The organism is Virgisporangium aurantiacum (assembly GCF_016863635.1).
GTDB classification, from domain to species: domain Bacteria; phylum Actinomycetota; class Actinomycetes; order Mycobacteriales; family Micromonosporaceae; genus Virgisporangium; species Virgisporangium aurantiacum.
In genome coordinates, this window is sequence record NZ_BOPG01000049.1 from 56,008 (window position 1) to 111,501 (window position 55,494).

The window sequence follows — 55,494 nt, forward strand, 5'->3', positions numbered from 1 at the left end:
GTACGTCGGCGGCGATTTCGAGTCCGCGGTGGTCAAGGGTAAACAGGTGGCGCGGACCCGGCTCGCCGCGTTCGACGCCGGCACCGGAGCGCTACTGAGCTGGGCGCCGGCCGCCGACCGCACGGTCCGCGCGGTAGCGGTGGACCCCGACGGTTCGGTCTGGGCCGGTGGTGACTTCCAGACCGTCGACGGGCAGCCGCGCGACAGCCTCGCGAAGATCTCGTCGGCCGGCGTGCTGGATCCCGTGTCGTTCACGATCTCCGGTGGCACGCCACGGGCGTTGGCGGTCGGCCACGGCCGGTTGTATGTCGCCGGCGCGTTCAACGCCGTGAACGGCGTCAAGCGCGGCAACGTCGCGGCGATCGACCTGGCCACCCGCACGCTGTCCGGTTGGTCGGCACGCACCGACAACGTGGTGAACGCGCTCGCGGTCGACGGCGGCCGGGTGTATCTCGGCGGCTCGTTCCACCGCGTCAACGGCGTCAGTTCGACCACCCGGCTGGTCGCGGTGAAGCGCGACGGCGGCGCCGTCGACCTGAGCTTCCTCCCGCGTCCCGACTCGATCGTGTGGGGTGTCACCGTCAGTGGCGACCGCGTCTACGCGGCGTTGGGTGGACGCGGTGGCCGCACCGTCTCGTACACCACGAACGGCGTGGCAAAGTGGGCCATCACCACCGACGGCGACGCGCAGGCGGTGGCCGTCCTCGGAAACACCGTCTACATCGGTGGTCACTTCGACAACGTCTGCCGCACCGCCCGCAACGGCGACCACGGCCTCTGCCTCGACGGCTCGGTGTCGCGGATCAAGCTCGCCGCCACCGACCTCGACGGGAAACTGCAATCCTGGTCGCCGCAGGGCAACGGCATCCGGGGCGTGCTCGCCCTGGTGGCAACCACCCAGACCGGTGTGATCGCGGCCGGCGAGTTCACGGTGCTGGACGGCAAGTCCCAGAAGCGGCTCGCGGTGTTCCGCTAACCGTTCTTGGGTTCGGGCGGGCAGCCGTGCGTTCCCTGCCACGCCGTCACCTCGGCGAGCGGAGACTTCGGCTGGCCGGCCTTCCACGCGTCAAGGTACGACCAGGGCCAGACCACGCCGCGCCGGATCCACCAGTCGGCCGTGCGGGCGCACAGCGGCGAGATGCCCAGGTGCAGGTGGCAGGTGTTGTTGGCATTGCCGGTCTTGCCCACCAGCCCGATCCGCGTGCCCGCGGCCACCCGCACGCCGGGCTGCACCGTCTGGTCGATCGACGAGAAGTGCGAGCCGTAGTACCGCACGCCGTCGTCGCCGGCCATCGAGACCGAGAGGCCGCCGCGCTCGTCGCCGCCGGACGTCGCCTTGTCGAAGGTGTCGACGCGGGTCACTTCGAGGATCACGCCGTCGGTCACCGCCCGCACGACGGTCCCGCACGCGGCGATGATGTCCGATGCCGGGTAGTCGTGGTGCTCCCGCGCGTAACTGTTCTTCCCGTCCACCGGAAAGACATACCGCGCGGCCGCCTTCGTGCTCGGGCTCTGCGCGGGGGTCGCGCTCGAGGCGCTCAAACTGGGCGACGGTGACGCGGCTGAGCCCGTCGAATCCGCGGGCGGACGCGCCTGCGGATCCTCCCCACCACACCCGGTGAGGACACCGGCCACCACGCCGGCAGCGAGCGCGGTGGCAACCAGGCGGCGAAACACCCGACCCATGCTAGGCGTTGCCGACCGGCGCCGATCGGTCGCCGTGGCGACCTTGGAATGCAGCCAGGCTCCAAGATCTACGCGGTTGCTTGCGGCCCGGGCGGGTAGGCTCGACCGGTGGACGGAGTGGACGTGGCGGGGCCCGACCGGCCGACCCGGCCCGGTAGCCCTGACGGCTCCGACCCGGGCGCTGGCGCAGTCCAGTGGACCCCGCCCGATCAGGACCCCGGGTCACCTGCCCCGTCGAGCCCGGCGCCGGATGCACCGACCGGCCCGCCGCCCGCCGCCGCGCCCACGTCTCCCGCGCTCGGCCCCGCCGCTCCCGGCGCTCCCAGCGCTCCCGCCGCCTCCAGCGCTCCCGCCGCCTCCAGCGCTCCCGCCGCCCCCAGCGCTCCCGCCGCTCCCGGCGCCCCGGCCGGGGGCGAGCGTTCCGCCCCGGGCGAGCAGTCGACGGCCGGCGAGCAGCCGACCGGCCACATGCGCCCACCGCCGCAGCCGCCTCAGTGGCGCCGGCCCATGGGTCCGTTGCCCGGTCAGCAGGGCTGGGCCGGCGGGCCGCGGCCGCCCGTGCCGCCGCCCGCCTATCCGCCCGGCCGGCCCGCCGGTTCCGGTCCGCCACCTCCCGGCCGGCCCGCCCCGCCACCTCCCGGTCGACCCGGCCTGCCTCCCGGTCGGCCTGGCCCGCCGCCTCCCGGTCGGCCCGGTCCGCCACCTTCCGGCCCGCCACCCGCTGGCCGCCCCGGGCCGCCGCCTCCGCCACCCGCTGGCCGCCCCGGGCCGCCTCCTCCCGGCCCGCCACCTGCCGGTCGGCCAGGCCCGCCGCCTCCCGGCCGGCCCGGCCCGCCACCTTCTGGCCCGCCGCCTGCCGGCCGGCCTGGCCCGCCGCCTGCTGGCCGCCCCGGGCCGCCGCCTTTCGGGCAGTCCGCGCGGCCCGGTGGTCCCGGCCAGTTCCAGGCTCCGCACCGCCCGGGTCAGTTCCCGGCTCCAGCTCACCCCGGAGCCACCGGCCAGTTCCAGGCGCCCGGCCATCCGGGAATGACCGGCCAGTTCCAGGCACCTGGTCATCCGGGAGCCACGGGGCAGTTCCAGGCACCCGGTCGCCCCGTCGTCCCGGGGCAGTTCCAGGCACCCGCTCATCCCGGTGCCACGGGGCAGTTCCAGGCTCCCCTCCGTCCGGGGACCACCGGGCAGTTCCAGAATCCCGGCCATACGGGCCAGTTCCGGCCCGTCGGTCAGCCCGGCGTCCCGGGTCATCGGACGGTGACCCAGCCCGTGTACGCGCCTCCCGCGAGGCCCATGCCGGGGCCTGTCTACCCGGGATTTGCGCCGTCCGGGTTGTTTCCGGCGCGCGGGGCGCAGCCCGGTGCCGCGAGTGAGGTGCCGCGGCCGATCTACCGGGAGTTGCTGCCCATCACGGCTGGAAAGGCCGCGATCGGGGTCCTCGCGGGCACGCTGTGGATGGGCCTGTTCGGCCTGCTGGCCTCGTCGGCGCGGGGATACGTCTGGTGGACGATCATCGCCGCCGTCCTGGCCTGGCCGGTGCTCGCCGTACTCACCAGGTTCGGTGACCGGGGGGTGGCGGCCGGCGCGGCGGTGTCCACCGGGTTCGGGCTGGCCATCGCCGGTCTGGTGGTGGCGGTGCGCAGCTTCGGCGGCGAATGGTTGCTCTGGTAGCGGCTGCGCCGACTTGACGAACGGGGGCGGCCGGCCCCACTCTCGGCACCATGGCTTTGCGGCTGCAGCGGCTCGACCCGGAACGGCGTCGCAAACGGCTTGAGGTTCTCGCCGAGCGAGCAGGGTCCAAGGTCCAGCGGGAGCGGATCGACGTGCGCATCAGGGAGTTGATCGCGGTCCGTCGCCGGCTGACCGGCTGAGGAAAGCCGGTCGACGACGGGGTTGCGATTGGGTGTGGCGGCCAAAGCTCGCGCATACTGGAGCGGTATCCGACAAATCGCCCAATGAGGTAATCCGTGTCTCATTTCGCCGCCGCCGTGGTCCGTGACGTGAACGGATGGACCGCCGCGGAACTCGACATCACCGGTGCCGCCGACGTCGACGACGTCGCCGACCGTCTTCGCGACGTCGACCCGGACGCGAAGGTGTCTCTGCTGTTCGTGGAGTCCGACGACACGTTCCTGGCCATCGTGCGTCTAACCGAGGGCGACGACCTGCGGGTGTTCGGCAGCGACTCGGGCTTCGTCACCGAGTCCCGGATCGGGTCGATGCTGCTCGCCGACATCGAGGAGCCCGACCCCGCCGACACGCCGACGGACGACGACAAGCCGCAGCTCGCCGACCCGGTCGGTGACGCCGACCTGCTCTCCGACCTCGGCGTGCCGGCACCCCGCCTGCTCGCCCTGTGCGGCCGGGAGGGCATGCTGCCCTCGGACGTCACCGCCGAGGTCTGCCAACTGGTCGGCTGCGGCGACGAGGTGGAGGAGCTGAGAGACGCGTGAACGCCAGGGCGCGCCGCCACGAGCAGTGGATGCGTCGCGCCCTCGAAGCGGCAAAGACCGAGGACGACAACGACATCCCCGTCGGCGCCCTTGTTCTCGATGACGAAGGCCGTGAGCTGGCCGCGGCGCGCAACCGGCGCGAAGCCGGTGCCGACCCCACGGCGCACGCCGAGATTCTGGCGCTCCGAACAGCGGCTGAAAAACGGGGAGAATGGCGCCTGACCGGCTGCACCCTCGTGGTGACGCTCGAACCGTGCACGATGTGCGCCGGTGCCCTGGTGCTCGCGCGGATCGACACGCTCGTGTTCGGCGCGTGGGAGCCGAAGACCGGGGCGGTCGGATCGCTGTGGGACGTGGTGCGCGACCGCCGCCTCAACCACCGCCCCGAGGTGTACGCCGGCGTCCTCGAAGCGGAGTGCTCAGCCCTGATGCGCGGGTTCTTCGACCGGCAGTAGCAGGCCCTCGGCCACCTCGCGCGTCTCGTCGGGCCACGGCGCCGGGCGCCGGGTGAGCGGGTCAAGATTGATCATGACGCGCGTGCCGTAGGCGTGCACCGTCTCGTCGGGCGACACCACCCGGTAGCCGTAGACGCAGCTCGACCGGCCGAGCCGGTCGACCCAGAACTCGACGCCGAGCGGGCCGAGCCGGGTGACCGGCACCCGGTAGGTGATCGTGAACTCGGCGACGGCGAGCAGCCCCCGCGAGCTGTCGAAGGGAAAGCCCCGCCGGATCCAGTACGCGGTGATCGCGCGCTCGATCAGCACCGCGTACCGGGCGTTGTGCATGATGCCCATCAGGTCGAGATCGTCGAAGTAGACGTCGACATGCTCGATCGCTTTCATGAGACCGCCTCAGTAGGAAGTGCTGACGGATCGACCGCCAGGGCGCGCAACCGGCTCAGGCCGGCCGCGCGGGCGTGATCGAGACTGGATCGGGCCGGAAGAATCCGGGACTGGTAGGTGGCGGCCGCCGCGTACGCGTGCAGTTCGAACGCGAGCCGCTCGGGATCGGCGTCGGGCCGCAGTTCGCCGTGCTTGCGGGCCGACCCGGCGAGCCGGACCAGGAACTCCAGCCAGCGTTCGAGCGCCTCGGTGAGGCGGTCGCGCACCGGCCCCGGCCGGGCGTCGAACTCGACCTGCGCGTTGGTGAAGAAGCAGCCGCCGGGCAGGCCGCTGCCCTTCCAGCCGAGGTTCAGCTCGTGCGCCCGCCACAGCCGCACCAGGCGACTCTGCTCGGCGAGCACCGGCTCGACCACTTCGGCGATGAACAGGTCGGCCGCGTAATCGACCACCGCCAGTTGGAGCGCCTCCTTCGAAGGGAAGTGCGCGAACAGCCCGGCCTTGCTGACGCCGAGTTCGGCGGCGAGCTTGCCGAGGCTCAACCCGTCGAGCCCGTCGACGGTGGAGCGCAGCATCGCGGTCTCGAGGATCGCGAGGCGAGCGTTGTCACCACGTCGGGTCATGATTGCGACCCTAGCCGTTTACGACCGACCGGTCGTTAGCTTTTCACCGTGACGCTCGCCACCGCCATCGCGACCGGCAACGTGACGTGGACGACCAGGCCGCCGCCCTCGCGCGGTGCCGCCGTCGCCGACCCGCCGTGCGCGTGCGCCACCGACCGGACGATCGACAGGCCCAGCCCGGTGCCCTTCGCCGACCCCACCCGGTCGCGCAGCCGCCGGAACGGCTCGAACAGCGCCGGCACGTCGTACGGCGGCACCACCGGCCCGGTGTTCGACACGGTGATGTCCACCGCGTTCGGGCGGTGCTCGGTGCGGACCTCGACCCAGCCGTGCTCCACGTTGTAGGCGACCGCGTTCTGCACCAGGTTCTGCACGATGCGCTCCAGCAGCACCGGGTCGCCCATCGCGGGTGCCGGCGCCAGGCTCCGGTGCAGCGTGAGATTGTTCAGCGGGGTCTGGTCGAGCACGTGGTCGGCCACCTCGCTGAGGTCGACCCGCTCCCACACGGTGAGCTCCTGCTCCGACTGGGCGAGCGTGAGCAGGCCGTCGAGCAGTCGCTCCTGCCGGCCGTTGACCGCCAGCAACGCGTCACCGAGAACCCGCACCTCCGCGGGCATGTCCGGCCGGCCGAGCGCGACCTCGATCAGGGTCCGGTTGATCGCGAGCGGTGTTCGCAGCTCGTGCGAGGCGTTGCCGACGAACATGCGTTGGCTGTCGAACGCCCGGTCGAGCCGTTCGAGCATGGAGTCGAAGGTGTCGGCGAGCTCCTTGATCTCGTCGGACGGGCCGTCGAGCGCGATGCGCTCGTGCAGGCTGCGGCCGGCGACGCGCCGGGCCGTCTCGGTGATGCGGGCGAGGGGACGCAGTGCGCGCTCCGCCATCAGCCAGCCGAACACCATGCCGACCAGCGCGACGATCGCCAACGCGACGCCGCCGTAGATGAGGATGCTGTTCAGCGTGTCGCTCTCGAACTTGTTCGCCTCCGCGAGGAAGTACTTCCGCGCCTCGTCGGCGACCCCGGCGGTGTCGGCGTCGGGCGGTACTCCGCCGACGCCCGGCGCCAACGTCGGGACCTCCTTGGCCTCGCCCTTGAACTGGACGCCGACCCGGTCCTTGAGGCTCTCCCGGACGAGGAACCACGTGAGCGCGAGCAGGATCGTGCCGGCGGCCAGGAACAGGCCGCCCCACAGCAGGGTGAGGCGGGCCCGGATGGTCAGCCGTCGGCGGGTCATTTGAGGCGGTACCCGGAGCCCGGCACGGTTTCGATAAGGGCCGGCTCGCCGAGCTTGCGGCGCAGCGTCATCATCGTGACCCGGACGACGTTCGTGAACGGATCGATGTTCTCGTCCCACACCTTCTCCAACAAATGTTCCGCGCTCACCACCGCGCCGTCGGCCCGCAGCAGTTCCTCCAGGACACCGAACTCCTTGCGGGAGAGCGCCACCGGCCGCTGGTCGCGCTGCACCTCCCGCCGCGCCGGGTCGAGCCGCACGCCGGCCCGGGCCAGCACCGGGGGCGCCGCCGGCCGGGCCCGCCGACCCAACGCCCGCACCCGGGCCACCAGTTCGGCGAACGCGAACGGCTTGCCGAGGTAGTCGTCGGCGCCGAGGCCGAGCCCGTCGACCCGGTCGCGCACGTGGCTGGCGGCGGTGAGCATCAGCACCCGCGCGGTCACCCCCGACTCGACGACCGCCCGGCACACGTCGTCGCCGTGCACGGTCGGCAGGTCCCGGTCGAGCACCACGACGTCGTAGTCGTTCACCCCGATGCGCTCGAGCGCCGCGTCCCCGTCGTACGCGATGTCGACGGCCAGCGACTCCCGCCGCAGCCCCTCGGCGATCGCGTCGGCCAGCAACCGCTCGTCCTCCACCACCAGCACCCGCACGTGCCAATGGTCCCCCATTGCGGCGTAAGGCCGAGATAAAGCCCGGCACTGACGGCCGTCTTATGCCGCGACGCGTGGAATCGCCACCATGAGACGAACGCTGTTGGCGCTCATCGCCGCTCTGGCACTGCTGAGCGGCTGCGCCGGAGACGACAAGACGGGCGACGGCATCGCTACCGCGGGGGAGGGCAAGACCTCCGCCAGCGCGGATCCCGATGAAGGCGACATCGCCGCCCAGACGGCCAAGTACGCCAGTTGCATGCGGGAGAACGGCGTCGACATGCCGGACCCGGAGGTCGACGACGACGGCAGGGTCAAGTTCGGTGGGCCGGCCGAGGCGGGCGCCGAGCCGGCCGACCGGGAGAAGGTCCAGGCCGCGCAGGAGAAGTGCAAGCAGTACCTGCCCAACGGCGGCGAGCCGCCGAAGCTCACCACCGAAGAGCTCGACCAGATGCGCAAGTTCTCCCAGTGCATGCGGGAGAACGGCTACCCGGACTTCCCGGACCCGCAGCCGGACGGCGGCATCCGCATCGAGGGTGACCAGAACAGCGACATGGACCCCGACAGCCAGAAGTGGAAGGACGCCCACAAGAAGTGCGAGGAGTTCATGCCGCAGCGCCCGGGGTCGAGCACGCAGAAGACGGACGGTGGCTCGTGAAGGTCGGTCGCGTAGTCATCGCGGTGGTCGCGGCGGTCGCCGTCGTGGGCGCGGCGTCGGCCGCCGCGCTCGGCTTCGGCGGCGGAAACGAGGGGACGCCGAAGAGCACCGCCAAACCGCCGGGCACCGCCACGATCGCCCGTACGACGCTGTACGACCGCAAGGAGGTCGACGGCACGCTCGGTCACGGCACGGAGATCACGGTCTCCGGACGGATCAACGGCACCATCACCTGGCTGCCCGAGACCGGCGTCGTGGTGCAGCGCGGGCAGGTCCTGTACCGGGTCGACAACACGCCGGTGGTGCTGATGTACGGCGGGATGCCCGCCTACCGCGAACTGCGGAGCGGGCTGGAGGGCGCCGACGTCAAGCAGTTCGAGACGGAGCTGAGGAACCTGGGCTACACCGGGTTCACCGTCGACGACGAGTTCACGTCGTCCACCGCCGCGGCCGTCAAGGAGTGGCAGGAGGACCTCGGGATCGAGGAGACGGGCACGGTCGAGCTCGGCCGGGTCGTGTTCGCGTCCGGCCCGATGCGGGTGGCCGGTGCGGAGGCCTCCGTCGGCGGCTCCGCACAGGGCAACGTGGTCAAGATGAGCGGCACCGCGAAGGTCGTCACCGTCACCCTCGACGTGGCCGACCAGCGGCTGGCCGTGAAGGGCGCGCAGGTCACCGTCAAGCTGCCCGGCGGCAAGACCGCGAACGGCACGATCAGCGCGGTGACCACCGTGATCACGCCGGCGTCGGGCAACAACGAGGCGAGCACCGACATCGAGGTGACGGTGGCGCTGGCCGACGCCGATCAGAAGTCCATCGAGGGCTACGACCAGGCGACCGTCGACGTCACGTTCACCGTCTCCGAGCGCAAGAACGTGCTCGCCGTGCCGGTGGCCGCGCTGCTCGCGCTCGCCGAGGGCGGCTACGGCGTGCAGGTCGTCGAGAACGGCACCACGCGCATCGTCCCGGTCGAGACCGGGCTGTTCTCCGGCGGCAAGGTGGAGATCACCGGCGAGGGCCTCACCGAGGGCATGACGGTCGGCATGCCGTCATGATCGAACTCGGGGAGGTCACGAAGGTGTATCCGGGCGGCGTCGAGGCGTTACGGGGCGTCTCGCTGACCGTCGACGCGGGTGAACTGGTCGCGATCGTCGGGCCGTCGGGGTCGGGCAAGTCGACGATGCTGCACGTCATCGGGACCCTCGATCGGCCGACCGCCGGCGAAGTGCGCATTGCCGGGCACGACGTGAATCGTCTAAACGACCGTAAGTTGTCGGCGCTGCGCGCGTCCAAAATTGGTTTTGTCTTTCAGCAGTTCCACCTCGCGGCCGGGACCGACGCGATGGACAACGTGGCCGACGGCCTGTTGTACGCCGGCGTGGGCCGGGCCGAGCGACGGCGCCGCGCCGCGGCGACGTTGGAGCGCGTCGGCCTCGGCCACCGCCTCAAGCACCGGCCGCACGAGCTCTCCGGCGGCGAGAAGCAGCGGGTGGCGATCGCCCGCGCGGTGGTCGGCGAACCGGTGCTGCTGCTGGCCGACGAGCCGACCGGCAACCTCGACACGGCGTCCGGCGCCGGGGTGATGGAGTTGCTGCGCGAGCTGAACGTCACCGGCACCACGGTCGTGGTGATCACCCACGACCGGGAGATCGCCGCGAGCCTGCCCCGGCAGGTGGCGATGCGGGACGGCCTCGTCGTCGCGCCGGCGGTGGCGCTGTGAACCCGGCCCGGCTGTCGTTCGGCGACGTGCTCCGCGTCGGCGGGGTGGGGCTGCGGACGCGGCCGTTGCGGGCGTTCCTCTCCGCGCTCGGCATCGCGATCGGGATCGCGGCGATGGTGTCGGTGGTCGGCATCTCGTCGTCGTCGCGGGCGGAGGTGCAGCGGCAGCTGGACGCGCTGGGCACGAACCTGCTCACGGTCGCACCGGGGCAGACGATGTTCGGCGAGGACTCGGCCCTGCCGCTGGAGGCGGTGGACATGATCGGGCGGATCGGGCCGGTCGAGTCGGTGTCGGCCGTCGGGCGGATCTCCGACGCGCGGGCGTACCGCAACGACCGCATCCCGACGGCGCAGTCGGGCGGGATCGCGGTGTACGCGGCGCGGCTCGACCTGCTGACGGTGGTGGGCGCCGCGTTGTCGAGCGGCACGTGGCTGAACGAGGCGCTCGCGCGCTACCCGGCGGTGGTGCTCGGGTCGTCGGCCGCGGCGCGGTTGGGCGTGATCGCGGCCGGCCCCGACGTGCAGGTGCTGGTCGGCGGCGTGTGGTGCACGGTGGTCGGCGTCCTGTCACCCGTGCCGCTGGCTCGCGAGCTGGACAGCGCGGTGCTGGTCGGGTGGACGGGCGCCGCGTCGTTCCTGGGCTTCGACGGCCACCCGACGACCGTGTACACGCGGGCCCGGCCCGACGCCGTCACCGACGTCCAGGCGGTGCTCGGCCCGACCGCGAACCCGGAGGCGCCGAGCGAGGTGAAGGTGTCGCGGCCGTCCGACGCGCTGGCGGCGGCCAAGGCCACCAACGACGCGTTCACCGGGCTGCTGCTCGGGCTCGGTGCGGTGGCGCTGCTGGTCGGCGGCGTCGGCGTCGCGAACACGATGGTGATCTCGGTGCTGGAACGGCGGGCCGAGATCGGGTTGCGGCGGTCGCTGGGGGCCACGCGCGGGCAGGTGCGGACCCAGTTCCTCGCCGAGTCGCTGTTGTTGTCGCTGCTGGGCGGCGTCGGCGGGGTGTTCGTCGGCATCGTGGTGACGGGGTCGTACGCGCTGATGCAGGGCTGGCCGACGGTCGTCCCCCCGTGGGCGACGCTGGGCGGTGCCCTGGCGACGCTGTTGATCGGCGCCGTGGCCGGGTTGTACCCGGCGATGCGTGCCGCGCGCCTGTCGCCCACGGAGGCACTGGCGGTGTGATCTCGGGGCCCGGTGTTTCGCCGGGCCCCTTTCACACGATTGCCGTGTCCAGAGCGACCTCGACCATCTGGGCGAACGTCTCCTGGCGCTCCTGGGCGCTGGACTGCTCGCCGGTCTTCAGGTTGTCGCTGACGGTCAGCAGGGTGAGCGCCTTCGCCTTGTAGCGGGCCGCGATCGTGTACAGGGCCGCCGACTCCATCTCGACGGCGAGCACCCCGTAGTCGGCGAGCCGGTCGTACAGGTCGGGCCGCTCGGTGTAGAAGGCGTCGGCGGCCAGGATCGGCCCGACGGTCATCTCGATGCCCTTCTGCTCCGCCTTCTCGACGGCGGTCCTCAGCAGCCCGAAGTCGGCGACCGGCGCGTAGTCGATCAGCCCGTCGAACCGGAACCGGTTCATGTTTGAGTCGGTGCTCGACCCGCTCGCGGCGATGACGTCGCGCAGATTGAGGTCGGCGGTGAGGGCGCCGCAGGTACCCACCCGGATCAGGGTGCTGGCCTGGTACTCGTTGATCAACTCGTGCGCGTAGATCGACGCCGACGGCATGCCCATGCCCGACCCCTGCACCGACACCGGCACGCCGTTGTAGGTTCCGGTGAACCCGAACATGTTCCGCACCGTGGAATAGCACTTCGCGTCGGTCAGGAAGGTCTCCGCGATCCACTTGGCGCGCAGCGGATCCCCCGGCATCAGAACCCGCGGGGCGATCTCACCAGGGGCGGCACCGATATGCGTACTCATGCGGTCGATCCTGCCAGCCCCCGGTGCGGCCCACGGCGCGGGTCCGGTACCCTTCTCGGCGGTGGTGTGTCCGAGTGGCCTAAGGAGCACGCCTCGAAAGCGTGTGAGGGTGCAAGCCCTCCGCGGGTTCAAATCCCGCCGCCACCGCTTCTACGCCCAGCCCTCGTGCTGGGCGTTCGTCTTTCCCGCCTGTCGCCGTCCTACATCCGGTCCGAGTGGTGCCGGCGGGAGTGGTCGATGTTCGTCACCCGCGAGACGCTGCTGCGGCAGGAGAAGGCCCTCGCCGACGAGCAGGGTCTGGTCTTCCCGATTCTGCTGTATCCGCTCGAGCGTGGGCCCAGCCGATTGCGGATCGCGGGCCAGCACGGTTGGCGACTTCCGACCAAGGAAGAGCTGAAGCGCCTTCGGGCACGTGTCCGTTGCGCGAGCCGTTCAACGCCCAGCGATTCGGCTACCTGCATTCGAGCACACCGCACGTCCGCGCGGTGCGCCCTATCCCCTGATCACGCTCGCGAGCCTGCGCATCCCCTCGGTGATCTCCGTCGGGGTGTGGGTGGTGAACGACAGTCGCAGCGTCGCCGGATCGGGCGTCGCCGCGTAGAACGCGGCACCCGGCACGAACGCCACGTCGGCATCGAGCGCCGCGGGCAGCAGCCCGGTGGCGTTCGAGCCGGCCGGCAGGCGGAGCCAGGTGAACATTCCGCCGTCCGGGTCGGTCCAGGTGCTGCCGTCGGGGGCGGTGGCCGGCATCGCGGCGATCATGGCGTCGCGGCGTTCGCGGTAGGCGTCGCGGAGGCGGCGGATGTGGGCGTCGAGGTCGGTGTCGGCCAGGTAGGCGGCCGCCGCGGCCTGGTCGATCGTCGAGGTATGCAGGTCGGCGGCCTGCTTCGCGACGGTCAGCGCATTGCGCAGCGACGCCGGCGTCCGCACCCAGCCGAGGCGGAGCCCGGGCGCCGCGACCTTGGAGAAGCTGCCCAGGTGCAGCACCCGGTCAGCGGCGGCCGGTTCGGCGGCCAACGCGGGCACGGCCGCGCCGCGGTAGCGCAGTTCGCCGTACGGGTCGTCCTCGACGACCCAGGTTCCGTGTTCGGCGGCCAGCGCCGCCACGGCGGCGCGGCGGTCGGTGGTCAGGGTCCGTCCCGTGGGGTTGGCGAACGTCGGCACCAGATAAAGCAATTGGGGACGCTCAGCAGCCAGCACTTTCGCGAGCGCCGCCGGGTCGACGCCGTCGTCGTCGCTCGGCACCGGCACGATGCGCGCGCCGGCCAGCTGGAAGCACTGCAGCGCCGCCAGGTACGTCGGCTGCTCGACGGCGACGACCGCGCCCGGGTCCAGCAGAGCGGCCGCGATCAGGGTGAGCGCCTGCTGCGAGCCCGTGGTGACGAGCAGATCGCGCGCCTCGGTGGGTAGTCCGCGCGCCGACATCCGCGCCGCGACCAGCGCGCGCAGGTCGGGGTTGCCCTCGGTGGGCGCGTACTGCAGGTGACGGCGGGCGTGCGGCCCGGACAGGACGCGGTCGAAGGCGGCGCGCAGGCCGTCGAGATCGAAAAGCTCGGGTGCGGGCAGGCCGCCCGCGAACGAGATCACCTCGGGCCGGTCGATGAGCGCGAGCAGATCGCGGACCGGCGAACTGGCGACGCCCTGCAGGCGCTGGGCGGGGCGGACCGGGGTGGACAACATGGGCAGACTCCATCAGGCGCGGGATTCCGGTGAGCGCGGGGTCGGCGCTCTTCGTGGGGGCTGCCTGATCGAGGAGCCGCGTCTACCTTAGCGTCCGTTAAGGAGGTGTCGCCACGTTCCAATTCGCCGGAAGTGGCTCGCGCGGCCGACGTGTTCGCTGCGCCGGTCCGCTACGCGCAGCGTCCCCTCAAGACAGGGCCGCGGCCCGGATGTCCTCCGGGCCGACGTACCGGTATCGACGCATTCAGAACGTGTACTTCTCCGCGAGGGTTTGGTATTCGTGCAGTTCCTCGGCGCTGAACCACAGGTCGACCTCGTACTTCGCCTCGTCGACGTTGCCGGAGGCGTGGATGAGGTTCGCGGCCACCTTGTGCTGGGCCTCGGTGTAACCCTTGGACGTGTGGGCGAAATCGCCGCGGATGGTGCCGGGGGGTGCCTGGTTCGGGAACGTCGAGCCCACCAACTTGCGAACGTTGGCCACCACCTCGACGCCCTCGAGAACCAGTGCGACAACCGGCCCCTGCTGCATGAACGCGGCCGTCACATCGAAGACCGACTTGCCGAAGCGCTCTTCGAGGTCGAAGTAGTGCTTACGGGCGAACTCGGCGTCCATCTGCTTCATCTTGACGCCAACGATCTTGAACCCGGCGTCCTCGAAGCGCTGGAGCACCCGCCCCGCGAGCCCACGCATCACAGCGTCCGGCTTCAGTAGTACAAGGGTTCGTTCGACGGTCGTCACACTGGCTCCCCTATTTTCGGACCTAGGACTCGCGTACACGTTATAGCGTGTACGTGAGTCCAAGATCGCGGGTCAGAATCTGGCCATGACCCGAATCGCCGCCATCACCGCCTTCCACGATCAGCTCGCGGCCGACGCCCCCGCGGAGGCCTACTGGCTCGACGGATGGGGCAGCGCCGATGGCCAGCGCGCCCGGTTCGACGCCCTGGTGCGATCGGCTGGTTATCGCGGTGGCTCGGTGGTCGACTACGGTTGCGGAACCGGCGCCCTGCGCGAACACCTCGCCGCCCTGGGATATCCGTTCACCTATCTCGGCCTCGACATGAATTCCGACCTGCTCCCGTCGACGAGCGAGTTCCGCCTCATCGATTTCGATTCGGTCGACTTTCCCCCGGCCGATTACGTGTTCGCCAGCGGACTCTTCCAATTCGCCGACGAAGCCGATCCGCGCTACTACCGCCGTTTGGTGACGTCGTTGTTCAAACGCTGCGGGATCGCTTTGTCGGTCAATTTCCTGAGCGCGCTGCGGGACGAGTCGGAGAAGGATCCCGAGGAGCTCTACCTGACCCCGGGCGAAGCGGCAGACCTGGCCGCCTCCCTCTCGGGACGGTGGATGCTGGACCACTCCTACCACCCGGCCCGCGGCGACCTGACGCTCAGCGTGCACCGCTGAGTGCTCCGTCAGTCGGTCGCTTTCGGGTGACCCGTGCCCGCGTACATCACGATGACCCGTCGACGCTGGTCGTCCACGAGATACCAGATCCGGCCGCTGCCGGTCACCTCGTATTGCCACTGCGGAAGCAACGCCTCGACACCTCGGACGGAACCGTGCGCCAGGCTGCCTCGGAGCCGGTGATGCCGGGGAGTGTGTACCGCCGGCTGCGGCTCGGTACACATCGTCTGCCACGCGATGCGCGTGTTCGCGGCGGCTTGCGTGCACAGGTCCTCCCAGCCCTTCGCCGCGTCGTTGGTCCCGAAGACGACCCCCCAATGGTTGGGCCCGGCGGGTGGCGCGACACGGTCTCCCGTCGAGCAGGCATCAGTCGACCACCGGCTCGGGTACCGGCCCGAGGTCTTCACCCTCGGAGCGAAGGACGTCCAGCAGTTCAGGATCGGCGAACACCTCTGCGGTGTGCTTCCACTCGACGACGAGTTGCCATACCGGTGTGAGGTTGTCGAGGTCCTCGCTGGCGTGCAGGACGCTCACGAACTCCGAGACGAAGGCCCGGCCATCCGCCGGCGGCAGGAACTGGACCCACGGAAAGACTTCGAGCATCAGGTCCGCCGCGGTCTCCAGGTCCGTGCGGACGAGGAACCGAAACATCTTGACGGCCGCCGCGAGCACTTCGCGTTCCTGCTCGTATCGTGATGCGGTCGTCACGACCAGGTCTTCGCCGTCCCGGCGGTGGAGCAAGAGCCTCGACGCCCGCCCCTTCAGCCGTTCAAGCGTGGCTGTAGGGCGTTGCAGCAGGTCAGAGATGTTTGCTTCGGCCGCGATGCTCATACTTCAAAGGTAGTTGCTAACTCCGTGTGGGTCCATCGCACAACGATGCCGGCCGCCGGTAATTGAGACGACGACAGGGCTGACCCGCGTGCGCGTCAGCCCTGTTTGCCTGGTCAACTGGCGGAGGATACGAGATTCGAACTCGTGAGGGTGTGAACCCAACACGCTTTCCAAGCGTGCGCCCTAGGCCTCTAGGCGAATCCTCCGGCGAGAAGGATACCGGTCGTCGGGGCGGCGTGCGAAGCGGGTACACTTCAAGGCACCTCTCGTGCGGCGTCACCCCGCTAACTCCCCCAGGGCCGGAAGGCAGCAAGGGTAACCGGGCTCTGGCGGGTGCACGAGAGGCCTTTTCGTGTCCAGGCTTGGGCCAGGCCCACGCCGGGCCCGAGCCCGGCTCACGCCGGGTCCCAAGCCCAGCCCCAGCTGCCTCAGACTGTCCCACCCGGGCGGTACCGTAACCGGCGGACCATCCCCGCATCCGGCATGAAGGAGGGGCTGAGGTGGCGCTGGCGCTCTACCGCAAGTACCGGCCGCGCACGTTTGCCGAGGTCATCGGGCAAGAGCATGTCACCGAGCCGTTGATGCAGGCGCTGCGCAGCGGCCGCCTCAACCATGCCTACCTGTTCTCCGGGCCGCGCGGGTGCGGCAAGACCTCCAGCGCCCGCATTCTGGCGAGAAGCTTGAACTGCGAGAAGGGCCCCACCCCCGAGCCGTGCGGCGTGTGCGACAGCTGCGTCGCGCTGGCGCCCGACGGGGCCGGCTCCATCGACGTCATCGAGATCGACGCCGCCAGCCACGGCGGTGTCGACGACGCGCGCGAGTTGAGAGAACGCGCGTTCTTCGCCCCGGTGAGCAGCCGCTTCAAGGTGTACGTCATCGACGAGGCGCACATGGTCTCGTCGGCGGGGTTCAACGCCCTGCTCAAGCTTGTCGAAGAGCCGCCCGAGTATGTCAAGTTCGTCTTCGCCACCACCGAGCCCGAGAAGGTGCTGGGCACGATCAAGTCTCGCACCCACCATTACCCCTTCCGGCTGATTCCGCCCGGCACCCTGCGCCCCTACCTCGAAGAACTCGCGGCGAAAGAGAACGTGAGCATCGAGGCGCCGGTGTTCCCGCTGGTGGTGCGGGCGGGCGGCGGCAGCGCCCGAGACTCTCTCAGCATCCTCGATCAACTTATCGCCGGCGCCGGCCCGGAGGGCGTCACCTACAGCCGGGCCGTCGCGCTGCTCGGCGTCACCGACGCCGCCCTCCTCGACGAGATGTGCGACTCCCTGGCCGCCGCCGACGGCAGCGCCGCCTACAGCGCCATCGACAGGGTGATGGAGGCCGGCCACGACCCCCGTCGCTTCGCCAGCGACCTGCTCGAACGTCTCCGCGACCTGATCGTCCTCCAGCAGGTGCGCGACGCCGCCGCCAAGGGCCTCCTCGACTACCCCGCCGACCAGCTCGAACGCCTCACCACCCAGGCCGGCCGCCTCGGCCTCGCCACCCTCACCCGCTGCGCCGGAATCGTCCACGACGGCCTCACCGAGATGCGCGGCACCACCGCCCCGCGCCTCCTCCTGGAGATCCTCGTCGCCCGCATGCTGCTCCCCGGCGCCGACGATTCCACCGGCGCCCTCCTCCAACGCATGGAGCGGCTCGAACGCCGCTTGGGCGCCACGAGCGGTGAAGCTCCGCGCGAAGGCTCGGCGCCCGCCGAGGTCCAGGAAAATTTGAGACGCGCTACGCCCCCCAGCCGGGCGACCACCACGTCCCAGAACGAACCCCCCACCGGCCCCCCTGCCGACGAACCCGCCCCACCAGCACCTCCGGCCGCACCACCCGTCGCCGAGGAGCAGTCCCGCTACCAGCCCCCACAAGCGCAGCCCCAGCAAGCCCAGCCGCAACAAGCCCAGCCGCCGCAGCCCCAGCAAGCGCCGCCGCCCCAGGCCCAGCCGCAGCCCGCACAGCCCCAGCCGGCCCGGCCACAGCCAGCGCAACCGCAGCCGCACCAGGGCCAGCCGCAGCAGTCCCAGTCTCATCACGCGCAGGCCCAGGCTCAGGCCCCGGTGCAGGAAGCCGTCCCCCCACCCGTGGAGGGCGGCCTCGACGCCGCCGCCGTCCGCCGGGTCTGGGACGACATCCTCGTCGCCGTTCGCCAGAAGAGCGTCCGCGAGTGGGCGGTCGCCCGGGAGGCAACGGTTCGTGACGTCGAGGGCGACCGGCTGATCCTGGTGTTCCAGCACCAGGTGCACGCCAACATGCTGTCCAACAACACGAAGAATCTCGCCGACGCCGTCGCCGAGATGATCGGTGGCCGATGGGACATCCGGTGCGAGATCGTCGGCCAGACCCCGCCGTCCGCGGCACCGCCGGCACAGGCCCAGCCGCCGCCACAGCAGAGCCAGGCCCAGAACCAGCCACACAGCCAGGCGCACAACCAGGCCCACAGCCAGCCGCAGAACCAGTCCCACGACCAGGCGCAGAACGAGGCCCATAACCAGCCCGACGGCCAGGGCCACGGCCAGGCGTACGGCCAGGCCCACGACCAGGCGCAGAACCAGTCGCACGCGGCCGCCGGCGGGCATGGCCAACCGCCGCACCAGGCGCCGTCCGCCGAGCGGACTCCCGCACCGCGTCTCCCCGCAAGCGCGCCCACCGGCGACGACGGCTGGCCGGCAGCGGCCGTGCCCGGCGGCGTCCACGCGGGAACCGCCACGGCGCCCGCCGCGACAATGCAGGCCACCCACGCGACAGCGACGGCACCGGCCGGTACAGCACCCACCGGTGCGACGTCCACCGGCACAAGTTCCGTCCGCACAGCGCCCGCCGGTGCGGCGCCCGCCGGCATAACGTCCGCAGGTACGGCGTCGGTCGGCACAGCGTCCGCAGGTACGGCGTCGGCAGGTGTGGCGGCCGCGCGTGCGGCGGCGGCGCGTTCGTCGTCCGGCCGGACGGAGGCGCCGGCCCAGGCGAGGACCCAGTCGCGGGCCTCGGCGGGGCGTCAGGCGGCGCCGGCATGGAGCGACGAGCCGCCGCCGATGTACGAGTCCGACTACGGGTTCGATCCCGGTGACGAGCCGGTCGACGAAGACGGGCCGGTGATCCGCGAGACAAGCGAGGAGCAGGCTTTGCGGCTCCTACGGGAGCACCTCGGTGCCGAGCGGATCGACTGAACTACGCTCGACTGAGCAGCCTCAAAGGACAGCGCTGACCGAAGGAGACCCCCTGTGCAACCCGGCGGTGGAGCACCCAACCTGCAGCAACTCATGCAGCAGGCCCAGAAGATGCAGCAGCAGCTTGCCGAGGCACAGGCCGCGCTCGCCGAGGCGGAGGTCAACGGCACGGCCGGCGGCGGCCTGGTGACGATTACGATGACCGGCGGTGGTGAGGTCACCGCGGTCAAGATCGATCCGAAGGCGGTCGACGCCGACGACGTCGAGACGCTGGAAGACCTGGTGGTCGCGGCGTTCGCCAACGCGCACGAGAACATGCGCAATCTGGCCGAGGAGAAGATGGGCCCGCTGGCCGCAGGCCTCGGTGGCATGGGCGGCGGCCTCGGCCTGCCAGGGATGTAGCGCCCGGTGTACGAAGGCGCCATCCAGGACCTGATCGACGAGCTTGGCCGGCTCCCCGGTGTCGGGCCGAAGAGCGCGCAGCGCATCGCGTTCTACGTGCTCTCGGCCGACCCCGTCGACGTCAAGCGCCTGTCCATGGCGTTGCAGCGGGTCAAAGACCAGGTGCGGTTCTGCACCACGTGCTTCAACGTGGCCGAGAGCGAACAGTGCCGCATCTGCCGCGACCCGCGCCGCCACGACGAGGCGATCTGCGTGGTCGAGGAGCCCAAAGACGTCGTGGCGATCGAGAAGACCGGCGAGTTCCGCGGTCGCTACCACGTGCTCGGCGGGGCGATCAACCCGCTGGAGGGCATCGGCCCCGACAACTTGCGCATCCGCGAGCTGATGACGCGTCTGCAGTCCGGCGAGATCAAAGAGCTGATCCTGGCCACCGACCCCAACACCGAAGGCGAGGCGACGGCCACGTACCTGGCCCTGATGGTGAAGCCGATGGGCCTCCGGGTCACCCGGCTGGCCAGCGGTCTCCCGGTCGGCGGCGACCTCGAGTACGCAGACGAGATCACGCTGGGGCGGGCCTTCGAGGGACGGCGCCAGATCTAGGATCGTGGGAAGATATCCCCAAATCCTGGGGAGGGTTCATCATGACTGCGCTGGCGATTGAGCCGTTGCCTGAGACAATGCGAACCATGCCGTCGTACACGGTTGACGATCTGTTCACGCTCCCCGAAAACGGTACTCAATACCAGGTCTTCGGGGGGTCTCTCGTCATGTCGCCGGCGCCGGCGCCACTGCACCAGGTTGTGGCCGACGAGCTGCGAACACTGTTCAGTCCATTGGTCAAGCCACATGGCGCGAGGGCGGTCACCACGGTCGCCATCCGCGTCACCGACGAAGACGGGCCGGTGCCCGACGTCACCGTGGCCAGCGCCAGCGAGATGCGCGGCATCACCGGGGCGGTGCCGCTCGCTGCGGTGTACACCGCGGTCGAGGTCGTATCGCCGTCGTCGGCTTTCCTTGACCGTGGCACGAAGCCAGACCTGTACGCAGAGGCGGGGATCCCCTGCTACTGGCGGGTGGAGCTCAAGAAGTCGCGCCAGCACGAGGGCCCGTTCCCGCTGATCATCGTTCAGGTGCTGGAGAAGGACGGCGGCGTGCGCACGGTCACGGGGGCCGCTGGCGAGGAGCACACGTTCCCGCTCGCGGTCGGGCCCGACACGTGGATCGACGTCTCGCTCGACCCGGCTGAGTTGGACACGCTCTGAGGGTTCTCGCGTTCGACATCGGGTCGTCCTCGGTCAAGGCGGCGGTCCTGGTCGACGGTGTCGTGAAGACGGGGCCGGTGCGGCACTCGTACGAGACCGTTCTCGCGGGTGTGCGGGTGGAGATCGACCCCGCCGCCGTCTGGTCCGCGATCGTCGCCGCCACCAGGGAGTTGGCGCCGGGTGGCGTCGACCTGATCGGGCTCACCGCACTCGGGCCGGCGTTCATCGCCATGGACAAGCGCGGCGAACCGTTGACGCCGCTGGTGACGCACGCCGACCGGCGCAGCGTCGAGCAGGCCGGCCGGATCGAGCAGGAGGTCGGCAAGCGGCGACACCTGGAGATCACCGGCAACCGCCCCTACCCGGGCGGCATCGCGTCGACCACGTGGCGGTGGTACACCGAGCACGAGCCGGACCTGCTGAAGCGGGCCGACCTCGTCGGAGCCCTCACCACCTGGCTGCACCGCAAGATGACCGGCGAACGGGTGATCGACCCGTCGCAGGCCTCGTTCCTCGGCGTCTACCGCACCACCACCCTCGACGGCTGGGACCCCGACCTGGTCGCCGTCGCCAACGGCACGGTGAACCAGCTTCCCGAGGTGCACGAGGCGAACCGAGTGGTCGGCCGCCTGCAGAAGGACGCGGCGCGCGAACTGGGGCTGCCCGACGGCATCCCGATGCAGGCCGGCTGCCTCGACGGCAGTGCCGTCATGCTCGCGGCGATGGCGGAATGCGGCACGGCGGCCGGTAGCGCGGGCGGCACAGCGGGCGGCACCGCGGGCGGCACCGCGAGCGATAACCCGGGCGGCAGCGCCGGCGACACAGCGGGAGGCGCCGCGGCCGGCACCGCAAGCGGCACCGCGGACGGCCCTGCGAGCGGCAGCGCCGAAGCCGGGCTGCTGGTCAACTCCGTCGGCTCGACCGACGTCCTGGCGATGCTGATCGACGAGCCGCGGCCGATGCCGCGGCTGCTGACCCGGGCGCTCGGGGTGGGCCGCCGCTGGGTCGCGGTCGCCACGTTGGCCAGTGCCGGCACCACGTTCGCGTGGGTGCAGCGCACGCTGTTCCCGGACCTGCAATCGGCCGACTTCCACGCGTTGATCGCGCAATTAGGCACGGAGGGTGACAGTCACGGCGTCCGATTCCGGCCCTACCTCGCCGGCGATCGAACCACGCTGAACCAGCCCCGCGGCGGGTTCTCCGGGCTGACGCTCGCCACCACCCGCGAGCACCTGCTCACCGCCGTCGTCGACGGGCTGGCCGCCGCGAGTGCCGCCCGGTTGCCGCTGCTCACGGCGGTGCGCGCACCGCGTCCACTCGTATTTGTCACCGGGGGCGCCGCCACCGATGTGATGTACCGCGACTGGCCGGCACCGCCGGACGGCCGCAACTGGACGCGGCGCCCGGTTCCGGAGGCGACCCTGGCCGGAGCGGCGGTGCTGGCCGCTACGCAGAGTGCACGCGGGGCGCCCACACTTTAGGACACGAGTTGATACCAGGCACCCGAACGCCGTTCACCGCAGGGCCGAACGCGGATTAAGGTGCCCCCATCGGGGACAGTCACGATGAATAGCAGAGGTGAAACTCGATGCGTGCACGAAGACTGCGGGCGGGGATCGCGGTCGCGGCGGCCGTCACACTCGCCGTCGCGGGGTGCGCCGAAAGCGACCGCGCCGACGACTCGAGCAGCAGCTCAAGCGACAAGACGCTCGTATTCGGCGTAGCAGGCGATGCCAAGGCTCTCGACCCGGCGCTCACCAGCGACGGAGAGTCGTTCCGGGTGACCCGGCAGATCTACGAGACGCTGGTGCGGCCGGAAGAGGGCGGCGCCAAGATCGTGCCTGGTCTTGCCGACAAGTTCGAGCCGGACTCCAGCGGCCTGAAGTGGACCTTCACCCTCAAGAAGGGCGTGAAGTTCCAGGACGGCGAGGCGTTCAACGCCGCGGCCGTCTGCTACAACTTCGACCGTTGGTACAAGTCGACCGGTCTGATGCAGAACCCGGACGTCACGTACTACTGGCAGACGATCATGGGCGGCTACGAGAAGAACGAGAGCGCCGACCTCGGTCAGAGCCTCTTCAAGTCGTGCAAGGCCGAGGGCGACGACAAGGCGATCATCGAGACCACCAAGGTCACCAGCAAGTTCCCGTCGGCGCTCGCGCTGCCGTCGTTCTCGATCGCCAGCCCGAAGGCGCTGCAGCAGTACAACGCCAACCAGGTCACGGGCTCGGCCGACGACATCAAGTACCCGCCGTACGCGATGGAGCACCCGGTCGGCACCGGCCCGTTCAAGTTCGTCAAGTGGGACACGGCGAACAAGACGGTCACCCTGGAGCGGAACGACACGTACTGGGGCGACAAGGCCAAGCTGAAGACGCTGATCTTCAAGACGATCTCCGACCTCAACGCCCGTAAGCAGGCGCTGCGGAACAACGAGATCCAGGGTTACGACCTCGTGGCTCCGGCCGACGTGGCCGCGCTGAAGAGCGAGGGCTTCAACGTCCTCACCCGGCCGGCGTTCAACGTCCTCTACATGGCGATCAACCAGAGCGGCCCGGCCAAGGCCGCGCTGTCGAACGTCAAGGTGCGCCAGGCGATCGCCCACGCGATCAACCGCGACGCGATCGTGAAGGCGAAGTACCCCGAGGGCTCGACGGTGGCGACGCAGTTCCAGCCACCGGGCCTCGACGGCTACAACGACGGCGTCACCAAGTACGAGTACAGCACCGACAAGGCCAAGGCCCTGCTGGCCGAGGCCGGGGTGTCGAACCTGACGCTGAAGTTCTGGTACCCCACCGAGGTCACCCGGCCCTACATGCCGGACCCCAAGGGCATCCAGGAGCTGATCACCGCCGACCTGCAGAAGGCGGGCATCACGGTTCAGCTGACGCCGGCGAAGTGGAGCCCGGACTACCTGAACGGTGTCCAGGCGAACGCCGACCACGACATCCACCTGCTGGGTTGGACCGGTGACTACGGCGACGCCTACAACTTCCTGGGCACGTTCTTCGACCACCAGACCCCGGAGTGGGGCTTCACCAACCAGGCGCTGTTCGACGCGTTCGCCGCTGCCGACAAGGAAGCGGACGCCCAGAAGCGCTTCGGCATGTACAAGGACCTGAACAAGCAGATCATGGACTACCTCCCGGGTGTCCCGGTCGCGCACGGTCCGCCGTCGCTGGTGGTGGCCAAGAACGTCAGCGGCATCAAGCCGAGCCCGCTGACCGACGAGCGTTTCGTCAACGCCGAAGTCAAGTAGGCAACACCACATAAAGGTCTTGGGCTGCTGCCTCCCCTGTCGCGGGTGGGCGGCAGCCCAAGACTCGGTCGGGAGTAGGTGAGATGTTCCGCTTCATCGTGCGGCGGTTGCTGCAGGTGATACCGACCTTGTTCGGGTTGTCACTGCTGCTGTTCATATGGCTGCACCGGCTGCCCGGCGGCCCGGAGACGGCGATTCTCGGCGAGCGGGGCACGCCCGAACTGCGCGCCAGGATCCGGCACGACATGGGCCTCGACGAGCCGATCTGGGTGCAGTACGGCAAGTTCATGAAGCGGGTGCTCAGCGGCGACCTGGGCACGTCGATCTCGACGAAGCGGCCGGTGACCACCGAGTTCCTCGAGCGCTTCCCGGGCACGATCGAGCTCACGGTCGTCGCGCTGATCTTCGCGATCGGGCTGGGCATCCCGCTCGGCTACCTTGCCGCCCGCCGCCGCGGTTCGTGGATCGACAGCGTCACCGTGGGCGTCGGTCTGCTCGGCATCTGTACACCGGTGTTCTTCCTCGGCTACATCTACAAGCAGGTCTTCGCCGTCAACCTCGGCTGGTTCCCGACCACCGGCCGGCAGGACGTGACGATCGACGCCACGCGCGTCACCGGGTTCTTCGTGCTCGACGGCATCCTGACCCGCGAGTGGGACGCCTCCATCGACGCCTTCATGCACCTCGTGCTGCCCGCCCTGACGCTCGCGTCGATCCCGCTCGCGGTGGTCATGCGGATCACCCGGGCCAGCGTGCTGGAGGTGATGCAGGAAGACTTCGTGCGCACCGCCGAGTCGAAGGGTCTCACCCGCAAGGTGATCCGCGGCCGGCACATCATGCGCAACGCGATGCTGCCGGTCGCGACCACGATCGGCCTCCTCACCGGAAGCTTGCTCTCCGGCGCCGTGCTCACCGAGACGGTCTTCGCGTTCAGCGGCGTCGGCTCGTTCATCGTGGAGGCGATCGATAGACGCGACTATCCCGTGCTGATGGGCTTCATCATGCTGTTCGCGCTGGTGTACGTCCTGATCAACCTCATAGTCGACGTCTCGTACACGTTCATCGACCCGAGGGTGAGGGTGCGATGACCCTGGTCGGACGCAAGAAGGAGCGGATCGAGCGGCTCGGCGAGCTCGCCGGCGCTCCCGAGGAGCGGGGCCGCAGCCTCTGGCAGGAGGCGCTGCGCCGGGTGCGTCGCAGCCCCGCCGCGCTGATCGGTGCCGGCATCCTCCTGCTCTTCGTGCTGATCGCGCTGATCGGCCCGTTCTTCGTTCCGTACAGCCCCACCGACCCGATCGGCATCAACAGCGGCGAGGTGGCCAGCGGACGCGGCATCATCCCCGGCCCGTCGGCCGAGCACTGGTTGGGCTACGACCACCAGGGCCGCGACGAGTTCAGCCGGATGGTCGTGGGCGCCCGTCAGACGCTCTGGGTCGGCGTGGTCGCGACGATCTTCGGTCTCGCGATCGGGTCGCTGATCGGCGGCGTGGCCGGCGCCTCGTTCGCGCTCGGTGGCAAGTGGGGCAAGCGGCTCGACGGCTTCCTGATGCGGGTGGTCGACATCTTCCTGGCGCTGCCGAGCCTGCTGCTCGCCGTCACCGTGGCGGCGATCCTCGGGCCGAGCCTGCTCACCGTGATGATCGCGGTCGGCACGATCTCGGTGCCCATCTTCGCCCGGCTGCTGCGCGGCTCGATGCTCGCGCAGGCGAACAGCGACTACGTGCTCGCGTCGACCGCGCTCGGCGTCAAGCGCAACAAGATCGCCACTTCGCACCTGATGCCGAACTCGCTGGCGCCGGTGTTCGTGCAGGGCACGCTGACCCTGGCGACGGCGATCATCGAGGCGGCGGCGCTGTCGTTCCTCGGCCTCGGCAACCCCGACTCGGCCGCGCCCGAGTGGGGCGTGATGCTCGCCGACGCACAGCCCTACCTCGACATCCGGATCGGCCTGGCCCTCTATCCCGCCTTCGGCATCATCGTCACGGCCCTCGGCTTCACGCTCCTCGGTGAGGCCATGCGTGAGGCGCTCGACCCCAAGCTGCGAAAGTGAGGCAGTCCACGTGGCGCTGTTGGAGGTGAGCGACCTGTCGGTCGTGTTCGCCCGTAAGGGCGAGCGGCCGGTGACGGCGGTCGACGGGGTGTCGTTCTCGGTCGACGCCGGCGAGGTGGTCGGCCTGGTGGGCGAGTCGGGGTGCGGGAAGAGCGTCACGTCGCTGGCGATCATGCGGCTGCTGCCCCCGCGCGGCGTCCGGATCGGCGGTAAGGCCGAGTTCGACGGCATGAACCTGCTCGAACTCCCGCAGTCGGCGATGCGCGACATCCGCGGTCGCGACGTGGCGATGATCTTCCAGGACCCGTTGTCGTCGCTGAACCCGGTGGTCCCGATCGGCATCCAGGTCATCGAGGTGCTCGAACGGCACCGCGGCATGAAGGGCGAGGCGGCGCGCCGGGAGGCGGCGAGCCTGCTCGACCGGGTCGGCATCCCCGACCCGAACCGTCGGCTCAAGGAGTACCCGCACCAGCTTTCCGGCGGGATGCGCCAGCGCGCCCTGATCGCGATGGCGGTGGCGTGCGCGCCGCGTCTCCTGATCGCCGACGAACCGACCACGGCGCTCGACGTCACCATCCAGGCCCAGATCCTGGAACTGCTCAAAGAGCTTGTCCGGGACTCGGGAACAGCGCTCCTGATGATCACCCACGACCTCGGCGTGGTGGCCGGGCTGTGCGAGACGATCAACGTGCTGTACGCCGGGCGGGTGGTGGAGACCGCGCCCCGCCGCGTGCTGTTCGGCGAGCACCGGCACCCGTATACGGTCGGGCTGCTGAAATCCATCCCGCGGCTCGACTCGCCCCGGGGCGAGCGGCTGATCCCGATCACCGGCTCGATGCGCGACGTGCTGCCGTGGCCCGAGGGGTGCGCGTTCACGCCGCGCTGCTTCAACGTGGTCGACGCGTGCGTGGGCGAACCGCCGGAACTGCGCCACACGGGCGCCCATGCGTACCGGTGCGTCAACCCGGTGGCCGAGAAGGAGGTGGCGGCGAAGTGACCGCGTCCCTCTCCAAGGACTCGACGGGGGAGCCCACCGAGGCTCCCCTCGTCGAGGTCAAGGATCTCAAGGTGCACTTCCCGATCACGCGCGGCGTGATCTTCGACAAGGTGATCGGGTTCGTCAAGGCGGTCGACGGGGTCGACCTGTCCATTCCGCGCGGCAAGACCTACGGCCTGGTCGGCGAGTCCGGCTGCGGCAAGTCGACGCTCGGCCGGGCGATCCTGCAGCTGACCCCGTCGACCGGTGGCACGGTGACGTTCGACGGCACGCCGATCACGAGCCTCGGCCCCGGAAAGCTCCGGGAGATGCGTCGCCGGATGCAGATGATCTTCCAGGACCCGCTGTCGAGCCTCGACCCGCGCCAGAACGTCGAGTCGATCCTGGTGGAAGGGCTGGCCGCGCACGGCATCGGCGCCAACCGCGACGAGCGCCGCAAGCGCGTCGCCGAGACGCTCGACGCCGTGGGCCTGCCGCGCTGGGCGCTCTCGCGCTACCCGCACGAGTTCTCGGGCGGCCAGCGGCAGCGCATCGGCATCGCCCGGGCGCTGGTGCTCGGGCCCGACCTGATCGTGGCCGACGAGCCCGTCTCGGCCCTCGACGTGTCGATCCAGGCCCAGGTCATCAACCTGCTGGAAGACCTGCAGGACCAGCTGAACCTCACCTACCTGGTGATCGCACACGACCTGGCCGTGGTGCGGCACATCGCCGACGTGGTCGGTGTCATGTACCTGGGCGCGCTGGTGGAGGAGGCGTCCAGCGACGACCTGTACGTCCAGCCGCTGCACCCGTACACGCGGGCCCTGATGTCGGCCGTACCGGTACCCGACCCCGACGTCGAAGACCAGCGGGAGCGCATCCTGCTGGCCGGCGACCTGCCGTCACCGGCGAATCCGCCGAGGGGCTGCCGGTTCCACACCCGCTGCCCGTGGGCCCAGCCCACGAAGTGCGTGGACGAGCGTCCGGTGTTGCGGGTGATCACCGGCACGTCGGACACCCACCGGGTGGCCTGCCACTGGGCCGAGGACATCCAGAGCGGCGTGCTCCAGCCGCACGACGTCCGCGCCGAGTTGGTCAAGCCCGCCAGCGACGGCGAGATCTCGATACCCGAGGTGCTGGACCCGACCGCCTTCGACCCGCACTTCTAGATTTCATAACCTGAGCACAGCCTCCCGACAGGTTCGCACCGGATAGTCCTGGGCTGACCCACCTGTTTGGAGGCATCACGATGACCCGTACCCGTCGCAAGGTCACGCTCGCCGGCATCGGGGTCGCCGGCGCCGGCGGCCTGCTCGCCCTGGTGCTCGCCGGCCCGAACGTCGCCTTCGCCGACCCGTCACCCAGCCCGTCCGGCTCCGCCTCGGCGTCGGCCGGCAGCGGCAAAGGCCAGAGCAAGGCCGACCGGGAGGCCGCTCGGGAGGCCAAGGAGAACGAACTGGCCGAGAAGTTGGCCAAGGAGCTGGGCGTCGACCAGGCCAAGGTGAAGGCCGCGCTCGACAAGATCCAGGCCGAGGACCAGGCCGCGGCGAAGACCGAACGGCTCGCGGCGCTGAAGCAGCGCCTCGACCAGGCCGTCAAGGACGGCAAGCTGACCCAGGCCGAGGCCGACGCCATCTACAAGGCCGCCGAGAACGGCACCCTCCCGGCCGGTGGCGGCCCGGGCGGCGGGCACCGCGGCGGTCGCTAGATCGTCGACGCGGTGCGTCGAGTGGTGATCGGTCGATGAGTGGTCCATTGTGGACTCATGCGCGTGCTCGCCGGTCTCCTCGCAGTTCTTCTCGTGGCCGGTTGCACGCCGATCGACGACGGCGGGCAGCCGGCCACGGGCGTCAGCGGCAGCGGGAACGTTCCTGGCGGCAACGCCGCACCGGCCGACGTGACCCAGGCGCTCAACGCCCTCACCGTGGCCGCGTCCCGCCCGATGAGCGGGTACTCGCGGGAGAAGTTCCCGCACTGGCGGCGCGTCGACGAGAACTGCGACGTGCGCGACGTCGTCCTCAAGCGCGACGGCACCGGCGTCGAGGCCACCGCCACCTGCAAAATCACCAAGGGATCGTGGACGAGCGTCTACGACGGCAAGAAGTTCACCGATCCGCAGGGCCTGGACATCGACCACATGGTGCCGCTCGCCAACGCCTGGCGGTCGGGCGCCGACAAGTGGACCGAGGAGCAGCGCACCGAGTTCGCCAACGACCTCACGCGTCCGCAGTTGATGGCGGTGTCCGCCGCGTCGAACCGGTCCAAGGGCGACCAGGACCCGTCGCAGTGGAAGCCGCCGCAGCAGAGCTACTGGTGCGAGTACGCGCGCCGGTGGATCACCGTCAAGTCCTTCTGGGGGCTCAGCGTGACCGAGCGCGAGAAGGCCACCCTTCGGGAGATGCTGGGATCATGCTGACCGCTGACATCGTTGCCGGCCCCGGCGGAGTGATGACCGACGAGGTCGGCGTCGTCACCGGCGACCTCACGCTGCAGAGCGACGTCACCGACGGAAACTACGTGCTGAAGGTGCAGTACAAGGGCGCCGACGAGTGGTACACGGTGACCGGTGCCACGACCAGGGCCCGCAAGGACGCGCTCAACGCCCTGCACACCCTGGCCGTGGCTCTGCTCAACAGACCTAACGGTTGACCGCGCTCGCGATCGCGCGCAGCGACGCGGTGACGATGTTCTCGTCGACGCCGACACCCCAGCACGCGTCGCCGCCGCCGACCGAGCACTCCACGTATGCCGCCGCCCGGGCGTTCTCGCCCGAGGTCAGCGCGTGCTCGGCGTAGTCGAGCACCCGAACGTCGACGTCCACAGTGGACAGAGCCTTCACGAACGCGTCGATCGGGCCGTTGCCGATGCCGTTCAACGACTTCTCGACACCGTCGAGCGTCACGTCGACGACGAGCGAGACCCCCGCCGCACCCGTCGACGCCGTGTACCCGCGCAGCGACAGCCGCCGCTCGGTGAGGTACTCGGTCGCGAAGATGTCCCACATCTGCGCCGGCGCGACCTCGCCGCCCTCGTCGTCGGTGCGCCGCTGCACCACGCCCGAGAACTCGATCTGCAGCCGCCGCGGCATGTCGAGCTGGTGCTCGGCCTTCATGATGTAGGCGACGCCGCCCTTGCCGCTCTGCGAGTTCACCCGGATCACGGCCTCGTACGAGCGCCCGACGTCGCGCGGGTCGATCGGCAGGTACGGCACGCCCCAGGTGAACGTCTCCACGGGCGATCCCGCGGCGGCAGCGTCGCGCTCCAGGAACTCGAAGCCCTTCTTGATCGCGTCCTGGTGCGAGCCGGAGAACGCGGTGTACACCAGGTCACCGGCGTACGGATGGCGCTCGTGCACCGGCAGCTGGTTGCAGTACTCGACGGTCCGCTTGATCTCGTCGATGTCGCTGAAGTCGATCTGCGGGTCGACGCCCTGGCTGAACAGGTTCAGGCCCAGCGTCACCAGGTCGACGTTGCCGGTGCGCTCGCCGTTTCCGAACAGGCAGCCCTCGACCCGGTCGGCGCCGGCCAGCAGGCCCAGTTCGGCGGCCGCGACCGCGGTTCCCCGGTCGTTGTGCGGGTGCAGGCTCAGGATCACCGACTGTCGCCGCGGCAGGTTGCGGTGCATCCACTCGATCGAGTCGGCGTACACGTTGGGCGTGGCCATCTCGACGGTCGCCGGCAGGTTGATGATCAGCGGACGGTCGGGCGTCGGGTCGATCACGTCGATCACCGCCGAGCAGATCTCCAGCGCGTACTCCAGTTCGGTGCCGGTGTACGACTCGGGGGAGTACTCGTAGAAGATCTCGGTGTCGGGCGTGATCGCCTCGGCGAACTTCTGGCACAGCCGCGCGGCGCTCGTCGCGATGTCGGTGATGCCGTCCTTGTCCAGGCCGAACACGACGCGGCGCTGCAGCGTCGAGGTCGAGTTGTAGAAGTGGACGATGGCCCGCTTCGCCCCGCGCAGCGACTCGTACGTGCGCTCGATCAGGTGGTCGCGGCACTGCGTCAGCACCTGGATGGTGACGTCGTCCGGGATCATGTTGTTCTCGATCAGCGACCGGACGAAGTCGAAGTCGGTCTGGCTGGCGCTCGGGAAGCCGACCTCGATCTCCTTGTAGCCCATCTGCACCAGTAACTGGAACATCCGCCGCTTACGCTCGACCGACATCGGGTCGATCAGGGCCTGGTTGCCGTCACGCAGGTCGACGGCGCACCACCGGGGCGCCTTCTCGATGGTGCGGGAGGGCCACTGCCGGTCGGGCAGGGATACGGAGTAGGGCGCCGCGTATGCGCGGTACCGGTTGACGGGCATCCGGCTCGTGTTCTGCCGGGCAATGGGATCTGCGGTGGGTGCCGACACATCAGTCATGGTGGTCAAACTCCAAGGGTCATGAAGCGAAATGCAGGAGATTGACCGGCGAACGCGCGGCAAGAAAAGGCAGCGCGCCTACTCCGCGACGAGGTGCCGGCCGGATGGGGCCTCGTCGCGGCAGCCAAGAAGGAGTAGCGCCGTCCACATGACCCGTAGGACGCTACGTGATCAGCGGCGGTCCCGCCAGCATCGGTCCCGGATGGTAGGAACAACCGGTGAGCGAACGTCATCCGGCCGAGGGACTCCTCGCCGACCTCGGCATCACCCCTGTCGACGGGCGCGGGCTCGGCCCGGTGTGGGCGTTCCACGCCCAGGCCGGCGAGCTGGTTCCGCTGTGGCGACGCCTCCGCGACGCCCATGACCGGTCGGGGCTGTGGCCCATCCTGATCGGCCCGGACTACGAAAGGTTCACCGAGTCCTTCGAGATGAGCGTCGACCAGGACACGGCACCCCAGGTCGCGCGGGGGCTCGCGATGGACGTCGACGCCGGCCTGGCCGAGCTGAAGGGCAACCTCCTGTCGTGGACGGGCGACCCGACGTCGCGACCGCCGCGCGGGTCGGTCGACGGCGGTGAACCGCCCGATGGGGAGCGGTTCTACCTCGCGAAGAAGGCCGGGTGGATCGCGCTCGTGCGAGCCGACGCGGGTCACCTGGTGCCCGGCCTGCTCGACTGGGACGGCGCGGCCAACCACGAGGTCGAACCCGCCCTCCACGTGGCCGTGCTCAAGCAGTGGCACGAGCGTTTCGGCGCCGAACTGGTGGGGCTCGGCCGCGACGTCATCGAACTGCGGGTGCCGCACCCGCCCACCGATCCGGCCGAGATCCTCGCCGTCGCCGAGCAGCAGTACTGGTACTGCCCGGACGTCGTCGACCAGGGCGTCGGCACGCTCGACGGCCTGATGGCGGTGCAGGTGCCGGCCCGCAGCTGGTACTTCTGGTGGGACTAACGCCGTGACGAGGACGCCGTCGGCGCCGGGGGAGCGGACGTGTTGAGCGGGGCGCCGTTCGACACCGGGCCGGCGAGGTCGGCGGTCGGTGGGGCCGGGCCGGGCGCGCCGGCGAGCGTCAGGGTTCCGAACTTGGTCTTGAAGCCGGTCGGCATGCCGTCGTCGCCGTAGCAGAAGATGCCGGGCTCGATCGGCGGCGCGATCGACACCGTGGTCGGCTCCACCGAGAAGCAGGCGCCGGACACGTTCGGCAGCAGCGGCGCCGTCGCCACCGACAGCGCGGCGTTCGGGTCGGCCAGCGCGGCGGCCCAGTCGGTGAACGGGTGGTGCACCTTCGGGTCGACGGACGCCGGCACCGTGCCCGCGGCCCGGGCCACCCGGACGCACCCGCCACCGGCCGAGCACTGGTAGACGCCCTCCGCGCGGCCGACCATCGACACCGCCGTCCGCCCGTTCTGGGCACCGCCGGGGATGTCGACCCGCCACGTCCCGTCCGCTGCGAGCGTCACCGTGACCGTGCGTTGGGAGCCTGCGCCCGTCCACGAATATGCCGCCGTGAAACGGCGGTCCTTGGCCGTGGCGACGCGGCGCGCGAGGTCGCCGCGCGGCCCGACCGCCGCGGCGGCCGCCGGCGCCTGCGACGCGCTCGGATCCGGCGTGGGGGCGTCGGAACCGCAGGCCGCGAGGCCGAGAGCGGCGGTGACGAGCGCCACGGGATACGCGGTTTTCACCGAAAACCGCGTGCCAGGCGCGACAATCCACGCGCCAAACCGGACGAGACGGGCGTTCACCCGGCCATTGTCGGGCACGAGCGGGTCGGATCGTGGGACCGCCACTCCCTGGCCGTCCCATGCGCCGGTACGCTCGGTGCCGCGATCCGGGACGGTCCGTTCAGGGCCGGAGACGTTTGGTGAGGTGGAATGGCACTCATCGTGCAGAAGTACGGCGGGTCATCCGTCGCCGACGCCGAGCGCATCAAGCGGGTCGCCGAGCGGATCGTCTCCACGCGGAAGGCCGGCCACGAGGTGGTCGTGGTCGTCTCGGCGATGGGGGACACCACCGACGAACTGCTCGACCTGGCCTCCCAGGTGAGCCCGGTGCCGCCCGGCCGCGAACTCGACATGCTGCTCACCAGCGGCGAGCGCATCTCGATGGCGCTGCTGGCGATCGCGATCCACAACCTCGGCTACGAGGCGCGCTCGTACACCGGCTCGCAGGCCGGCGTGATCACCACCTCGGTGCACGGCCGGGCGCGGATCATCGACGTCACGCCGGGCCGGTTGCGCAACGCGCTCGACGAGGGCGCGATCGCGATCGTCGCCGGGTTCCAGGGCGTCGCGCAGGACACCAAGGACATCACCACGCTCGGCCGCGGCGGGTCCGACACCACCGCGGTCGCGCTCGCCGCCGCGCTGAACGCCGACGTCTGCGAGATCTACACCGACGTCGACGGTGTGTTCACCGCCGACCCGCGCATCGTCCCGAACGCGCGGCACATCAAGACGGTGACGTACGAAGAGATGTTGGAACTTGCGGCGTGCGGTGCGAAGGTGCTGATGCTGCGCTGCGTCGAGTACGCCCGCCGGTTCGCGTTGCCGATCCACGTGCGCTCGTCGTACACCAGTAAAGACGGCACGATCGTCGCCGGAGCGATGGAGGATCTTCCGTTGGAGCAGGCACTCATCACCGGGGTCGCGCACGACCGCAGCGAGGCGAAGATCACGATCGTCGGCGTCCCCGACGAGCCCGGCATCGCGGCGAAGATCTTCGTCACCGTCGCCGACGCCGAGGTCAACATCGACATGATCGTGCAGAACGTGTCGACGGAGGGCACCGGCGCAACCGACATCTCGTTCACGCTGCCCAAGGACGACGGCCCGAACGCGATGGCCGCCCTGAACAAGATCCGCGGCGACATCAAGTTCAAGACCCTGCTGTACGACGACCACATCGGCAAGGTGTCGCTGATCGGCGCCGGCATGCGGTCGCACCCCGGCGTCGCGGCGAAGTTCTTCGCGGCGCTCGGCGCCGCCGGGCTCAACATCGAGATGATCTCCACCTCGGAGATCCGCGTCTCGGTCATCTGCCGCGACACCGACCTCGACGCCGCGGTCCGCGCGGTGCACGACGCGTTCGATCTGGGTGGTGACGAGGAAGCGGTCGTCTACGCGGGGACGGGCCGGTGACTACGCTTCCGTCGCTCGCGGTGGTCGGGGCGACGGGCGCGGTCGGCACGGTGCTCTGCGAACTGCTGTCGTCGCGGCGCAACGTCTGGGGCGAGCTGCGGCTGGTCGCGTCGCGGCGGTCGGCGGGACGCAGGTGCGTGGTCCGCGGCGAGGAGTTGACCGTCCAGGAGCTGAGCCCCGGCGTCTTCGACGGCGTCGACGTGGCGATGTTCGACGTGCCCGACGAGGTGGCGGCCGACTGGGCGCCGATCGCCGTCAAGCACGGCGCCGTGGCGGTCGACAACTCGACCGCGTTCCGGCTCGACCGCGACGTGCCGCTCGTGGTCCCGGAGATCAACCCCGAGCAGGTGCGCAACCGGCCCCGCGGGATCATCGCCAGCGCGAACTGCACCACGGTCGCGATGATCGTGGCGATCGCGCCGCTGCATTACGAGTACGGGCTGCGCGAGCTGGTGCTGGCGTCGTACCAGTCGGTGTCGGGCACCGGCAAGGCCGGCGTCGACACGCTGCTCGACCAGCTCGACCGGGTGGGCGGCGACCGCGAACTGGGCTCGCGCAGCGGCAACGTGCGCCGCGCCGTTGGCGACGACCTCGGTCCGTTCCCGGCGCCGATGGCGCTCAACGTGGTGCCGTGGGCGGGCGGGCTGCGCGACGCGGGCTGGTCGTCGGAGGAGCTGAAGCTGCGCAACGAGACCCGCAAGATTCTCGGCCTGCCCGACCTCAAGGTGTCGGCGACGTGCGTGCGCGTCCCGGTGGTCACCGGGCACTCGGTGGCCGTCCACGCGGTGTTCGGCACCGAGGTCGACGCCGAGCGCGCCCGCGAGGTGATGCGGAACGCGCCGGGCGTGATCCTGGTCGACGATCCGGCGGCGGGCGAGTTCCCGATGCCGATCGACGCGGTGGGCACCGACCCGTCGTGGGTCGGCCGCATCCGCCGGTCGCTCGACGACCCGCGGGCGCTCGATTTCTTCGTCACCGGCGACAACCTCCGCAAGGGTGCCGCCCTGAACACCGCGCAGATCGCCGAGTTGCTGGCCGAGGAGCTCACGTAAAACGGGTCGCACGGGACGCGGAGATCACCGCATCCTTGACCGTGTGACCATCACCGATCTGACCGCGCGTAGAGACGCGGCCAGGCCTCTCGCGGCGCTCAGCGCGGTTGAAGGGGCCGACACAGCGCTGACCATCGAATCCTCCGACGCCCCCGACACCGTCGTCGACCTGCTGTTCCTGGCCGAGTTCACCAAGGGCAACCAGCCGCACGCGAAGCAGAAGAGCCTGTCCCGGCCCAAGCCGAAGGCGCCGCTGTGCCCCGCCGACGCGCGGTTGCTCCGCACGTCCACGGCCGGGCACCGCACGGTGTGGCTCTACGCCGGCGACGGCTACACGCTGCGCGTCTCGCGCTGGCGCGGCGGCACCGCCGAGCTCACGGTCACCGCGGTGACCGCCGACCTCGCGAAGGCCGTCCTCAAGGCGTCCACCCGCGACTCCGAGCTGCCCAAGCCGCCGAAGAAGGAAGCGGTGAAGGTCGGCTTCTGGCACGCCACCACCAGTTACGTCCGGCGCGAGCGGTTCATCACCGCCCAGTCGTGGGACGCCGTGCGGCCGAACTACGCCGGCGACGCCACCGCCGCGCTCGACCGGCTGATGAACGTCACCCGCGCCGACGTCCAGGGCCGGCTCCTGCTGCTGTACGGGCCGCCCGGTACGGGCAAGACCACGGTGCTGCGCACCTTGGCGTCGCGCTGGCGCGACTGGTGCCAGTTCGACTGCGTGCTCGACCCGGAGCGCCTGTTCTCCGATCCCGGCTACCTGGTCGAGGTCGCCGTGGGCGAGGACGACAACGACCGCCGCTGGGGCCTGCTCCTCCTGGAGGACTGCGACGAACTGATCGGCGGCGGGGCGCGGCACGCGTCGGGGCAGGCGCTGTCGCGACTGCTGAACCTCACCGACGGCATGCTGGGCCAGGGCCGCGACGTGCTGGTGGCCATCACCACCAACGAAGACGTGTCGCGGCTGCACCCGGCGGTGGTTCGGCCCGGCCGCTGCCTGGCCCGCATCGAGCTCGGCCCGCTGCCGTTCGCCCAGGCCGCGGAGTGGCTGGGCCGCACCGACGGCATCCGCCCCGAGGGCGCGACGCTGGCTGAGCTCTACGCCCTGCGTGACGGCACCGAGCCGTTCACCGCCGAAGCGGCGCCGGCACCGGTGAGCGGGATGTACCTTTGACGTTCTCTCCGCCCCGGTGTCCGGGCAGATGCCCGTCGACGGGGTGAACCGGTCGATCTTCCCGAAGGCCCGTCCAGCGCGGGCGGCGGACCCCCACGTCGCTGATCTTGCAGTTGTGCTCGCCGAAAAACGGGCGAATTCCGGCGAAAGGGCGGACACAACTGCAAGATCGATGCGGTGAGGGCGGCCCGGCGCGCCGCGGCGCGGACGGGGTGGTGCGGGGGTCAGGTGCCGGCGCGGCGGCCGAAGGTGTGGACCGTCGAGTTGTAGGGGAGGAGGTTCCACAGTTCCTTGGCGTCGGACCGCAACAGGTTGACGCACCCGTGCGAGCCGTTGCCCATGTTGTGCAGGTACGTCGTGGTCTCGTGGAAGCCCTGACCCGCGGTGAAGTGCTGCCAGTACGGTAGCCACACCTTGTACGGGATCGACCACTCCTTGATGTTGCGCTCGTTGATTTTGAACTTGCCGACCTTGGTGGCGTAGCCCTTGTACCCCGTTCGGACGACCGTCGGGCCCCACACCACAGTGCCGTCGGCCTGGACCACCCAGGTTGTCTGCTGGGTGAGGTTGACGCACGCGGTGAGGCCGCTCGCGGCGGGCTGGCACTTGGACCGCTCGGCCGGCGTGAGGCTGGCGGCGATGCGCCGGGCCACGTCGGCGGTGGTGGGGCCGGCGCGGCCGTTCGACGGGCTGATCCCGAACCGCTTCTGGAACGCCACGATCGTGGCGCAGTCGGCCGGGGTCTGCTGGCCGTCGACGACGATCGGGCCGTACTTGCCGATCGCGGCCAGGGACGTCTCCACCTCGCGCTGCTTGTCGCCGACCGGGCAGCCCGCGGCGGCCTTCGACGAGGACGAGGACGACGGGGACGCGACGACAGGCGCCGACGTGGGACTGGTGGCCGTGGCGCTGGTGGGTACGACGCTGGACGGCGACGGATTTCCGGTGCCCGGATCGGCGGTGGGCGTCTCGAATGAGGTGGATCGGCCGGGAGTGTCGCGACCGGGGCCAGCCACGGCATAGGCCGCGCCCCCGAAGAGGACGGCCGCCGCGACCGCGGCACCGATCAACCATCGACGCATCACTGACCTCCTTACCATTCAGACGCGGCGGACCCCGGAGATGGTTCCGACCTGGGGCACACTTGCTGGGTGACCGACGGCCCCCTCATCGTGCAGTCAGACAAGTCCCTGCTTCTCGAGGTCGACCACCCGGACGCGCTCGCCTGCCGGATGGCGATCGCGCCGTTCGCCGAGCTCGAGCGCTCGCCGGAGCACATCCACACGTACCGCCTCACCCCGTTGGGCCTCTGGAACGCGCGTGCCGCCGGCCACGATGCAGAGAGCGTAGTCGATGCTCTGCTGCGCTACTCCCGGTATCCGGTGCCGCACGCGCTGCTGGTCGACGTGGCCGAGACGATGGACCGGTACGGGCGGCTGCAGCTGCTGAACCACCCGTCGCACGGGCTGGTGCTCAAGGGGCTCGACAAGGCGGTGCTCACCGAGGTCGCCAAGAGCAAGAAGCTGGCCGGCATGTTCGGCGACAAGGTCGAGGAGGACCTCATCGCCGTGCACCCGTCGGAGCGCGGACGGCTCAAGCAGGGCCTGCTCAAGCTGGGCTGGCCGGCGGAGGACCTGGCCGGCTACGTCGACGGCGAGGCGCACGAGATCGCCCTGCACGAAGACGGCTGGCAACTGCGCGCCTACCAGCAGCAGGCGGTCGACGGGTTCTGGGCCGGCGGCTCCGGCGTGGTGGTGCTGCCGTGCGGCGCCGGCAAGACGCTCGTCGGCGCGGCGGCGATGGCCACCGCCAAGGCCACCACGCTGATCCTGGTGACCAACACCGTGGCCGGGCGGCAGTGGAAGCGCGAGCTCGTCGCGCGCACGTCGCTCACCGAGGACGAGATCGGCGAGTACTCCGGCGAGCGCAAGGAGATCCGGCCGGTCACGATCGCCACGTACCAGGTGCTCACCACGCGGCGCAGCGGCGTATTCACCCACCTCGACCTGTTCGGCGCCCGCGACTGGGGTCTGATCATCTACGACGAGGTCCACCTGCTCCCGGCGCCGATCTTCCGGTTCACCGCCGATCTCCAGGCCCGGCGTCGGCTCGGCCTCACCGCCACGCTGGTTCGGGAGGACGGGCGTGAGGGCGACGTCTTCTCGCTCATCGGCCCGAAGCGGTACGACGCTCCCTGGAAGGACATCGAGGCACAGGGCTGGATCGCGCCGGCCGAGTGCATCGAGGTGCGCGCCACGCTCACCGACGACGAGCGGATGGCGTACGCCGTCACCGAGAACGAGGAGAAGTACCGCGCGGCGGCCACCGCCCGCACGAAGCTGCCCATCGTGAAGGCGCTGGTCGACAAGCACCAGGGCGAGCAGATCCTGGTGATCGGCGCGTACCTGGACCAGCTGCACCAGCTGGGCGAGTTCCTTGACGCGCCGATCGTGCAGGGGTCGACCACGAACAAGGAGCGGGAACGGCTCTTCGACGAGTTCCGGCGCGGTGACCTGAAGACCCTGGTGATCTCGCGGGTCGGTAACTTCTCGATCGACCTGCCCGAAGCCGCCGTGGCGATCCAGGTGTCGGGGACGTTCGGCTCGCGGCAGGAGGAGGCGCAGCGGCTCGGGCGGGTCTTGAGGCCGAAGGCCGACGGGCGGCAGGCGCACTTCTACACGGTGGTGTCCCGCGACACGATCGACACGGAGTACGCGGCGCACCGGCAGCGGTTCCTCGCCGAGCAGGGGTACGCGTACACGATCGTCGACGCCGACGACGTGCTCTCCTGACGACTCGGCCGGTCAGTCGTGAAGTTCGGCGGCCGTGATCCGGTACAGGGCCAGCGTGTGCAGGGTCTCGGTGCGCTCGTCCTCGGCGCGGAGGTAACCCGCGGCCATGGAGACCGGCCGGACCAGGCGGCTCGTCGGGGACCCGTGCGCGTCGACGTAACCCACCCACACCAGCGACTTCTCCCGTACGGCCTGCTGCAGCACCTGCATCGCCGTCGCGTGGGCGCCGTTGCCCGCCGAGCCGGTGCCCGGCGCGGTGCGCACGCTCTCCGGCGCCCGCCGCAGGGCCCGGGCCGCCGCCTCGCCGCGGCGCATCTGCTCCACCACGCCGGCCACCTGGGCCGGTCGTAGCTCCGGCATCGCCAGCGGGTCGTCGCGCCGGGTCGGCAGTGCCGGCCGGTTGGGCGCGCGCCGCGACCGTGGACGCGAGAGCACGGCCGCGCCGGTGGCGTCCTCCCGCACCGGGGCGTAGCCGGCGGCGCGGAGCACGTCGAGCAGGCGGCCCGGCGCGGCGACGGTCACCAGGACCGTGGGCGCCAGCCGCCGGAACGACAGCACCGCCAGCCGCTTGTCGGCGTACACCTCGGCGAGCAGCGTCTCGTCCTCGCTGCGCAGGTAGGCACCGGCGGTGCCGGCCCGCAGGCCGCCGTGCTTGCGGGCGACGTCGTCGATCAGGTAGGTCAGGGCCTGCGGCACGGGGGTGCGCGACCGCCGCTTGAACAGCGAGTGCAGATCACCGGCGGAGTAGCCGGCGTCGAGCGCGCGGCGCACCGAGGTGGGCGTCACGCGCAGCACCGAGGCCGACTCGGCGTCGGCGACCAGCGCGAGTTCGGCGGCGAGCGTCGGCTCGGGCGGGCCGGGGACGATCACCGACAGGTCGGCCTGCACCACGACCACGTCGACGGGCGCGGGCAGCAACGCCGCGAGCGCGGCGCCGGCGTCGGGCACCGGCCGGTTGTTGCGGACGCCCAGCGGATCCTCGGAGTCGGTCCGGCCCTCGACCTCCTGCAGCAGCAGCCGCGAGTAGCCGGTCAGGGCGCCGAGCCCGGTGATCCCGAGCGTCGCGGCCTCGGCCAGCACCGTCTCGGCCGGCACGGCCCGGGCGCGGGTGGTGCGGCGCGGCGCCCGCCAGGCCAGGATCTCGGCGATGGCGTCGGCGGGCGGTGCCGCGTTCTTCGGCAGCCCGGCGAGCACGTCGAGCACCGCCCGGCGGCCGGCCGGAGCGCCGAGGCGCTCGGCCTCCGCCGCGAGGGCGGCGATCGGCCGGTCGCGGTCGTCGCGCTGACCGATGAGGGACGCGCTGCGCGGCATCGCCAGCCAGGCGACCGCGAGGACGCGCCAGCGGTGTGCCAACGGCGAGACCTGCCAGCCGTCGTACGCGGCGGAGGGCAGGAAACCGGGATCGTCGTCACCGAGCAGGCCGGCCGCGTAGGTGACCTCCAACAACAGGGCCGCGTCACCCTCGCTGATCCCGGCGGTGCGGGCCACCCGGCGCAGGTCCCGGACGCCCATCCCACCCGCCCGCAGCACCGCCGCCGGTTCGAGCGCGAGCGCCTCCAGCAGCGCCTCGGCGACGCGCACCACCTCCAGCGCCTGCCCGGCACCGGCCCGGTCGGCGCCGTTGGCCCGCCGCGTCTCGACGTCGGGCGGCACCGGGTGCAGGCGGCCGAGCGGTCCGGAGTCGCGGCGCAGCAGCAGCGCCACCTCGCGCGGCAGCTCGACGGTGTCGTCGTTGACCTGCACCAGCAGGTGATGGTCGAGCAGCCAACGGATCGGCGAGTCGGCCGCCAGCGGTGGCACGATGACGCCGAGCGGTGGCCCGGCGGCGAGCCGGTCGAGGGCGGCCCGGGCTGGTTGCGGCGCGCTCAGCAGCGTGCGGCGCAGCCCCGCCGGGTCGTCGGCCAGTGCGGCGGCGGCCGGGTCGAGCTCGGCGGCGGGCCGGCCCAGCCCGGCCGGATGTGGGCTGACCTCGGTGACGGCGGGCACGACGGCCAGGTCGTGCTCCGGGCCGTAGACCAGTGCGCGGTCCCGGAGCGCCGCCAACGCGGGACGGGCAACCGCCGGCTCGGCACCGCACTGCGCGGCGATCGCGAGCACCGCGTCGAGCGACACCGGCGGCGGCAGGTACCGCACCGCGTCGAGGATCTCCAGCGTGAACCGGTCGAGCGAGTCGAGCGCACGGGCGACCGACAGGCGGGACTGGGCCCGGACGGCGAGCGTGGTGAGGTCGCCCGGCACCGGTACGACCAGGTCCGGGCGCAGCCGGACGAGCGCGGCCAGTCCCTCGTCACTCAGGCCGCGCAGATGATCAATTAACGTTCCCATCTCGACCTTCAAAGGTACCGCTGGCGCGGATCGCGGATGATGTTCGCGTGAGCGGCGATTCGAGCTATTCGAGCGAGGTTCTGTGAACCCTTACGGTCCCGGTGGTGGACCCAATCAGCAACCACCCCCGCGACGCCGGGGCTGGCTGCGGCGCAACTGGCCCTGGTACGACCGCTACTGCACCGCCCGCGACATGCGGCGGGCGCAGCAGGGACGGCGCGGGCGTCAACGTAACGACAGCGATGGCTGCGACCCCTGTGACGGTTGCGGCTGTGACCTGTTCCACCTGTCCACATTCCAGGTCCTCCTGCTCGCGGCGCCCACCCGCACGCCGCGGCGAAAGGTGACCGTACCCGCCCGGGCCGGGCTGGGCGCGATCCGCGGCTACCAGCGGTGGGTGTCGCACCGGCTGCCGACCGACTGCCCGCACACGCCGTCCTGTTCGCACTACGGGTCCGCCGTGGTACGCCGGTACGGGCTGTTCCAGGGCGCTCGGTTGGCGGGTGGGCGCATCGCCCGGTGCACGTCCACGGTTCCGCGTGGCACGGCCGATCCACCGCCCTGATTGTGGGAAACTATCCGGCATGTCTAACCCGCATCCTTCTACCCCTTCTGCCCGGCCCAAGCCGCGGCCGACCACCGGCGTAGCCCGGGGCCGGGCACAGGTTCCAGGAGCGCTCACGGCCGACCCGAGCGGGGAGATCGCGGTTCACGAGGAGGTCGGTCCGGCCGTGGCCGACCTCGTCGAACCCCACACCCCGGGCAGCCGCCTGCCGGTGAGCGAACTGTTGTTCCACCGCGCCGGCGCGGCTTCACCGTTCGGCGACGACCTGCAGTTCCCGCTTCCGGCCGGCGCTTTGAACTACCACCAATAGCCCCAGAAGTCGGTTGGAGTCCTCGGTGGTGATGGATAGCCTGAAACAGTCAGGAATCCATCACCACAAGCAGCAAGGGACTCACTGTGCCAACGGGTCGCGTCAAGTGGTACGACACCGACAAAGGCTTTGGTTTCCTCACCAGAGACGACGGCGGTGACGTCTTCGTGCACAAGGCCGCCCTGCCGGCCGGAGTCGAGGACCTCAAGAAGGGCCAGCGGGTCGAGTTCGGCGTGGTCGAGGGCAGCAAGGGCAACCAGGCCCTCCAGTTGACGCTGCTGGAGGCGATCCCGTCGGTCGCCCGGGCCCAGCGCCGTCCCGCCGAGGAGCTGCACGGCCTGATCGAAGACATGATCAAGGTGATGGAAGCGAAGATCCAGCCCGAGCTGCGCCGCGGCCGGTTCCCCGACCGGAAGACCGGCCAGATGGTCGCCAAGCTGGTGCACGCGGTGGCGAAGGAGCTAGAGGTCTGAGGCGGCGGGCACGAGCCCGGCGTCCGCCGCCCGGTTCAGCAGGCCGCGCACGGCCCCGTAGCCCTCGTCGCCCAGGTCGTGGGTGAACTCGTTCACGTAGAGCTTGATGTGCTGGTCCACCACGTCCTGCTCCATCTCCTGGGCGTGCGCCAGCACGTACTCCCGCGACAGTGACGGGTCGGCCCAGGCCCGGCGCACCGACTCGCGGATCCATCCGGTGGCGGCGGCCGCGTCGACGGCGCCGCGCCGGGCCAGGATCGCACCCAGCGGGATCGGCAGGCCGGTGGTCGACTCCCACCACTCGCCGAGGTCGACGACCGACGTCAGGCCGAACCGCGGGTACACGAACCGGGCCTCGTGGATCACCAGGCCGGCGTCGTAGGTACCGTCGGCCACGCCCGGCATGATCGACGCGAACGGCACCACCTCGATCGAGGCGGGCGACGCGGAGCCCATCCACAGCCGCATCAACAGGTACGCGGTGGTGCGGTCGCCGGGCACGGCGACGCGCAGCCCGTCGATCGATCGCAACGCCGAACGGGCCAGCAGCAGCGGCCCGCACCCGCGCCCGAGCGCGCCGCCGCACGGCAGCAGTTCGTAGCGGTCGAGCAGCCACGGCAGCGCCGCGTACGACACCTTCACCAGATCCAGATCGTCGGTGACCGCCAGCGTGTTGGTGACATCGACGTCGGCGTAGCGCACCTCGACCGTGGGCGCGCCCGGAACGAGCCCGTGCGCCAGCGCGTGGAACGTGAACGTGTCGTTGGGGCAGGGCGAGATCGTGAGGTTCACCCGTCCAACGTAGCGAGCGCCGCGCCCACCTCGGCCAGCGCGTCGAGCGCCGGTCCGATCCGCCACGCGGCCCGGTCGCGCGGGCCGACCGGGTTCGAGATCGCCCGGACCTCGCCGAACGGCACCCCGGCGAGCGCGCACGCCGTCGCCACGCCGAAGCCCTCCATGCCCTCGGCGACCGCGTCGGGGTAGCGCTCGGCGAGCGCCTCGGCCCGGGCGGCGGTTCCGGTGACGGTCGACACGGTCAGCACGGCGCCGCGCACGGCGTCCGGAAGGATCTTGAGGTCGGCGGTGGGCAGGCTGGTGGCTCCGAAGCCGAGGTCGTCGAGGGTGAGGAAACCGCCGGGTGAGTCGGCCCCGAGGTCGGCGGCGACGCTCCGGGTGGCCACCGCGAGGGCGCCCAATTGGATACGCGTGACCAGCCCCCCGGCAATCCCGGCGCTCAGCACGGTGGTGATGCCGGGGTTCCGGGCCAGGTACCACGCCGTACCGGCGGCGGCCGCCGCCGGGCCCACCCCGGCCGCGAGCACCTCGACCGGCGCACCGGTGGGTACCCCGCGCAGCACGGCCGCCCGTTCCGCCTCGACGGCGGTCACCACGAGGATCACGAGCGCCCCGACGGCCGGTACAGGTGGAAGCTGGGCGGCTCGTCGTCGTCGGCGTCGTCATCCTGGTTGTAGAACTGGTCGGCCTCGACCGGCATCGGCAACGTGCGGGTGCGGCCCGCGTCGCGCTGCGGCAGCGTCCTCTCCGGGGCGGGCGTCGCGGGCACCACAGGTTCCGTCGGCGGCTCGGCCTTCGGCGGGGCCTTCTGCGTCGGCAGGTCCTTCACGGGCGTCTTCGCCGTCGAATCGGCGCGGTCCGGTTCGGGTTCCGGCGCTGCGCCCGTCAGCTTGTCTTTTCGCAGTTTGCCGGCCGACCACATGGCACGCGCGGCACCCAGCGCGAGCCCGACGAACATCGCGACCATGCCCCAGCGGCCCGGGAACGGGATCAGGCCGAGCGCGCCACCCGCGACCCACGCCACCATCAGCAGCGTCTCGCTGTGCGCGAACGCGCTGGCCCGGGTGCGTTCGTCGGTGCGTTCCTGGATCACCGCGTCGACCGCGAGCTTGGCCAGGCCGCTGGCCAGCGCCGTCACCAGGCACAGCAACGCGATCGCCGGCAGCGTGAACGACCAGGCGGCCAGGCCCGCCGCGGCCAGCGTGAGCAGGATGCCGACCGCCTGCAGCACCGCCGGCCGGCGGATCCGCAGCACCGACCCGACCGCGGTCGAGAGGAACGTGCCGGCGCCCAGCGCGACCGCGAGCAACGCGATCGCGGCGGTCTCGCGCACCCGCGTGCCGCCGAGGGTGAGGTCGAGGTCGCCCGCCCGGACGCTGAACGCCAGGTAGAGGGCGAGGAAGCCGTAGATCGCGCGCAGGATCGCCGTGCCGGAGATCGAGGCGACGATCAGCGGCGCCGACAGGATCTTGGCGCCCTTGCGCCGCTTGATCAGCTGGAACGGGCGCGGGATCGACTCGGGCGCCTCGGAGTCGGCCCTCGGCGGCAGCCGCAACGCGGTGACCATGCCGTAGAGGAAGACGAACGTGGCGATCCGCAGCGGCCACTGCTGGCCGAACGTGGCGGCCGCGAGAATGCCGAGGGGTGCCACGACGGCGCCGGCGACCGTGCCGAACAGGCTGGCCCGGGCGTTCGCCGCGCTCAGCGTGAGGCCGGGCGGCAGCAGCCGCGGCACGGCGGCGCTGCGGGCCACCCCGTACGCCCGCGACAGCACCAGGACGCCGAACGCCGCCGGATAGAGGGCGATGTCGTCGAGGTTCTCCGAGATCAGGTAGGCCAGGAACGCCCGGCCGAGGAACGTGGTAGCCAGCGCGTACCGGCGGCCGTGCCGGAACCGGTCGAGCACCGGCCCCACCACCGGCGCCAGCAGCGCGAACGGCAACATCGTCACCAGCAGGTACAGCGCCACCTGGCCGCGCGCCTCGCCGGCCGGTACCGAGAAGAAGATCGTGCCGGCCAGGCCGATCGCGATGAGCGCGTCGCCGGCGATCGAGGCGGCGTGCAGGTCGAGCAGCCGGATCATGCCCGGTTCCTTGGCACCGCCGGCCGTGCGCGCCCGTCCGACGCCCCGGCCCAGGGTGCGGCCGACCGCGGCGATGCCGACGAGAACCCCCCGCGCGAGGCCTCCGAGCATGCGGAAGACGCCGGCCAGAACGTCCATCAGCGCCATACGGTGCATCCTCTCCGATGTTCGTCCAACGGTAGGGAACAATGGGTGGTCTGACGAGTGGGTGCCTGTGCGACGCGCGGAAAGGCGGCGGCATCGTGACGACGAGCGTTCGAGTGGCCCGGGGGCGGGCTCCGAAGCTTGACCAGGTCTGTGCCGATGCGGTCGGGCAGGCCCGCGGTGGCGTCGACGGGATCGATCCGGACTACGTCGGTGAGCACCTGGAGGCCGTGGCCGAGGCCGAGCGGGTCGTGACCCACCTGTTCGAGTGCCTGCAGCCGGGTTACCGGGGCTGGCGCTGGGCCGTCACGGTGGCGCGCATCCCGCGCAGCCGGCACGTCACGGTGTGCGAGTCGGTGCTGCTGCCCGGCCCCGACGCGCTGGCCGCTCCGCCCTGGGTGCCCTGGCAGGACCGGCTGCAGCCGGGCGACCTGGGCGTCGGCGACATCCTGCCCACCGCTCCCGACGACGACCGGCTGATGCCCGGGTACGTTCAGAGCGACGATCCGGCGGTCGACGAGGTCGCCTGGGAACTGGGCCTCGGCCGTCCCCGGGTGCTGTCCCGCGAGGGCCGGGCCGACGCCGCCCAGCGCTGGTACGACGGCGACAACGGACCCGCGTCACCGATCTCCGCGGCGGCACCGACCACGGCCCGCTGCGGCGGCTGCGGGTTCTACCTGTCGCTGGCCGGTGCGATGCGGCAGGTCTTCGGCGTGTGCGCGAACGCGTTCGCCCCCGACGACGGCCGGGTGGTGAGCATCGACCACGGGTGCGGCGCGCACTCCGAGATCCTGGTGGAGCCGGTGGCGGTGGTGGCCGAACTGCCGACCGTCTACGACGACAGCGAGGTCGACCAGGTCACGGTCCCGAAGCCGGCCGGCTCGGTGGAAGGCGCCGAGGAGCCCGCCGAGTCCTACGGCCACAGCTAGCTGGCGGCCTGGCGGCGTTTGCGGCGGGCGTCGTAGCGGATCATCGTGAGCGTGCCGGGAATGCCCCACAACAGGCCGGCCACGCAGATCCAGAACCAGGACTCGTGGCTGTGCCGGAACGGCACCATCACCAGCAGTGCGACCAGCCACGCCGCCATGCCGCCGAGAGCGAACGGCAGCATCGGCGGATCGAGCGGCTCGAGGGTGCGGAGCTCAGGGGCCTGAGCGGCCTGCGACTGCGGAATACCCGTCCCCGACACGATCGCCAGCGTAGCGCCGCGAGGGTGCCATTCCCGGCGTCCGGCCGGGCGCGGTGATCACACTCACAGGTCGTTAGCCATGCTTATTAGTTAAGCTAACAAATATGGTGATCAAGCACGGTGAACGGAGCGCGACCACGGCCGCACCGCTCGCCGGCGCCCTCCGTGACGCGATCATGCGGCTCAACCGCCGGTTGCGGCAGGCCAGGCCGGTCGGCGACCTCACGATGTCGCAGATTTCCGCGCTCACCACGCTCGGGCTCGCCGGTGTGCTGAGCCCGCGTGAGCTGGCCGAGCAGGAACGGGTCCAGCCGCCGACGATGACCAGGATCGTCGCCAAGCTGGAGGACCGCGGCCTGGTGCAGCGCACGCCGCATCCCACCGACGGCCGGCAGGTGGTGCTGTCGGCCACCGAGGCCGGCCGGGCCGCCGTGGTCGAGCACCGCCGGGCCGGCGACGCCTGGCTCGCGCAGGCCCTCGGAGACCTGCCCGAGCACGACCGCGAGACGCTGCGGCGCGCCGCAGACCTGCTGGACAAGATCGCTCGGGGGACTCCGGGCCAACAACGGAACTGAGGAGGCGCATCCCGAGTGCGGGCTGTATTCCGGTCTCTGCGCGTCAGGAACATGCGGTTGTTCACCGCCGGTCAGATCACGAAGCTGGTCGGCGTCTGGATGCTTTTCATCGCCCAGGACTGGCTCGTTCTCGATCTCACCGACAACTCCGCAACCGCACTCGGCCTGGTGACGGCGTTGCAGTTCACGCCCGTCCTCCTGCTGACGCTCTACGGCGGCAAGCTGGCCGACCGGTTCGACAAGCAGAAGCTCCTCGTGCTGTGCAACTGCGTGTTCGCGGTGCTCGCGCTCGGGCTGGGTGTTCTCATCGCGACGCACCTGGTGGTGTTGTGGCACGTCTACGCGTTCGCGGCCGCGGTGGGCATGACCTCGGCGATCGAGACGCCGACGCGGCAGGCGTTCTGGTCCGAACTGGTCGAGCCCGAACTGCTGCCCAACGCGCTGTCGCTCGGCTCCGCCACGTTCAACGTCGCCCGCCTCGTCGGCCCGGCGATCGCCGGTGTGCTGATCGCCTGGATCGGCACCGGCCCGGTGATCCTGGTGACCGGCGTGATGGCCATCCTGGCGGTGCTGCTGCAACTGCGGATCCGGCCGGCCGACCTGCTCCGCAAACCGCCCGGCAACGTCGCCGCCCGCGACGCCCGCGTGATCGACGGTCTCCGGTATGTCTGGGGCCGGCCCGATCTGGTGCTGGTGATGACGCTGGTGCTGGTGCTCGGCCTGATGGCGTTCAACTTCCAGCTGACCCTGGCCGTGCTGGCCAAGACCGTGTTCCACACCGGTGCCGAGGCGTTCGGTCTGATCACGTCGGCGCTGGCCGCCGGAGCCCTGTGCGGCGCGTTGGTCGCGGCGCTGCGGCGCAACCGTCCCTCGGTGTACGCGGTGCTGCTCTCGGCGATCCTGTTCGCGACGTTCGAGACGGTGCTCGGGTTCGCGCCGACGTTCTGGCTGGCGATCGTGCTCGCCGTACCCACCGGGTTCTTCATGATCTACTTCGCCCAGGCAGCCAACCAGCGGGTCCAGCTCGGCGTCGACCCGCAGTTCCGGGGCCGCGTCATGGCGCTGCACGTGCTGGTGTTCTTCGGGACGACCCCGGTCGGCGCGCCGCTCATCGGCTGGATCGCCGAGGAGTACGGCGCCCGGGCGTCGATCTGGCTGGGTGGGCTGGCGTCGCTCGCCTGCACGCTGGTGGTGGCGCTGGTGCAGCTGCGCCGGTCGCACGCCACGGTGCTGCTGCACCTGCGGCCGCGGCCGCACCTGCACGTCACCGAGCCGGGCAGCGACGGCTCGCCGGCGCTCGAACTGCGCATGCCCGCGACGGTCAGGTGAATGACAGCCGGCGGGAGAAATGTCGTACTGGTGTGGTTAGTTAGGCCACATGGAGTGGAGCCGGTTCCTGGAGTGCCTCAGCGCCGACGTCGACCGCTTCCGTGAGGTGTCGGCCAAGGATCTCGGCGCACCGGTGCCGAGTTGCCCGGGCTGGTCGGTGGCCGATCTGGTGCGGCACGTGGCCGTGGTCTACCTCCACAAGGTCGAGTGCCTGTCCCAGGGCAGGTCGCCCGACCCGTGGCCGCCGCCGGGGTCCGCCACGGCCGAGCCGCTCGCGCTGCTCGACGGGGCGTGGCCCGAGCTGCGGGCCCAGTTGTGGGCGCGCACCCCGGAGTCGGCCGCCTACACCTGGTACGAGCCCGACCAGACCACCCGGTTCTGGGCCCGTCGCATGGCGCAGGAAACCGTGATCCACCGCATCGACGCCGAGTTGGCGCTGCGCACCGCCGTCCAGCCGGTGCCCGCAGATCTCGCGGTCGACGGCATCGACGAGGTGCTCGTCGTGTTCCTCGAGTACGCGTCGAAGACCTGGTGCGACGACTTCGGGCCCGATCTCGCCGAGGCCGACGACCGGTCCGTGCTGATCTCCGCCGGTGGCGCCGGCTGGCTGGTGCGGGCCGCCCCGTCCGGGGTGAGCGTCGAGGCCGGCATCGGGTCCGGCCTGGTGGCCGCCGACGCGGCGGTGCGCGGCGAGCCCGGTGCGATGTTGCGCTGGCTGTGGGGCCGCGGCAGCGGCGGCGTCACCGTCGACGGCGACAAGGACCTGGTCGGTCGGCTCCGCCGGCTACTGGTCACCGCCACACAGTGATCACGTCGTTACCGCAACGCTGCAACGAGGTGGCCGTCTCTGGTAGCGCCGCGCCGCCCGGCGGGCATAACCTCAGAGGGTGGCCGTGCTCCGCGCACTCCTCATCCTCGCGGTCGTTTCCGCGCTGGCCACGCTGCCCTGCCTGATCACGCTGCTGCTGTCGGTCGGCTGGCCGCGGTTCCTGCGCCGGCGTGGGCGGCTGGTCGCACCCGGCGGGTCGATGAACCGGCGCGACCGGCGCCGGCTGGCCCGGCTCGACAAGTGCTTCGGCGCCGACCCGACCCCGCAACTCACCCCCGACACGCTGCCGATCGAGAAGGTCGCCGCCGACCTGCGGCGGCTGCGCCGTCAACGCGCCGGCATCGCGCAGCGCTCGCCGGTCTGGCGGGCGGCGATCGAAGACGCGTACGACGACCGGTTGCGCCTGGCCTGCGAGCGGCTGGGCATAGACGAACACCTCACCGAGCTGTCCGGCTTCGACCGGGAGATCGAGCGGGTGCGGCTGGAGGGTGAGCTCGAAGCGGCCGGCATCACGCTGCACGGCTACGAGGCGGCGGCCCAATAGTGCGGTTGTTCGTGGCGGCGTTTCCACCGCCGGGCGTGCTCGCCGATTTCGTGTCACACGTGTCCACGTTGTGCTGCGGTGAGCCCCGGCCGCCGGGCGGTTCGCTGCGCCTGGTGACGCCGGAGCGCGTCCACCTGACGTTGACCTTCATCGGCGAGGTCGACGACGACCGGCTGCCCGTGGTGGAGGCCGCCGTGGCCGCGGGCGTCCGGCGCTGGGCCGGCGCCGGCCGGACCGGCTCCGTGAAGAAGGACGAGAAGCGGAAGGTGCCCCGGCTGCGGATCGGTGGCGGCGGGCGGTTCGGGCGCGGGAAGTTCACGGTGGTGTGGGCCGGCGTCCGCGGCGACACGACCGCGCTCGGCGACCTGGTCACCGACCTGCGGCAGGAACTGCGGACGGCGAAGGTGCCGTTCGACGTCAAGGCGCACCGGCCGCACGTGACCGTGGCCCGTCCGGGTGACCGCCTTGCCGACGAGCAGGTCGCCTGCGATCTGGCCGCGCTCGGTAGCTACGAGGGCCCGGAGTGGTCGGTCGAGTCGATCGACCTGGTGCGCAGCAACCAGGGTCCGAACATCACCTACGACCGGCTGTCGGCCTTCCCGCTCGGGTAGAGCGTGCGGATGTCGACCACCCGGTCGACCTTGACCGCCTCGGCGAGCCGGCGGTCGTGCGTCACGATGATCAACGTTCCCGGATAGTCGGCCAGCGCCGATTCGAGCTGCTCGATCGCTTCGAGATCCAGGTGGTTGGTCGGCTCGTCCAGGATCAGCGCGTTGACGCCGCGCGCCTGCAGCAGCGCCAGCGCCGCACGCGTCCGCTCGCCGGGTGACAACCGCGCGGCGGGACGCAGCGCCGCGTCGCCGGCCAGCCGGAACTTCGCGAGCAGCGTGCGCGCGTCGGCGACGTCGAGGTCGGGTGCGGCGCCGCGCACCACGTCGACCACCGGTTCCTCGGTGGCGAAGATGCGCCGGCTCTGGTCGAGTTCGCCGAACACCACCGACGGGCCGGCGTAGCGGGTGCCGGCCCGCAGCGGTTCGCGTCCCATGATCGCGTCGACCAGCGTGGTCTTGCCGCTGCCGTTCGGGCCGGCCAGCCGGATCCGCTCGGCCCAGCCGACGGTCAGGTCGAACGGCCCGAGCGTCACGCTGCCGCGCGTGACCACCGCGGCCTTGAGATCGACGACCACCGCACCCGGCCGCGCCGCCACCCCGATGCTCAGCTGCAGCTTCCACGGCTCGCGGACGTCGTCGGGCGCGTCGGCGTCGAGCCGTTCGATCGCCCGGTCGGCCTTTGCCGCGCCGGCGCCCGACCGCTGCGCGCCCTGGATGTGGTGGTGCCGCACGTGTTTGTCCGGATCGGTGGCGTTCCGGGCGGCCCGCTGCGCGCCCGACCGGGCCCACTCCCGCTTCTGGCGGGCCCGGTCGACCAGGTTCGCCCGCTCCGCCTCGTAGCCGGCCCGCGCCTCGACGGCCCGGTTGCGGCCGGCCTCCCGCTCGGCGACGTACGCGTCCCACCCGCCGCCGTACTCGGCGACCTGCCCGGTGAACTCGTCGATCTCCACCACCGTCTGCACGGCGGTGGCCAGGAACGCCCGGTCGTGCGACACGACCACGAGCCCCGCCGGTATCGCGAGGACCCGTTCCTCCAGCCGCCCGAGGCCGTCGTCGTCGAGGTCGTTGGTCGGTTCGTCGAGCAGGAGCAGGTCGGGCTGGGCGAGCAGCACCGCGGCGAGTGCGAGCCGGGCCTTCTGGCCGCCGGAGAGCGCCGCGGCGCCTCGGTGCAGGAGGTCGTCGGGCAACCCGAGGTCGGCGATGACGGTTGCGGCCCGCTCGTCGAAGTCGGCCCCACCGAGGGCGAGCCAGTCGTCGAGCGCGGCGCCGTAGTCATGTCCTTCGGGACGCTGTGCGGCGAGCGCCTCGGCGGCGGCGTCCATGCGTTGCTGGGCCTGTGCGACATACGTGCGGCGGGCCAGGTGATCGCGGAGCGACTCGGCGCCCTCGATCACCGGTTCCTGGGCGAGCCGCAGCACCGTGGCGGTGGCGGGCGCGCGGATTACCTCGCCCGACTCCGGCACCAGGTCGCCGGCGAGCACCTTGAGCAGCGTGGACTTGCCCACCCCGTTGGGTGCGACGATGCCGATGCGGTCGCCGGTGGCGACGGTGAGCGTCACCCCGGACAGCACCCGGCGGGCGCCGAATCCGACCGAGACATTTCTGAGCATGATCTGGCCGGACATGACCGCCAGTCTTGCGCGCCCGGCAGGTGGGCGGCCAGCGAATTAGGGTCGGGGAATGGAGTACACGAACCTCGGTCGGACCGGGCTGCGCGTCTCGCGGCTGTGCCTGGGCACCATGAACTTCGGGCCGAAGACCACCGAGCCCGACAGCTTCCAGATCATGGACAAAGCGCTCGAACTGGGCTTCAACTTCTACGACACCGCCAACGTCTACGGCTGGAAGACCGGCGAGGGCATCACCGAGAAGATCATCGGCAACTGGTTCGCCCAGGGTGACGGCCGCCGCGACAAGGTCGTGCTCGCCACCAAGGTGTACGGGAAGATGGGCGACGGCCCGAACGACCAGGGCCTCTCGGCGCGGCACATCATCCAGGCGTGCGAGGCGTCGCTGCGCCGGCTGCAGACCGACCGGATCGACCTGTACCAGATGCACCACATCTCCCGCACCACGCCGTGGGAGGAGATCTGGCAGGCGATGGAGACGCTGGTCGCGCAGGGCAAGGTGGTCTACGTCGGCTCGTCGAACTTCGCCGGTTGGCACCTGGTGCAGGCGCAGGAGGCGGCGGCCCGCCGCAACTTCCTCGGCCTGGTGTCGGAGCAGCCGATCTTCAACCTGCTCACCCGGCACGTCGAACTGGAGGTGCTGCCGGCGGCCGAGCGGTACGGCATCGGCGTCATCCCGTGGTCGCCGCTGCACGGCGGCCTGCTCGGCGGCGCGCTGCGCAAGATCGCCGAAGGTAAGGCGGGCCGCTCGGCCGAGGGCCGCTCGAACGACGCGCTCGCCCAGCACCGGCCGGCCATCGAGGCGTACGAGAAGCTGTGCGCCGACCTCGGCCACGACCCGGCCGACGTCGCGCTGGCGTGGGTGCTCAGCCGTCCCGCGGTGACGGCTCCGATCGTCGGCCCGCGGACGATCGAGCAGGTGGAGGCGTCGTTGCGGGCCTTCGACGTGACGCTCGACCAGGAGACGCTCACCAAGCTCGACGAGCTGTTCCCGCCGATCGGCAAGGGTGGCCCCGGCCCGGAGGCGTGGGCCTGGTGAGCTAGGACGATTCGCGCGCGGGTGCGCCGCCGAACAGCACGTCGTCCCAGCTGGGGAGGCGCTTGCGCGGCTTGTCGTCGCCCCCGCGCGCGGGGCCCTCGGGCTGCGACTTCAGCCGGGGCCGCAGCACCGCCAACGACGGCACCGACGGCGAGTCGACCGGGCCGTCGGGGTCGTCTTCGAACGGTGACGAGGTGGGCACCGGCGCCCCGATGAGGGCGGCCGCCCCCCGGGCCCGGCGCGGCGGCTCCTGGTTCGCGACCTGTTCGGCCGCTGCGACCTCCCGGGGCGCGCCGAGCGGCCGCTCCAGCGACGCGAGCAGCGCGTCACGCCCGGAGCGGATCGGGTCGGGACGGGTGGCCCGGCCCTTGTCGAGCGCGGCCGGCTGGTTCTGCGCGGCCGTGCCGTCGGACGTCGACGGCTCGGCCCCGGATTCCGGCCTGCCCTCGGGGCGCAGCCGGTCGGGGCGGGAATCCGAGCGGCCGGAGTCGGGCCGCAACGGGTCCGGGCGCAGCCGGTCGGGGCGGCCGGAGTCCGGACGGCCGGAGTCGGGCCGCAACGGGTCGGGCCGGCGGGTGTCCGGACGCAGCCGGTCGGGCCGGAGCGGGTCCGGCCGGTGCTGGTCGGAACGGTGCTGGTCGGGACGGGTGAGGGCGGCCGGCTCGGCCGGACCCAGGCCCCGTCCGGGCCGGTCGCGGCGCGCCGTGTCGGCAGCCGGACGCATCACGTCGTGGCCGCTCCGCATGGCTTCGTACCGCGGGTCGCCCCGGCCGGGCACCGCCGGCGCCGCCTCGACGGAACCGGGAGCCGGCCGCTCGGCGCACAGGTACTGGGCCATGTCGTCGTGCGGCGTGACGTGCTGACGGGCCTTGTCGAGCTCCCACACCGCCTGCGCGGTGGCCTTGCCGCTGGGCCAGCGGGCGATGACCCGCCAGGTGCCGTCGTCGCGGCGGTAGGCGTCCCAGGAGATCTTCTCCGCGTCGATGCCGTGCTGCCCGAGCCGGGAGTCGACGACCTCGGCCAGCGAGGCGCCCTTGGGCGACGAGCGGAGCTTCGACCGGCGGGCGTGCTGGGCGAGCATGGCCCGCTCCTGCAGCACCGGGCCGGCGTAGCGGAGCACCCGGTCGACCGGCACACCGGCGACCCGGGCCACCTCGTCGGCGGATTCACCGGCGCGGATGCGGGCCTGGATGTCGCGCGGGGAGAGCGAGGACGCGCCGGTCTCGGAGGTCGGTGCGGGTGCCGGGCCCGAGCCGGGGGTGCGTTCGAGGCGCAGTGCGGTGGACACGCGGTCGTCGATGGGCAGCGCGAGGAGTCGGCCCACCTCGTCCGCGAGCACGAACGCCTGTCCGTCCTCGGAGAGGGCGACGAACCGGACCGGCCGCATCGCGTTCCTCCGTCCGCAATCGCAGCTGCACCGCCCGCACGGCTGCTGTCTCAGGACCCCACAGTACGGGCCGAACAGCGTACGGGCGGTGCGACACGCGGCCTAGAGGCGCTCCACCACGTAATCGATGCACGTGGTCAGTGCTTCGACGTCGGCCGGATCGACGGCCGGGTACATCGCGATGCGCAACTGGTTGCGGCCGAGCTTGCGGTAGGGCTCGGTGTCGACGATGCCGTTGGCCCGCAGGGCCTTGGCGATCGCCGATGCGTCGACGCCGTCGACGAAGTCGATCGTGCCGACGACATTCGATCGCAGCGCCGGATCGGTGACGAACGGC

60 protein-coding genes, 2 tRNA genes and 1 other RNA gene (2 of these 63 cut by a window edge) are annotated in these 55,494 nt (G+C 71.2%); 40 read left to right on the top strand and 23 right to left on the bottom strand.

Annotation, left to right across the window (positions count from 1 at the left end; all coding sequences use genetic code 11):
• On the top strand, positions 1-976 hold the 3' portion of the coding sequence (locus Vau01_RS36895) for an NHL repeat-containing protein (RefSeq protein WP_239152159.1). It extends 122 nt beyond the left edge of the window; the window shows 976 of its 1,098 coding nt (coding positions 123-1,098); its start codon lies off the left edge, out of view; it ends in the stop codon at positions 974-976.
• On the opposite strand, the gene Vau01_RS36900 is transcribed toward Vau01_RS36895, so the two are convergent.
• The gene (locus tag Vau01_RS36900) at positions 973-1,686 is read right to left on the bottom strand and encodes a M23 family metallopeptidase (RefSeq protein ID WP_373320355.1); all 714 of its coding nucleotides are present in this window, start codon (positions 1,684-1,686) and stop codon (positions 973-975) included. The genes Vau01_RS36895 and Vau01_RS36900 overlap by 4 nt on opposite strands.
• 209 nt (positions 1,687-1,895) lie before the next feature.
• Entirely contained in the window at positions 1,896-2,156 is a 261-nt protein-coding gene (locus Vau01_RS64775; protein ID WP_204003247.1) for a hypothetical protein, read from the bottom strand.
• Between the two features lie 898 nt (positions 2,157-3,054).
• Here Vau01_RS64775 and Vau01_RS36910 point away from each other — a divergent pair.
• The 4 genes from Vau01_RS36910 (at position 3,055) to Vau01_RS36925 (ending at position 4,588) form a co-directional block, all read left to right on the top strand.
• On the top strand, positions 3,055-3,351 hold the full coding sequence (locus tag Vau01_RS36910; RefSeq protein ID WP_204003249.1) for a hypothetical protein: 297 nt from the start codon (positions 3,055-3,057) through the stop codon (positions 3,349-3,351).
• A 50-nt stretch (positions 3,352-3,401) separates the two neighbouring features.
• Entirely contained in the window at positions 3,402-3,551 is a 150-nt protein-coding gene (locus Vau01_RS36915; RefSeq protein ID WP_204003251.1) for a hypothetical protein, read from the top strand.
• 96 nt (positions 3,552-3,647) lie between these two features.
• Positions 3,648-4,133 (top strand): tRNA adenosine deaminase-associated protein, encoded by a 486-nt coding sequence (locus tag Vau01_RS36920; protein ID WP_204003253.1) that lies wholly within the window; start codon positions 3,648-3,650, stop codon positions 4,131-4,133.
• A gap of 29 nt (positions 4,134-4,162) precedes the next feature.
• Positions 4,163-4,588 (top strand): nucleoside deaminase, encoded by a 426-nt coding sequence (locus tag Vau01_RS36925; RefSeq protein WP_204003801.1) that lies wholly within the window; start codon positions 4,163-4,165, stop codon positions 4,586-4,588.
• On the opposite strand, the gene Vau01_RS36930 is transcribed toward Vau01_RS36925, so the two are convergent.
• The 4 genes from Vau01_RS36930 to Vau01_RS36945 are packed head-to-tail and all read right to left on the bottom strand — an operon-like array spanning position 4,553 to position 7,480.
• Entirely contained in the window at positions 4,553-4,975 is a 423-nt protein-coding gene (locus tag Vau01_RS36930) for an acyl-CoA thioesterase (RefSeq protein ID WP_204003256.1), read from the bottom strand. The two genes, Vau01_RS36925 and Vau01_RS36930, sit on opposite strands and share 36 nt — an antisense overlap.
• A complete protein-coding gene (locus Vau01_RS36935; protein ID WP_204003258.1) occupies positions 4,972-5,595 on the bottom strand; it encodes a TetR/AcrR family transcriptional regulator in 624 nt (207 codons plus the stop codon). The genes Vau01_RS36930 and Vau01_RS36935 overlap by 4 nt, the downstream gene beginning before the upstream one ends.
• Positions 5,596-5,630: 35 nt before the next feature.
• Positions 5,631-6,827, bottom strand: coding sequence for a sensor histidine kinase (locus tag Vau01_RS36940; protein WP_204003261.1), 1,197 nt, complete (start codon positions 6,825-6,827; stop codon positions 5,631-5,633).
• Positions 6,824-7,480, bottom strand: coding sequence for a response regulator transcription factor (locus tag Vau01_RS36945; RefSeq protein WP_204003264.1), 657 nt, complete (start codon positions 7,478-7,480; stop codon positions 6,824-6,826). Before Vau01_RS36945 ends, Vau01_RS36940 begins: the two co-directional genes overlap by 4 nt.
• Before the next feature lie 88 nt (positions 7,481-7,568).
• Between Vau01_RS36945 and Vau01_RS36950 the strand changes: the two genes are divergently transcribed.
• The 4 genes from Vau01_RS36950 to Vau01_RS36965 are packed head-to-tail and all read left to right on the top strand — an operon-like array spanning position 7,569 to position 11,039.
• A complete protein-coding gene (locus Vau01_RS36950) occupies positions 7,569-8,138 on the top strand; it encodes a hypothetical protein (protein ID WP_204003267.1) in 570 nt (189 codons plus the stop codon).
• A complete protein-coding gene (locus Vau01_RS36955; RefSeq protein ID WP_204003282.1) occupies positions 8,135-9,190 on the top strand; it encodes an efflux RND transporter periplasmic adaptor subunit in 1,056 nt (351 codons plus the stop codon). Before Vau01_RS36950 ends, Vau01_RS36955 begins: the two co-directional genes overlap by 4 nt.
• Complete coding sequence (locus Vau01_RS36960; RefSeq protein ID WP_204003284.1) at positions 9,187-9,855, top strand: ABC transporter ATP-binding protein; 669 nt, start codon at positions 9,187-9,189, stop codon at positions 9,853-9,855. Before Vau01_RS36955 ends, Vau01_RS36960 begins: the two co-directional genes overlap by 4 nt.
• Positions 9,852-11,039 (top strand): ABC transporter permease, encoded by a 1,188-nt coding sequence (locus tag Vau01_RS36965; protein ID WP_239152160.1) that lies wholly within the window; start codon positions 9,852-9,854, stop codon positions 11,037-11,039. Before Vau01_RS36960 ends, Vau01_RS36965 begins: the two co-directional genes overlap by 4 nt.
• A 31-nt stretch (positions 11,040-11,070) precedes the next feature.
• On the opposite strand, the gene deoD is transcribed toward Vau01_RS36965, so the two are convergent.
• Positions 11,071-11,778, bottom strand: a complete 708-nt coding sequence (deoD, locus tag Vau01_RS36970; protein WP_204003286.1) for a purine-nucleoside phosphorylase — start codon at positions 11,776-11,778, stop codon at positions 11,071-11,073.
• Positions 11,779-11,838: 60 nt separating this feature from the next.
• On the opposite strand from deoD, the gene Vau01_RS36975 reads away from it, so the two are divergent.
• Positions 11,839-11,925: transfer RNA gene (locus tag Vau01_RS36975), tRNA-Ser, on the top strand.
• A gap of 345 nt (positions 11,926-12,270) precedes the next feature.
• On the opposite strand, the gene Vau01_RS36980 is transcribed toward Vau01_RS36975, so the two are convergent.
• Both Vau01_RS36980 and Vau01_RS36985 read right to left on the bottom strand, forming a co-directional pair.
• On the bottom strand, positions 12,271-13,458 hold the full coding sequence (locus tag Vau01_RS36980) for an aminotransferase-like domain-containing protein (RefSeq protein WP_204003289.1): 1,188 nt from the start codon (positions 13,456-13,458) through the stop codon (positions 12,271-12,273).
• 244 nt (positions 13,459-13,702) lie between these two features.
• Positions 13,703-14,197, bottom strand: coding sequence for a nucleoside-diphosphate kinase (locus Vau01_RS36985; RefSeq protein ID WP_204003292.1), 495 nt, complete (start codon positions 14,195-14,197; stop codon positions 13,703-13,705).
• Positions 14,198-14,282: 85 nt separating this feature from the next.
• Here Vau01_RS36985 and Vau01_RS36990 point away from each other — a divergent pair, with 85 nt between their 5' ends.
• On the top strand, positions 14,283-14,870 hold the full coding sequence (locus Vau01_RS36990) for a class I SAM-dependent methyltransferase (protein WP_204003294.1): 588 nt from the start codon (positions 14,283-14,285) through the stop codon (positions 14,868-14,870).
• A gap of 8 nt (positions 14,871-14,878) precedes the next feature.
• Here the strand turns inward: Vau01_RS36990 and Vau01_RS64780 are convergent, their stop codons facing one another.
• The 3 genes from Vau01_RS64780 to Vau01_RS37005 all read right to left on the bottom strand — a co-directional run bounded on the left by Vau01_RS64780 (position 14,879) and on the right by Vau01_RS37005 (position 15,907).
• Positions 14,879-15,001 (bottom strand): hypothetical protein, encoded by a 123-nt coding sequence (locus Vau01_RS64780; protein ID WP_275423995.1) that lies wholly within the window; start codon positions 14,999-15,001, stop codon positions 14,879-14,881.
• A gap of 235 nt (positions 15,002-15,236) precedes the next feature.
• On the bottom strand, positions 15,237-15,701 hold the full coding sequence (locus Vau01_RS37000) for a hypothetical protein (protein WP_204003301.1): 465 nt from the start codon (positions 15,699-15,701) through the stop codon (positions 15,237-15,239).
• Positions 15,702-15,819: 118 nt separating this feature from the next.
• A tRNA-Ser gene (locus Vau01_RS37005) sits at positions 15,820-15,907 on the bottom strand.
• Between the two features lie 54 nt (positions 15,908-15,961).
• On the opposite strand from Vau01_RS37005, the gene ffs reads away from it, so the two are divergent.
• The 14 genes from ffs (at position 15,962) to Vau01_RS37075 (ending at position 29,457) form a co-directional block, all read left to right on the top strand.
• Positions 15,962-16,051: signal recognition particle sRNA small type (gene ffs / locus Vau01_RS37010), an RNA gene on the top strand.
• A gap of 150 nt (positions 16,052-16,201) precedes the next feature.
• Positions 16,202-18,859: a DNA polymerase III subunit gamma and tau gene (locus Vau01_RS37015; RefSeq protein ID WP_204003304.1), complete on the top strand. Its 2,658-nt coding sequence runs from the start codon at positions 16,202-16,204 to the stop codon at positions 18,857-18,859.
• Positions 18,860-18,913: 54 nt separating this feature from the next.
• Positions 18,914-19,261, top strand: a complete 348-nt coding sequence (locus Vau01_RS37020; protein WP_204003306.1) for a YbaB/EbfC family nucleoid-associated protein — start codon at positions 18,914-18,916, stop codon at positions 19,259-19,261.
• Between the two features lie 6 nt (positions 19,262-19,267).
• On the top strand, positions 19,268-19,861 hold the full coding sequence (recR, locus tag Vau01_RS37025) for a recombination mediator RecR (RefSeq protein WP_204003309.1): 594 nt from the start codon (positions 19,268-19,270) through the stop codon (positions 19,859-19,861).
• Between the two features lie 41 nt (positions 19,862-19,902).
• Positions 19,903-20,523: a Uma2 family endonuclease gene (locus Vau01_RS37030; RefSeq protein ID WP_204003312.1), complete on the top strand. Its 621-nt coding sequence runs from the start codon at positions 19,903-19,905 to the stop codon at positions 20,521-20,523.
• Entirely contained in the window at positions 20,520-22,004 is a 1,485-nt protein-coding gene (locus Vau01_RS37035; RefSeq protein ID WP_275423997.1) for a xylulokinase, read from the top strand. Before Vau01_RS37030 ends, Vau01_RS37035 begins: the two co-directional genes overlap by 4 nt.
• A 107-nt stretch (positions 22,005-22,111) precedes the next feature.
• Positions 22,112-23,782, top strand: a complete 1,671-nt coding sequence (locus tag Vau01_RS37040) for an ABC transporter substrate-binding protein (RefSeq protein WP_204003324.1) — start codon at positions 22,112-22,114, stop codon at positions 23,780-23,782.
• A gap of 83 nt (positions 23,783-23,865) precedes the next feature.
• The gene (locus Vau01_RS37045) at positions 23,866-24,870 is read left to right on the top strand and encodes an ABC transporter permease (RefSeq protein ID WP_204003326.1); all 1,005 of its coding nucleotides are present in this window, start codon (positions 23,866-23,868) and stop codon (positions 24,868-24,870) included.
• A complete protein-coding gene (locus Vau01_RS37050) occupies positions 24,867-25,832 on the top strand; it encodes an ABC transporter permease (protein WP_204003328.1) in 966 nt (321 codons plus the stop codon). The genes Vau01_RS37045 and Vau01_RS37050 overlap by 4 nt, the downstream gene beginning before the upstream one ends.
• Positions 25,833-25,842: 10 nt before the next feature.
• Positions 25,843-26,829 (top strand): ABC transporter ATP-binding protein, encoded by a 987-nt coding sequence (locus Vau01_RS37055; RefSeq protein WP_204003330.1) that lies wholly within the window; start codon positions 25,843-25,845, stop codon positions 26,827-26,829.
• Positions 26,826-27,977: an ABC transporter ATP-binding protein gene (locus Vau01_RS37060; protein WP_204003337.1), complete on the top strand. Its 1,152-nt coding sequence runs from the start codon at positions 26,826-26,828 to the stop codon at positions 27,975-27,977. Before Vau01_RS37055 ends, Vau01_RS37060 begins: the two co-directional genes overlap by 4 nt.
• Positions 27,978-28,057: 80 nt before the next feature.
• The gene (locus Vau01_RS37065) at positions 28,058-28,516 is read left to right on the top strand and encodes a hypothetical protein (protein ID WP_204003340.1); all 459 of its coding nucleotides are present in this window, start codon (positions 28,058-28,060) and stop codon (positions 28,514-28,516) included.
• Positions 28,517-28,573: 57 nt separating this feature from the next.
• A complete protein-coding gene (locus Vau01_RS37070) occupies positions 28,574-29,224 on the top strand; it encodes an HNH endonuclease family protein (protein WP_204003347.1) in 651 nt (216 codons plus the stop codon).
• Positions 29,218-29,457 (top strand): hypothetical protein, encoded by a 240-nt coding sequence (locus Vau01_RS37075; RefSeq protein WP_204003350.1) that lies wholly within the window; start codon positions 29,218-29,220, stop codon positions 29,455-29,457. The genes Vau01_RS37070 and Vau01_RS37075 overlap by 7 nt, the downstream gene beginning before the upstream one ends.
• Here Vau01_RS37075 and leuA read toward each other — a convergent pair.
• Positions 29,447-31,177, bottom strand: coding sequence for a 2-isopropylmalate synthase (gene leuA / locus Vau01_RS37080; RefSeq protein ID WP_239152162.1), 1,731 nt, complete (start codon positions 31,175-31,177; stop codon positions 29,447-29,449). The two genes, Vau01_RS37075 and leuA, sit on opposite strands and share 11 nt — an antisense overlap.
• 218 nt (positions 31,178-31,395) lie before the next feature.
• Between leuA and Vau01_RS37085 the strand changes: the two genes are divergently transcribed.
• Positions 31,396-32,127: a DUF4253 domain-containing protein gene (locus Vau01_RS37085; protein ID WP_204003352.1), complete on the top strand. Its 732-nt coding sequence runs from the start codon at positions 31,396-31,398 to the stop codon at positions 32,125-32,127.
• Here the strand turns inward: Vau01_RS37085 and Vau01_RS37090 are convergent.
• Positions 32,124-32,858, bottom strand: coding sequence for a hypothetical protein (locus tag Vau01_RS37090; protein ID WP_204003354.1), 735 nt, complete (start codon positions 32,856-32,858; stop codon positions 32,124-32,126). The genes Vau01_RS37085 and Vau01_RS37090 overlap by 4 nt on opposite strands.
• Before the next feature lie 189 nt (positions 32,859-33,047).
• Here Vau01_RS37090 and Vau01_RS37095 point away from each other — a divergent pair, with 189 nt between their 5' ends.
• Genes Vau01_RS37095 through Vau01_RS37105 form a run of 3 tightly spaced genes read left to right on the top strand, consistent with a single transcriptional unit; the run spans position 33,048 to position 36,539 of the window.
• On the top strand, positions 33,048-34,313 hold the full coding sequence (locus tag Vau01_RS37095; RefSeq protein WP_204003356.1) for an aspartate kinase: 1,266 nt from the start codon (positions 33,048-33,050) through the stop codon (positions 34,311-34,313).
• Positions 34,310-35,365 (top strand): aspartate-semialdehyde dehydrogenase, encoded by a 1,056-nt coding sequence (locus tag Vau01_RS37100; RefSeq protein WP_204003365.1) that lies wholly within the window; start codon positions 34,310-34,312, stop codon positions 35,363-35,365. The genes Vau01_RS37095 and Vau01_RS37100 overlap by 4 nt, the downstream gene beginning before the upstream one ends.
• Positions 35,366-35,408: 43 nt before the next feature.
• A complete protein-coding gene (locus Vau01_RS37105; protein ID WP_204003378.1) occupies positions 35,409-36,539 on the top strand; it encodes a DUF5925 domain-containing protein in 1,131 nt (376 codons plus the stop codon).
• A gap of 224 nt (positions 36,540-36,763) precedes the next feature.
• On the opposite strand, the gene Vau01_RS37110 is transcribed toward Vau01_RS37105, so the two are convergent.
• A complete protein-coding gene (locus Vau01_RS37110) occupies positions 36,764-37,621 on the bottom strand; it encodes a L,D-transpeptidase family protein (RefSeq protein ID WP_204003380.1) in 858 nt (285 codons plus the stop codon).
• Between the two features lie 69 nt (positions 37,622-37,690).
• On the opposite strand from Vau01_RS37110, the gene Vau01_RS37115 reads away from it, so the two are divergent.
• Positions 37,691-39,331: a DNA repair helicase XPB gene (locus Vau01_RS37115; protein ID WP_204003388.1), complete on the top strand. Its 1,641-nt coding sequence runs from the start codon at positions 37,691-37,693 to the stop codon at positions 39,329-39,331.
• Between the two features lie 12 nt (positions 39,332-39,343).
• Here Vau01_RS37115 and Vau01_RS37120 read toward each other — a convergent pair whose 3' ends face one another.
• A complete protein-coding gene (locus Vau01_RS37120; RefSeq protein WP_204003390.1) occupies positions 39,344-41,656 on the bottom strand; it encodes a helicase-associated domain-containing protein in 2,313 nt (770 codons plus the stop codon).
• 82 nt (positions 41,657-41,738) lie between these two features.
• On the opposite strand from Vau01_RS37120, the gene yidD reads away from it, so the two are divergent.
• The 3 genes from yidD to Vau01_RS64785 all read left to right on the top strand — a co-directional run bounded on the left by yidD (position 41,739) and on the right by Vau01_RS64785 (position 43,004).
• On the top strand, positions 41,739-42,221 hold the full coding sequence (gene yidD / locus Vau01_RS37125) for a membrane protein insertion efficiency factor YidD (RefSeq protein ID WP_204003392.1): 483 nt from the start codon (positions 41,739-41,741) through the stop codon (positions 42,219-42,221).
• A gap of 19 nt (positions 42,222-42,240) precedes the next feature.
• Complete coding sequence (locus Vau01_RS37130) at positions 42,241-42,531, top strand: hypothetical protein (protein WP_204003394.1); 291 nt, start codon at positions 42,241-42,243, stop codon at positions 42,529-42,531.
• 86 nt (positions 42,532-42,617) lie between these two features.
• A complete protein-coding gene (locus Vau01_RS64785) occupies positions 42,618-43,004 on the top strand; it encodes a cold-shock protein (protein ID WP_204003810.1) in 387 nt (128 codons plus the stop codon).
• Here Vau01_RS64785 and Vau01_RS37140 read toward each other — a convergent pair.
• Genes Vau01_RS37140 through Vau01_RS37150 form a run of 3 tightly spaced genes read right to left on the bottom strand, consistent with a single transcriptional unit; the run spans position 42,993 to position 46,029 of the window.
• Positions 42,993-43,796, bottom strand: coding sequence for a 1,4-dihydroxy-6-naphtoate synthase (locus Vau01_RS37140; RefSeq protein WP_373320356.1), 804 nt, complete (start codon positions 43,794-43,796; stop codon positions 42,993-42,995). The two genes, Vau01_RS64785 and Vau01_RS37140, sit on opposite strands and share 12 nt — an antisense overlap.
• Positions 43,793-44,404 (bottom strand): futalosine hydrolase, encoded by a 612-nt coding sequence (locus Vau01_RS37145; RefSeq protein WP_204003397.1) that lies wholly within the window; start codon positions 44,402-44,404, stop codon positions 43,793-43,795. Before Vau01_RS37145 ends, Vau01_RS37140 begins: the two co-directional genes overlap by 4 nt.
• Entirely contained in the window at positions 44,401-46,029 is a 1,629-nt protein-coding gene (locus tag Vau01_RS37150) for an MFS transporter (protein WP_373320357.1), read from the bottom strand. The genes Vau01_RS37145 and Vau01_RS37150 overlap by 4 nt, the downstream gene beginning before the upstream one ends.
• A 41-nt stretch (positions 46,030-46,070) precedes the next feature.
• On the opposite strand from Vau01_RS37150, the gene Vau01_RS37155 reads away from it, so the two are divergent.
• On the top strand, positions 46,071-46,955 hold the full coding sequence (locus Vau01_RS37155) for a DUF3027 domain-containing protein (protein WP_204003402.1): 885 nt from the start codon (positions 46,071-46,073) through the stop codon (positions 46,953-46,955).
• Here the strand turns inward: Vau01_RS37155 and Vau01_RS37160 are convergent.
• A complete protein-coding gene (locus Vau01_RS37160) occupies positions 46,952-47,215 on the bottom strand; it encodes a DUF2530 domain-containing protein (RefSeq protein ID WP_373320358.1) in 264 nt (87 codons plus the stop codon). The genes Vau01_RS37155 and Vau01_RS37160 overlap by 4 nt on opposite strands.
• 104 nt (positions 47,216-47,319) lie before the next feature.
• Here Vau01_RS37160 and Vau01_RS37165 point away from each other — a divergent pair, with 104 nt between their 5' ends.
• The 5 genes from Vau01_RS37165 to Vau01_RS37185 all read left to right on the top strand — a co-directional run bounded on the left by Vau01_RS37165 (position 47,320) and on the right by Vau01_RS37185 (position 51,103).
• Positions 47,320-47,790: a MarR family winged helix-turn-helix transcriptional regulator gene (locus tag Vau01_RS37165; protein WP_204003404.1), complete on the top strand. Its 471-nt coding sequence runs from the start codon at positions 47,320-47,322 to the stop codon at positions 47,788-47,790.
• Between the two features lie 51 nt (positions 47,791-47,841).
• Positions 47,842-49,119 carry an MFS transporter gene (locus Vau01_RS37170; RefSeq protein WP_204003407.1) on the top strand — a complete coding sequence of 426 codons (1,278 nt, stop codon included), beginning with the start codon at positions 47,842-47,844 and terminating at the stop codon, positions 49,117-49,119.
• 49 nt (positions 49,120-49,168) lie between these two features.
• Positions 49,169-49,927, top strand: coding sequence for a maleylpyruvate isomerase family mycothiol-dependent enzyme (locus tag Vau01_RS37175; RefSeq protein WP_204003410.1), 759 nt, complete (start codon positions 49,169-49,171; stop codon positions 49,925-49,927).
• Positions 49,928-50,006: 79 nt separating this feature from the next.
• Complete coding sequence (locus Vau01_RS37180) at positions 50,007-50,492, top strand: hypothetical protein (RefSeq protein WP_204003413.1); 486 nt, start codon at positions 50,007-50,009, stop codon at positions 50,490-50,492.
• Positions 50,493-50,503: 11 nt separating this feature from the next.
• Positions 50,504-51,103 carry a 2'-5' RNA ligase family protein gene (locus Vau01_RS37185; RefSeq protein WP_204003416.1) on the top strand — a complete coding sequence of 200 codons (600 nt, stop codon included), beginning with the start codon at positions 50,504-50,506 and terminating at the stop codon, positions 51,101-51,103.
• Here the strand turns inward: Vau01_RS37185 and Vau01_RS37190 are convergent.
• Complete coding sequence (locus Vau01_RS37190; RefSeq protein WP_204003419.1) at positions 51,070-52,728, bottom strand: ABC-F family ATP-binding cassette domain-containing protein; 1,659 nt, start codon at positions 52,726-52,728, stop codon at positions 51,070-51,072. The genes Vau01_RS37185 and Vau01_RS37190 overlap by 34 nt on opposite strands.
• A gap of 55 nt (positions 52,729-52,783) precedes the next feature.
• Between Vau01_RS37190 and Vau01_RS37195 the strand changes: the two genes are divergently transcribed.
• Positions 52,784-53,770: an aldo/keto reductase gene (locus Vau01_RS37195; RefSeq protein ID WP_204003421.1), complete on the top strand. Its 987-nt coding sequence runs from the start codon at positions 52,784-52,786 to the stop codon at positions 53,768-53,770.
• A 1-nt stretch (position 53,771) separates the two neighbouring features.
• Here Vau01_RS37195 and sepH read toward each other — a convergent pair whose 3' ends face one another.
• Both sepH and serC read right to left on the bottom strand, forming a co-directional pair.
• A complete protein-coding gene (gene sepH, locus Vau01_RS63830; protein WP_239152164.1) occupies positions 53,772-55,157 on the bottom strand; it encodes a septation protein SepH in 1,386 nt (461 codons plus the stop codon).
• Positions 55,158-55,259: 102 nt separating this feature from the next.
• A protein-coding gene (gene serC / locus Vau01_RS37205; protein ID WP_239152165.1) for a phosphoserine transaminase crosses the window boundary here: on the bottom strand, positions 55,260-55,494 show its final stretch. It continues 887 nt past the right edge of the window; 235 of the gene's 1,122 nt are visible here — the last part of the coding sequence; the start codon falls outside the window, past its right edge — the gene reads right to left on this strand; the stop codon is at positions 55,260-55,262.

Coding starts and splice junctions, on each gene's coding strand:
- Vau01_RS36900 (WP_373320355.1), bottom strand. CDS start 1,686: ATGGGTCGGGTGTTTCGCCGCCTGGTTGCCACCGCGCTCGCTGCCGGC.
- Vau01_RS64775 (WP_204003247.1), bottom strand. CDS start 2,156: ATGTGGCCGGTCGGCTGCTCGCCGGCCGTCGACTGCTCGCCCGGGGCG.
- Vau01_RS36915 (WP_204003251.1), top strand. CDS start 3,402: ATGGCTTTGCGGCTGCAGCGGCTCGACCCGGAACGGCGTCGCAAACGG.
- Vau01_RS36925 (WP_204003801.1), top strand. CDS start 4,163: ATGCGTCGCGCCCTCGAAGCGGCAAAGACCGAGGACGACAACGACATC.
- Vau01_RS36930 (WP_204003256.1), bottom strand. CDS start 4,975: ATGAAAGCGATCGAGCATGTCGACGTCTACTTCGACGATCTCGACCTG.
- Vau01_RS36935 (WP_204003258.1), bottom strand. CDS start 5,595: ATGACCCGACGTGGTGACAACGCTCGCCTCGCGATCCTCGAGACCGCG.
- Vau01_RS36940 (WP_204003261.1), bottom strand. CDS start 6,827: ATGACCCGCCGACGGCTGACCATCCGGGCCCGCCTCACCCTGCTGTGG.
- Vau01_RS36950 (WP_204003267.1), top strand. CDS start 7,569: ATGAGACGAACGCTGTTGGCGCTCATCGCCGCTCTGGCACTGCTGAGC.
- Vau01_RS36960 (WP_204003284.1), top strand. CDS start 9,187: ATGATCGAACTCGGGGAGGTCACGAAGGTGTATCCGGGCGGCGTCGAG.
- deoD (WP_204003286.1), bottom strand. CDS start 11,778: ATGAGTACGCATATCGGTGCCGCCCCTGGTGAGATCGCCCCGCGGGTT.
- Vau01_RS36980 (WP_204003289.1), bottom strand. CDS start 13,458: ATGTTGTCCACCCCGGTCCGCCCCGCCCAGCGCCTGCAGGGCGTCGCC.
- Vau01_RS36990 (WP_204003294.1), top strand. CDS start 14,283: ATGACCCGAATCGCCGCCATCACCGCCTTCCACGATCAGCTCGCGGCC.
- Vau01_RS37000 (WP_204003301.1), bottom strand. CDS start 15,701: ATGAGCATCGCGGCCGAAGCAAACATCTCTGACCTGCTGCAACGCCCT.
- Vau01_RS37030 (WP_204003312.1), top strand. CDS start 19,903: ATGACTGCGCTGGCGATTGAGCCGTTGCCTGAGACAATGCGAACCATG.
- Vau01_RS37040 (WP_204003324.1), top strand. CDS start 22,112: ATGCGTGCACGAAGACTGCGGGCGGGGATCGCGGTCGCGGCGGCCGTC.
- Vau01_RS37045 (WP_204003326.1), top strand. CDS start 23,866: ATGTTCCGCTTCATCGTGCGGCGGTTGCTGCAGGTGATACCGACCTTG.
- Vau01_RS37050 (WP_204003328.1), top strand. CDS start 24,867: ATGACCCTGGTCGGACGCAAGAAGGAGCGGATCGAGCGGCTCGGCGAG.
- Vau01_RS37065 (WP_204003340.1), top strand. CDS start 28,058: ATGACCCGTACCCGTCGCAAGGTCACGCTCGCCGGCATCGGGGTCGCC.
- Vau01_RS37070 (WP_204003347.1), top strand. CDS start 28,574: ATGCGCGTGCTCGCCGGTCTCCTCGCAGTTCTTCTCGTGGCCGGTTGC.
- Vau01_RS37075 (WP_204003350.1), top strand. CDS start 29,218: ATGCTGACCGCTGACATCGTTGCCGGCCCCGGCGGAGTGATGACCGAC.
- leuA (WP_239152162.1), bottom strand. CDS start 31,177: ATGACTGATGTGTCGGCACCCACCGCAGATCCCATTGCCCGGCAGAAC.
- Vau01_RS37095 (WP_204003356.1), top strand. CDS start 33,048: ATGGCACTCATCGTGCAGAAGTACGGCGGGTCATCCGTCGCCGACGCC.
- Vau01_RS37110 (WP_204003380.1), bottom strand. CDS start 37,621: ATGCGTCGATGGTTGATCGGTGCCGCGGTCGCGGCGGCCGTCCTCTTC.
- Vau01_RS37120 (WP_204003390.1), bottom strand. CDS start 41,656: ATGGGAACGTTAATTGATCATCTGCGCGGCCTGAGTGACGAGGGACTG.
- Vau01_RS37130 (WP_204003394.1), top strand. CDS start 42,241: ATGTCTAACCCGCATCCTTCTACCCCTTCTGCCCGGCCCAAGCCGCGG.
- Vau01_RS37150 (WP_373320357.1), bottom strand. CDS start 46,029: ATGGCGCTGATGGACGTTCTGGCCGGCGTCTTCCGCATGCTCGGAGGC.
- Vau01_RS37155 (WP_204003402.1), top strand. CDS start 46,071: ATGGGTGGTCTGACGAGTGGGTGCCTGTGCGACGCGCGGAAAGGCGGC.
- Vau01_RS37165 (WP_204003404.1), top strand. CDS start 47,320: ATGGTGATCAAGCACGGTGAACGGAGCGCGACCACGGCCGCACCGCTC.
- Vau01_RS37170 (WP_204003407.1), top strand. CDS start 47,842: ATGCGGTTGTTCACCGCCGGTCAGATCACGAAGCTGGTCGGCGTCTGG.
- Vau01_RS37175 (WP_204003410.1), top strand. CDS start 49,169: ATGGAGTGGAGCCGGTTCCTGGAGTGCCTCAGCGCCGACGTCGACCGC.
- Vau01_RS37190 (WP_204003419.1), bottom strand. CDS start 52,728: ATGTCCGGCCAGATCATGCTCAGAAATGTCTCGGTCGGATTCGGCGCC.
- Vau01_RS37195 (WP_204003421.1), top strand. CDS start 52,784: ATGGAGTACACGAACCTCGGTCGGACCGGGCTGCGCGTCTCGCGGCTG.
- sepH (WP_239152164.1), bottom strand. CDS start 55,157: ATGCGGCCGGTCCGGTTCGTCGCCCTCTCCGAGGACGGACAGGCGTTC.